This is a genomic window from Streptomyces sp. NPDC050423 (genome assembly GCF_040655445.1).
Taxonomy (GTDB): Bacteria; Actinomycetota; Actinomycetes; order Streptomycetales; family Streptomycetaceae; genus Streptomyces.
The window spans coordinates 165,855-214,693 of the sequence record NZ_JBFAJY010000006.1; the positions used below are offsets into that span (position 1 = coordinate 165,855).

The following is a 48,839-nucleotide window of genomic DNA, read 5'->3' on the forward strand; positions in this document are numbered from 1 at the left end:
CACCCCGAGCAGCCCGCGCGCCCGGCCCCGCTCGGCCCGGCCGAGCAGCCGTGAACCCTGCAACCCGGCGGCCAGCAGGGGCAGACCGATCACCGTGACCGCGAGCCCCACACCGACGGCGATCATGAACACCGTGTAAACAAACCCGACGATCGCCATGGGGAGGTTGGCGAGGAGATGCGCGATCTCCTTCCAGGTGCACGCGTCGAGGGCGAAGCGGACGGGCGGCGGCCGGTCGTTGTCGGGTACCTGGGGGCTCATGGTCATATGACCAGCCTGCCGGGTGAGGCACCCGGACGCCATGGGGCTCATGGGTGGCGATGAAGTAGGGATAACCCCACCAGTTGTCCGACGCGGCTGCTTACCGTTCCTTTACAGGGCCTAGACTCCCGTGCGTACAGATCGTCGAAGAGGTTCGAGGGAGCGAGGGGCGGACGTGGCGGACGTTGCGGACCTGCCGGGACCGACCGTTCTCGCGTCGGAGTACTTCCACAGCTACTCGGTCGTCGGACTGCTCGCCGTGGTCGGGGTGCTGTTCGTCGCCGTCGCCTTCGGAACCGGCCGGCTGATGCGTCCCGTGGTCCCGACGCCGGAGAAATTCCTCACGTACGAGTGCGGCGTGGACCCCGTGGGGGAGGGCTGGGCCCACACCCAGGTCCGTTACTACGTGTACGCCTTCCTGTACGTGATCTTCGCCGTCGACTCGATCTTCCTGTTCCCGTGGGCGACCGTCTTCGCCGCGCCCGGATACGGCGCGACGACGCTGGTGGAAATGTTCATCTTCCTCGGTTTCCTGGCCGTGGGACTGCTCTACGCATGGAAGAAGGGCGTCCTCGAATGGACGTGACGAGCCCGTCGTCAGCCGGTCAGCCGCAGCAACGGCCACAGTCGCAGCCGCGGTCGGGACCGGGGCCGGAGCCGGGTTCCGCGCCCGTGCCCGATCCCGTACCCACGTTCCTTCCTGAGCCGAAGCGGCTGGGCGTGCTGTCCCGGCTCGCGCCCGAGCCGATGAAGGTCGTCCTCAACTGGGGCCGCCGCTACAGCCTGTGGGTCTTCAACTTCGGACTCGCCTGCTGCGCCATCGAGTTCATCGCCGCCTCCATGGCGCGCCACGACTTCATCCGGCTCGGCGTGATCCCGTTCGCCCCGGGCCCCCGCCAGGCCGACCTGATGATCGTCTCCGGCACGGTGACGGACAAGATGGCCCCGGCGGTGAAGCGGCTGTACGAGCAGATGCCCGAGCCCAAGTACGTCATCTCCTTCGGCGCCTGCTCCAACTGCGGCGGCCCGTATTGGGATTCGTACTCGGTGACGAAGGGCGTCGACCAGATCATCCCGGTGGACGTCTACGTGCCCGGCTGCCCGCCCCGGCCGGAGGCCCTGCTCCAGGGCATCCTCAAGCTCCAGGAGAAGATCGCGCGCGAGTCGCTGGGCGAGCGCTACGCGAACGGCGGCGCGACCCGTCCCTCCACCGCCGCGCTGCGCAGCGGACTGGTCGCCGCACCGCAAGCAGTGCAGGCACCGCAGGCACCGTCCGCGCCGGACGCCTCCGGGGAGGAGCCGAAGTGACCGCCGCCGAGAGCTACGACCGGCTGCCGGACGCCGTGACCGAGATCTTCGGCGAGGACGCCACGGCGGAGCGGGCGTACGACCTGCTGACCGTCGATGTGCCGCCCGCCTCCTGGATCGCCGCGCTGGAAACGGCGCGTGACGGGCTCGGCTGCACCTATTTCGACTGGCTGAGCGCCGTGGACGAACCGGGCACGGGCTTCCGCGTCTGCGCCCATCTCGCCGCGCTGCCCGACCGTTCCGCGCCCGGTCCGACGGTCCGACGGCTGCTGGTCCGCACGACCGTTGCGCACGAGGCGGCCGTGCTGCCCAGCGCGATCGGCGTCTACGCGGGTGCGGCCTGGCACGAGCGCGAGACGCACGAGATGTTCGGCATCGCCTTCGACGGCCACCCGCACCTGGTCCCCCTGCTGCTGCCCGAGGGCTTCGAGGGCCATCCCCTGCGCAAGGACTTCGTCCTGGCGGCCCGCGTGGCCAAGGCCTGGCCGGGCGCCAAGGAGCCGGGCGAGTCGGACCACGGCGGCCCCAAGCGCCGCCCGATGCTGCCGCCCGGCGTCCCCGACCCGAACGAATGGGGTCCGCTGAAGGGCCGGCTCCCCGCCGCCCCCGCCCGTGCCACCCGTACGGCAAGGCCCGCGGGCGACCGCCCGGCCCGCCGCACCCGCAGCGCGAGCGACGGCTCGGCGGGCCGGCAGCCGGTCGTGCCGCCGACGCCCCCGGGCTCGGCTCCCACCGCGGACGCGCCGTGGCACAACGTCCCCCCAACTCCCGGCACCGCCGGGACTCCCGACGCCCCTGACACCCCCGCCGGAGGCGATACCGAGTGAACGACGTACTGGACGTCGCCCTCCGCCTCGTCATCGTGTTCGCGGTGTTCATGGTCGTCCCCCTCGTCGTGGGCCAGACCGAACACAAGGTGATGGCCCACATGCAGGGCCGCCTGGGCCCCATGTACGCCGGCGGCTTCCACGGCTGGGCCCAGCTCGTCGCGGACGGCGTGAAGTTCGTGCAGAAGGAGGACATCGTCCCGGCCGAGGCCGACCGCCGTGTCTTCCAGCTCGCCCCCGCCGTCGCGCTGCTCCCGTATCTCCTCGTGCTCGTCGCCATCCCGATCGGCCCCGGCGAGGGCGCGGTCGGCCAGGTCGTCGACGCGGGCATCTTCTTCGTGCTCGCCGTGCTGGGCATCGGCGTCCTCGGCTCGCTCATGGCGGGCTGGGCATCGGCCAACAAGTTCTCGCTGCTCGGCGGCCTCCGTACCGCCGCCCAACTGCTCGCCTACGAGCTGCCGATGCTGCTCGCCGCCGCCTCCGTGGCGATGGCGGCCGGCACGGTCTCGCTCCCCGGCATCCTCGACGCCTTCGAGTGGTGGTGGCTGCCGTGGCAGATCACCGGGGCCCTGGTCTTCTTCGTGGCCGGACTCGCCGAACTCCAGCGCCCGCCGTTCGACATGCCGGTCGCCGACTCGGAGATCATCTTCGGTGCGTACACCGAGTACACCGGCCTCCGCTTCGCCCTGTTCCTGCTCGCCGAGTACGCGGGCATCGTCGTGCTGTGCGCACTGACCACCGTCCTCTTCCTCGGCGGCTGGCACGGCCCGCTGGGCGCCGACGGACTGGGCTGGGTCTGGACGCTCCTGAAGGTCGCCGTCCTCGCCTTCGTCGTCATCTGGCTGCGCGTGAGCTATCCCCGTCTCCGCGAGGACCAGCTGCAGAAGCTCGCCTGGACCACGCTCATCCCGCTCGCTCTCGCGCAGATCGCGCTCACCGGCATCGTGAAGGTGGCGATCAACTAGTGCCCCCGATCCCCGGCGCAGGCCTGGCCAAGGGTCTCGCCGTCACCCTGCGGACGATGACGAAGAAGACCGTCACCGCCCAGTACCCGGACGTGCAGCCCGAACTGCCGCCCCGCTCCCGCGGCGTCATCGCGCTGTTCGAGGAGAACTGCACGGTCTGCATGCTCTGTGCCCGCGAGTGCCCCGACTGGTGCATCTACATCGACTCCCACAAGGAGACGGTGCCCGCCGCGGCCCCGGGCGGGCGCGAGCGGAGCCGCAACGTGCTGGACCGCTTCGCCATCGACTTCTCGCTCTGCATGTACTGCGGGATCTGCATCGAGGTGTGCCCGTTCGACGCGCTCTTCTGGTCGCCGGAGTTCGAGTACGCGGAGACGGACATCCTCGAACTCACCCACGAGCGCGACAAGCTCCGCGACTGGATGTGGACGGTGCCGGAGCCGCCGGCGCTCGACCCGGCGGCCGAGGAACCGAAGGAGATCGCCGCCGCCCGCAAGACGGCGGAGAAGCTCCGGACCCAGCGCGAGCAGGAGGCCGCCGCCGCGGCCACCCCGCCCGCCCCGACCGATCCCACCGTGACGGATCCCGCCCCGACCGATCCCACGGCGACGGACCAGGAGGGCCGGGCGTGATCACCGCAACCGCCGCCGGCACCACCCTGGGCGCCGCCGGACCCGTCTTCAGCCTCACCGGGAGCCACCCAGGCTTCCTCTCCCCGACCGGTATCGAGATCGCCTTCGTCCTGGTCGGGATCGCCACCCTCGGCGCGGCCCTCGTCACCGTCACGACCAGGCAGCTGGTGCACGCGGCCCTCTGGCTGATCGTGACGCTCGGCGGCCTCGCCGTCGAGTACCTCCTGCTCACGGCGGAGTTCATCGCCTGGGTGCAGGTACTGATCTACGTCGGTTCCGTCGTCGTCCTCCTGCTGTTCGGCCTGATGCTCACCAGGGCCCCCATCGGCCGTTCCCCGGACGCCGATTCGGAGAACCGCCGGGCCGCCCTCGTGGTGGCCGTCGCCGCCGCCGGCACCCTCGTCTGGGTCGTCGTGGACGCCTTCCGTACCACCTGGATCGAGCTGGACGGGCCGGTCCAGGGGTCCACCGAAGCCACCGGAGCCTTCCTCTTCCGGCACTGGGTACTCCCCTTCGAGGCGCTCTCCGTCCTCCTGCTCGCCGCCCTCGTCGGCGCGATCGTCCTGTCCCGCAAGGACCGAGAGGGCAAGAGCTGATGCACCTCGCCTATCCCGCCGTGCTCGCCGTCCTCCTCTTCTGCACCGGGCTCTACGGAGTGCTCGCACGCCGCAACGCGATCCTGGTCCTGATGTCCGTCGAGCTGATGCTCAACGCCGTCAACCTCAACCTGGTCGCCTTCGACGTGTGGCTCCGCGACGCCCTGCACTCCGGCCAGGCCCTCACCCTGTTCACCATCGCCATCGCGGCGGCGGAGATCGGCATCGGCCTGGCCATCGTCCTCGCCGTCTACCGCAACCGCGGCAGCTCCGACATCGACCGCCTCCGCGACACCGCCGAGACCGACGACGCCGAGACACTCCCGGACAGCGACGACGGCGACGACGCCGGCCCAGCCACCGCCTCCGGCACCGAAGACCAGGCCACTGCTCCGGCAGGGAAGGCAAAGAAGGCAGAGGCCACCCCGTGACCACCACGACCCTCGCCGTCCTCGTCCCCCTCCTCCCGTTCCTGGGAGCGGCGGCCGGACTCCTGCTCGGACGCCGCGCCCCGGGATTCGTCCGCCCGCTCGCCGTGCTGCCCTCCCTCGCCTCCCTCGTCATCGCGGCCGTCGTCGCGGCCCGCCAGGGCGGCGGCCGGGCCATCGACGCCGCGACCCAGCTCACCCCCACCGGCTCGGTCCCGGTCGACCTCGCCCTGCACCTCGACGGCTTCGCGGTCCTCGTCGCCGTCCTGGTCGCCCTCGTGGCGAGCTGCGTGCAGATCTACTCGACCGCGTACCTGCGCGACGACCCCCGCTACCCCTCGTACGCGGCCCTCGTCTCCCTCTTCACCTCCGCGATGCTGCTCGTCGTCTACTCCGGCGACCTGATGGTGCTCCTGGTCGGCTGGGAGATCATGGGCATCTGCTCGTACTTCCTGGTCGGCCACTACTGGGAGACGCCCGAGGCCCGCGCCGCCTCCCTCAAGGCCTTCCTGGTCACCAAGCTCGGCGACGTCCCCTTCCTCATCGGTCTGTTCGCCCTCGCCGCCGACACCGGCACCTTCCGCATCACCGGCATCCTGGGTTCCGTCGCCCACGGCGGCCTCGACCACCCCACCGTGATCGCCCTGCTCCTCCTCGCCGGCGTCGCGGGCAAGTCCGCGCAGTTCCCCCTGCACACCTGGCTGCCCGACGCGATGGCCGGCCCGACCCCCGTGTCCGCGCTGATCCACGCCGCGACGATGGTCGCCGCCGGCATCTACTTCGTGGCCCGGCTGCTCCCCGTCTTCGCCGCCTCGGGCGCGGCGCTCGTCGTCCTCGCCGTGATGGCAGCGGTCACGATGATCGGCTCCGGACTCGCCGCCCTCGCCCAGGACGACATCAAGCGCGTCCTCGCCTACTCCACGATCGGGCAGCTCGGCTACATGTCCGGCGCCCTGGCCGTCGGCGACCGGGGCGCCGCCGTCTTCCACCTCCTCTCGCACGGTGCGTTCAAAGCCGTCCTCTTCCTCGCCGCCGGCGTCGTCATCCACGCCGCCGGCACCAACTCACTGGCCGCCATGTCCCGCATGGGCGGCCTGGCCAAGCGCATCCCGGACGCCTACTGGACGATGACCGTCGCGCTCCTCGCGCTGGCCGCCATCCCTCCGTTCGCCGGCTTCTTCTCCAAGGAAGCCGTCCTCGTCGCCGCCGAGCACACCGCCCTGGGCGACCGCCACGTCGCCCCGGCCGCCGCCGGCTGGACCGTCCTCGTCGCCGGACTCCTGGCCGCAGTCCTCACCGCCGCGTACGCCACCCGGCTCTGGCTCCTCGCCTTCCGGGGCCGCGGCGCCGAGGCCCCCGACCACGGCAGGCAGCCCGTCGCCATGACCTCGGTCCTCTGGGTGCTGGCCGTCCCCACCATCGCCCTCGGACTCACCGTCGGGGTGATCGGCGACTGGTTCGACGGCCACCGCCTCACCCCGTCGCTGACCACCGCGGTCCTCTCCACCGGCGTCGGCCTCGTCGGCGGCCTGGTCACCTACGGGGCCTGGCGCCACACCACGGCACTGGCCGCCCGGACCCCCATGGGCTCCGTCGTCGCCCACCCCGAAGCGGAACCCGCCCTCATCGAGGTCGAGGCCATGGAGAGCCACACCGCCGCCTACGGAGACGCCGGTGACGCCCCCGACCCGGCCGACCCCGGCCGGCTGCTGCTCGGCCCGCTCCACCACCACGCGGCAGCCGGCTTCCACCTGGACGCCGTCTACGCGGCGTTGTTCGTCCGCCCCGTCCAGGCCGCGGCGAGCCTCGTCCGCTTCCTGGACCGCGAGGTCGTCGACACCTACGTACGCGGCTCCGCCACCGGCGCACGCTGGCTCGGCACCGCCGTCCGCCGTGCCCAGACCGGCAATGTGCAGACCTACCTCAGCGCACTGCTCGCCGGTTCCCTGGTCCTGGCGGTCGCCGCCGTGGTCTTCGCCAACGTCAACGCCGGGTCGTGAACCGTGATCGATATCAGCGCATCCGTGATGCAGTTCCTTCTGGCGTTCGTCGTCGTCGCCCCGCTCCTCGGAGCCGTCGCCGCCCTGCTCCCGGCCCCGCCCGGACTGAAGGGCCGCAACCCCGACCAGGCCGTGCTCCGCCACGGCGTGACCGTCACCGGCGTGATCCTCGCCGCCACGGTCGTGCTGGCCGTCGGCTTCGACCACGACCACCCGTCGAAGATGCAGGCCACCACCGACATCAGCTGGATCCCGGCGCTCGACGTCCGCATCCATCTCGGCATCGACGGCATCTCGCTCCCCCTTCTCGTACTGACCGCGCTGCTGACCTTCCTCTGCGCGCTCCACAGCTACTTCAAGCTCCAGCATGAGCGGCTGACGCCGCGGGCTGCGGGCCCCTCCCCGAAGGCCTTCGTCGCACTGATCCTCGTCCTGGAGTCCGGCACCCTCGCGACGTTCGCCGTCCTCGATCTGCTGCTGTTCTTCCTGGCGTTCGAGATGGTGCTCATCCCGATGTACTTCCTCATCGCCCGCTGGGGCGGTGCGCAGAAGCAGGCGGCCGCCTGGAAGTTCATCCTCTACACACTGCTCGGCTCGGTCGTCATGCTGCTCGGGCTGCTCCTCATCGGACTGAAGAGCGGCACCTTCGACATGGTGGCACTCGCCACTGACAACGGCCGCGGCCTCACTTCGTCCGTGCAGGTCATCGCCGTTCTCGCGATCGGGATCGGACTCGCCGTCAAGACGCCGATGTGGCCGCTGCACAGCTGGCTCCCGGACGCCCACACGGCCGCCCCCACTGTCGGCTCGGTCCTGCTCGCGGGCGTCCTGCTGAAGATGGGCACGTACGGATTCGTCCGGATCCTGCTCCCGGTCGCCCCCGACGGCATGCACACCTTCGCGCCCTACCTCGCGGCCTTCGCCGTCGCCGGCATCATCTACGGATCGCTCGCCTGCCTGGCCCTCGTCCGGCCCGGCGCCAAGGGCGACCTGAAGCGCCTGATCGCGTACTCCTCCGTCGGACACATGGGCTTCGTACTCCTCGGCATCGCGAGCATGACCCCCACCGGCGTCAACGGCGCGCTCTTCGCCAACATCGCCCACGGGCTCATCACCGGCCTGCTGTTCTTCCTGGCCGGCGCGGTCAAGGACCGGTACGGCACCGCCGACCTCGACACCCTCTCCGGCGCCACCGGCGCCGCGCTCTACGGCAGCGCGCCCCGCCTCGGCGGCCTCCTCGCGTTCACCGCGATCGCCTCCCTGGGCCTGCCCGGCCTCGCCGGGTTCTGGGGCGAGATGCTCGCGCTGTTCGGCGCCTTCGACCCGGCCGACGGCCTGAGCCGCCCCGCCTTCCTGACGTTCATGTCGGTCGCCGCGTTCGGCACCCTGCTCACTGCCGCGTACATGCTCATCCTGGTGCGCCGCGTCTGCATGGGCGCCAAGCGCGAGGAACCCCACCGGATCCCCGACATCCAGCACCACGAGTTCGCCGCCTGGACCCCCCTCGCCGCCCTCACCGTCCTGGCCGGCCTGTGGCCCGCCGTCCTCCTCGGCCTCACCGACCCGGCCGTGCAGAAGCTCCTCGCAGGAGGCAAGTCGTGACCACAGCGGCCGAGAGCACCACCAGCCTCGTCCAGTCCGTCGACTGGCTCGCCATCGCGCCCCCGGTCACCGTCGCGGCCGTCGCCCTCGCCATCCTGGTCGCCGACCTCTTCGTCCCCCAGGAACGCAAACCGCTCCTCGGCTACGGAGCCGTCGCCGGACTCCTCGCCGCCCTCGCCCTCCTCATCCCGCTGCGCGACGGCGACCGCTCCACCTTCTGCCTCACCACCGGCACCCGCGCCTGCAGCTACACCGCCGACCACTTCACCCTGATCATCCAGGTCCTCGTACTCGGCGGAGCACTGCTCACCGCACTGCTCTCCATCGGCGACACCCGCAAGCTCCCGGCCGGCGAGTTCTGGTTCCTGCTGCTGTCCTCCGCCGCGGGCGCCGCACTGCTGCCCGCCGCCCGCGACCTCGCCACCCTCGTCGTCGCCCTCGAAGTCGCCTCGCTGCCCGCGTTCGCCCTCGTCGGCATCAAGCGCGGCGACCGGCGCTCCTCCGAGGCCGCGCTGAAGTTCTTCCTGTCCTCCGTCGTCGCGACCGCCGTGATGCTCCTCGGCGTCAGCTTCGTCTACGCGGCGACCGGCACCCTCCACCTCACCGAGATCGCCGGCCGCCTCGACGACGTCCCCGGGCAGCTCGCCACCCTCGCCCGGGCGGGCGTCGCCCTCACCCTCGTCGGCTTCGCCTTCAAGACCGCCGCCGCGCCCTTCCACTTCTGGGTCCCCGACACCTACGTCGGCGCCCCCCTGCCCGTCGCCGCCTACCTCTCGGTCGTCGGCAAGGCGGTCGGCTTCTCCGGCCTCATCCTCGTCACCGTGGTCGCGTTCCCCTCCTACGCCGACGTCTGGGGCCCCGCCCTCGCCGTCCTCGCCGCGCTCACCATGACCGTCGGCAACGTCGCCGCGCTGCGCCAGAGCGCCACCCGCGCCCGCAGCGCCGTACGCCTCCTCGCCTGGTCGTCCGTCGCCCAGGCCGGCTACCTCCTGGTGCCGATCGCCGCGGCCGCATACGCCGGCGACCGGCAGGTCGGCTCCACCGTCGCGTACGCCCTGATGTACGCCGTCGTGAACCTCGGCGCCTTCGCGGTGGCCGCCCTGGTCGCCCGTACCCACCCCGGCAACCGCATCGCCGACTACCGCAACCTCTACGCCACCCGCCCCCTGGCCGCCCTCGCGATGGGCTTCTTCCTGCTCTGCCTGGCCGGACTGCCGCCCGGCATCATCGGCCTCTTCGCCAAGGTCACCGTCTTCTCCTCGGCCGTCGACGCCGGACTCGGCTGGCTCGCCGTCGTCATGGCCGTCAACGTCGTGATCGCGCTCTACTATTACCTCCAGTGGGCCGCCACCCTGTTCCGCGGCCCCGCGCAGGACGGTACGGAGCAGCCGCAGCCCGCGACCCGGCACCGGACCCCGGCCCCGCTGACCGCCGCGATCGCCCTCACCGCCGTCGCCGGGATCGCCCTCTCGGGCGCCCCGCAGACCGTCCTCAGGTTCGCCGCCGTCGACCTGTTCTGACCGCTGTTGCGACACCTGTTCCAACGGCTTCAAGATCGGCTTGCCCCCGACAGCCCGCTCAGGGCAAGGTCATGCCCGCACACGACGCACCCCGCGTCGACATCACAGAGGAGCCAGAGCAGTGCTGAACGGGTTCAAGGAATTCATCCTGCGCGGAAACGTGATCTCCATGGCGATCGGCCTCGCCGTCGGAGCCGCGTTCACCGCAGTCGTCACCGGGTTCAGCAACGCGTTCATCGTGCCGCTGATCGGCCTCATCACCCGCGGCACCGGCGACTTCAGCAAGGCCGAGTTCAATTTCGACGACGTGACGTTCCCCTACGGACTCTTCGTCAGCGCCGCGATCGCCTTCCTCATCACCGCCGCGGTCCTCTACTTCTGCGTCGTCGTGCCCATGGCCAAGGTCCAGAACCGCTTCACGGCCAAGAAGGACGAGGAGCAGGCCGACATCAAGGCCGCCCTGCGCGACTGCCCCCGCTGCTACACGGAGATCCCGGCCGTCGCCTCCCGCTGCGCCCACTGCACCAGCGACGTCGAGCCCGACCCCGAGGCCCTCGCGCTCGCCAAACTCCCCGTCCAGCGCTGACCCGGGGCGCGCCTCCACCCGTACGGCCTACGGCCCGCTCCGGCACGAACAGCCGGAGCGGCCCCGTCCCGCGGGCGCAACCGGACCGCGAGCACAAGGGAACTAGCTCTCCTCGCCTGGCGTTGACCAGTACGGGAAGCTCCACTGGGGAGTGGAGCACCCACCAAGCAAAGGGTTCCCCTGCTTGCACCACCTGGAGGGCGTACCGTGCACCGCCGGCACAACGGGCTGAGAACCGCCGTACTCCTCGGGGGCCTGTCCGCACTCATCATCCTCATCGGCAGCTTCTTCGGACGTACCGGCCTGATCGTCGCGCTCCTGGTAGCCGTCGGCACCAACGCCTACGCGTACTGGAACAGCGACAAGCTGGCGCTGCGCGCCATGCGCGCCCGCCCGGTGAGCGAGTTCGAGGCGCCCCAGCTCTACCGCATCGTCCGTGAGCTCTCCACCGCCGCCCGTCAGCCCATGCCGCGGCTCTACATCTCCCCGACGCAGGCCCCCAACGCCTTCGCGACCGGTCGCAACCCGCGCAACGCCGCGGTCTGCTGCACCGAGGGCATCCTGCGGATCCTGGACGAACGGGAGCTGCGCGGCGTCCTGGGCCACGAGCTCAGCCATGTCTACAACCGCGACATCCTGATCTCGTCCGTCGCCGGGGCCCTCGCCTCCGTCGTCATGTTCCTGGTCAACTTCGCCTGGCTGATCCCGATCGGCCGCTCCAACGACGACGAGGGCCCCGGCATCCTCGGCATGCTGCTGATCATGATCCTGGGCCCGCTCGCCGCCTCCGTCATCCAACTGGCCGTCAGCCGTTCCCGCGAGTACGAGGCGGACGCCTCGGGCGCCCGGCTGACCGGTGACCCGCTGGCCCTGGCGAGCGCCCTGCGGAAGCTGGAGGCCGGCACGAAGCAGCTTCCCCTGCCGCCCGAGCCGCGGATCGAGACCGCGAGCCACATGATGATCGCGAATCCCTTCCGACCCGGACAGGGCGTGTCCAAGATGTTCTCGACACATCCGCCGATGGCGGAGCGTATTGCCCGACTCGAGCAGATGGCAGGTCATCGCCCGTGAAAACCATTCTGAACGTCATTTGGCTGGTCCTGTGCGGCTTCTGGATGTTCCTCGGCTACCTGGTCGCGGGCCTCCTGCTGTGCGTCACCGTGATCGGCATCCCGTTCGGCCTCGCGGCCTTCCGCATCGGCGTCTACGCCCTCTGGCCCTTCGGCCACCGTGTCGTCGACCGCCGGGACGCGGGCGCGCCCTCCTGCGTGGGCAACGTCCTCTGGCTGGTCCTCGCCGGCTGGTGGCTGGCGCTGGGGCACATCACCACGGGAATCGCCCTGTGCATCACGATCATCGGCATCCCCCTGGGCATCGCGAACTTCAAGCTGATCCCCGTGTCGCTGATGCCCTTCGGCAAGGAGATCGTCAGCACCGACGAGCAGTTCGCCGGCTGGTAGCAGCCCCCGGGCGGCAAACGGGACAACCCGAGACATGCGGTTCGCGCGCCGCGGACCGCAACCGGCCGACGCTCACGAACGTCTTGGATTCCAAGACCGAGTGACGGGTAGGTTCGCACGCATGAGCATTATTGGCTGGATCATTCTCGGACTGATTGCCGGCGTCATCGCCAAGATTCTGCTGCCGGGCCGCGACCCCGGCGGCCTTGTGGGTACCACCCTGACAGGGATCGTGGGTGCTTTCCTGGGAGGCTGGATATCGTCGAAGTTCCTTGACCGCCCGATCTCCAAGGACTTCTTCGACACGGGGACCTGGATCTCGGCCATCGGCGGATCGCTGGTCCTGCTGATCATCTACCGCCTGTTCTTCGGGAACTCCCGCGAGCGCCGCTGAGGCGCATCCGTCACTCAGACGTCCAGCCCGGTCTCGCGCAGGGTCAGATTGAGCCGACCACCGCTCATGCCTGTCGCGGGACCGGCCGTACCCGGGCGGATCCTCGGCACCCCGTGGAACGCGAAACGCGACGGCCCGCCGAAGACGAACAGATCCCCCGAGGCCAACTCCACGTCCGTGTAGGGCCTTCCCCGGTTCTCCGTGTTCCCGAAGCGGAAGACACAGGTGTCACCGATACTCAGCGACACCACGGGCGCACCGGACCGCTCCTCCTTGTCCTGGTGCATGCCCATCCGCGCCGCGTCGTCATAGAAGTTGATCAGCGCGGTGTCCGGCGCGTACGTCCGCACGGGGCTCTCCGGCCCGTAGGCCGCCGTCACAGCCGCCCGCCCCAGCTCCCCGAGCCACTCCGGAAACGGGGCGACCGGTGCGCCGTTCACGTCGTCCGCCGTACGGGAGTACCGGTACGGCTGCCAGTGCCACCCCAGGCACACACTCCGTACGGACATCAACCCGCCGCCCGGCAACGCCGTGTGCCGTAGCGGCACGGGCCCGCGCGCCCACTCCCGGCACGCCGTCACCAACTCCCGCTGCCGCTCCGCGGACAGCCAGTCGGGGACGTGCACGGCCCCCGGCGCGACCTGTGCCCGCGGCCTGGGGAAGAGCCCGGTCATCAGCTCACCGCCAGGGCGCCCTCAAGCCCCAGAAGCCGCTCCTTGCGCTCCAGGCCGCCCGCGTAGCCGCGCAGCGCCCCGTCCGCGCCGATCACCCGGTGACACGGCCGCACGACCAGCAGCGGATTGCGCCCGATCGCCGTGCCCACGGCCCGTACCCCCGCCCCGGAGGCGCCGACCCGCTCGGCGATCTGGCCGTACGACACCGTCTCCCCGTAGGGGACGTCGTCCAGCGCGGCCCACACCCGGCGCTGGAACTCGGTGCCCCGGCCGTCCGCGAGGACGATGTCGAAGCGGGTCCGCCGCCCCTCGAAGTACTCCCGCAGCTGCGCGGCGATTCCCGCGAAGGCCCCGGGCTCGCGGCTCCAGCCGTCCTGGACGACCGCCGCGCCCTTCTGGCCCGGCAGGGAGAGCGAGACGAGCGCGACCCCGTCGCCGGCCGGTCCCGCGGCCTTCTCGCCGACCAACAGCAGTTCGCCCAGCGGGCTGTCGACCGTCGCGTACATGGTCATGGCTCGTCCCTCTCCTCGTCCGGCCGGCAGCCGGACCACCGGCCGCCACGGACCAGTCTGCGTCGCCCGCACCGCCGCTACCGGCGGTATTCGGACATGACGTCCGGGCGCGGAACAGCGTATTCCGCTCCGCGCCCGGACCGCCGCGTCCTACCGGTAGTTCGCGTACTGCACGGCGAAGTCGAAGTCCTGGCCCTTCAGCAGCGCCTGAACGGCCTGCAGGTCGTCCCGGCTCTTCGAGCTGACCCGCAGCTCGTCACCCTGGACCAGCGCCTTGACGCCCTTGGGGCCCTCGTCGCGAATGATCTTCGCGACCTTCTTGGCGTTCTCCTGGGAGATGCCCTCCTCGATGGTGGCGAAGAGCTTGTACTCCTTGCCGGACAGCTGGGGCTCGCCCACGTCCAGCGACTTCAGTGAGATACCGCGCTTGATCAGCTTGGACTGGAAGATGTCGAGGATCGCCTTGACCCGCTCCTCGCCGCTGGCCTCCATGAGGATCTTCTCGCCGGACCAGGAGATCGAGGCGCCGGTGCCCTTGAAGTCGTAACGCTGCGAGATCTCCTTGGCGGCCTGGTTGAGGGCGTTGTCGACCTCCTGCCGCTCGACCTTCGAGACGATGTCGAAACTGGAGTCGGCCATGACGTGTGGCTCCTTGTATCGGGGGTGCTGGAAACGGGATGTCTACGGGGCGGCCGCGGGGCCCGCTGGCACCACGCCGCCCACCGAAGCCTAGCCACCCGCGCCCGTCCGGGCCGCTGGTCAATCCAGTGGCGTAGCACCCCGGGGCATCAGGTATCGTTTACGTCGTTGCCACAGAGCACCGTCGAGAGACGGGTCTCGCGGCAGCATCCCTTGGCGGTGTGCCCGAGTGGCCAAAGGGAGCAGACTGTAAATCTGCCGGCTCAGCCTACCCAGGTTCGAACCCTGGCGCCGCCACAAAGCAAGGCCCCCGTCCTCGGACGGGGGCCTTCTCTGTTGTGCCGTCACGAAGGGCGTGAACATGGAATCCGTGCTGGTCAGTGCCTGTCTCCAAGGAGTGCCCTGCCGCTTCGACGGCCGGGGCAAGGCCTCACCGGAGATGGCCGCGGCCATCGGCGACCGCCGGCCCGTGTCCTTCTGCCCCGAGGTCGCCGCCGGGCTGCCCACGCCCCGCCGCCCCGCCGAGATCGTCGGCGGCGACGGCCATGACGTGCTGGACGGCCGTGCGCGCGTCGTGGACGACACCGGGCACGACGTGACCGAGGCGTTCCTGGACGGCGCCGGGCGGGCGCTGGAGGCGGCACGGAGGACCGGCTGCACCGAGGCGCTGCTGATGGCCCGCAGCCCTTCGTGCGGGCGCGGCACGGTCTATGACGGTACGTTCGCCGGCGAGCTGCGCGAGGGCGACGGGGTCACCGCCGCCCTGCTGGAGCGGCACGGCATCACCGTACGTCCGGCACCGGGCGGCTGACGGGGGCTGCGGATCCGCCGCCCCCGGGGCCCGCGTCAGTTCCCCGCGACGTCCTTCACCGCGACCGTCACCGGCACATTGCCCGAGATCAGCTCCAGGGTCAGGCCCGCCGTCGCCGGGGTGTCCAGCAGCTCCACGATCGCCGCCGCGACGTCGTCGCGCGGCACCGGGCCGCGGCCGGTCGACGCGGCGAGCAGCACCTGACCGGTGCCCGCGTCGTTGGTCAGCATGCCGGGGCGCAGGATCGTCCAGTCGAGCGCCGTCCTGGAGCGCACGTACGCGTCCGCCGCACCCTTGGCCCGCAGGTACACGTCGAACACCTCGTCGCCGGGGTGGTCGGGGTCGGCGCCCATGGCCGAGACCACGACGTAACGCCGCACCCCCGCCAGCTGCGCCGCGTCCGCGAAGAGCACCGCGGCCCCGCGGTCCACCGTGTCCTTGCGGTCCTTGCCGCTGTTCGGGCCCGCGCCGGCCGCGAAGACCACCGCGTCGGCGCCGCGCAGCACCTCCGCGGTTTCCTCGACGGTGGCCGATTCCAGATCCAGGACCACCGGTTCGGCGCCGACCGCCCGGAGGGCGTCACTCTGTCCGGGATCGCGGATGATGCCCGCCGCCTCGTCCCCGCGCGCAGCGAGCAGCCGCTCCAGCCGCAGCGCGATCTGACCATGTCCACCTGCGATGACAATGCGCATGGTCACGACGGTACGCCTGAGAGCGCCGAGGCGCGCTCAGGGCCCGCCGCCGGGGCCGGATTCCGGTCGTCCCTGGCGGGGGAGTCCGGGCCCGCCGCCCGTCTCGGAGTCGCAGTACTCGCGTACCGCGCTGGTCCGGGCCACCACCCGGCCGCGGTGCACCACGATCCGGCTGTACGCCAGTGAGAGCACCCCGGTGAGCTGTTCGCCGCGCACGGCGAGCAGTTCGGCCGGGAAGCCCGCCTCGATCCGCACCTCGGGCAGCCCCATCGCCCGCCTGGCCTCCGCGGACACCGCCTCGTAGGCGTGCTCGGCCCGCAGCCCGTTCTGCGAGGCCAGCAGGAAGGCGGCCTCCAGCGGGTCGCCCCGTCCGACCGGGTTGGCGAGGTCCCGCAGCGCCCCGCTGCCCGCCGCGACCCGCACCCCGGCCGCCCGCAGCAGCCGTACGGGGGCGGTGCCCCGGCGCTCCACTCCGCAGCAGCCGCCCTGGGGCAGACAGATCACCGTCACCCCGGACGCGGCGAGCTGGTCGGCGGCGCGGCCCGCGGCCTCCCGGGTGAGCCGCGAGAGGCCGGCGCAGGGGCCGATGGCGACCCCTTGCCGCAGTCCGCCCGCCATGGCCGCGAGCCGGGCCAGGCAGGCCGGGTCGTCACTGTCCGTGTGCAGATCGACGGGGCAGCCGTGCTCCGCGGCGATCTCCAGGACGGCTTCCGCGTATCCCGTCGGGTCCGGGTCGAGATCGGGGCAGCCGCCGACCGCGCCCGCCCCCATCTTCACCGCGTCGCGGAGCATGGCCAGGCCGTCGGCGCCGGCGATGCCGGTGAGCAGCCGGGGCATGGCGACCGGTGTCAGATCGGCGAGTCCGCGCAGCGAGCGGCGTGCCTGGAGGACGGCTTCGAGAGCGGCGAGGCCCTGTACGTCGCCGATCCGCACGTGCGACCGGAGCGCGGTCGCGCCGTGGCCGAGTTGCAGCAACGCGGCCTCGGTGGCGCGCTGCTGGATGTCCTCGGGGCGTTGCGAGGCCGGTCCCGGAGCGCCCGGTCGGGCGCCGTCGGCTGTGAGCGCGGTGTCGCTGTGGGCGTGCGGCTCGGCGGGCGCGGGCAGCAGCAGGTGGCCGCGCAGATCGATGCGCGCGCCGGGTACGGAGAGGCTGCCCGCGGTGCCGACGGCCTCGATACGGCCGTCTGCGACCCGTACGTCCACGATGCGGCCGTCGGTGAGACGGGCGCCGCGGAGCGTCAGCGCGGAGCTCTCCCGGCCGTTGGCCGCGTCGGCGGCGTGGTCGTCTGGCGGCCGCGGCCGGCTGTCGGGCATCGCGCTCCAGGGAAGGGGGCAGGATCACGCAGAGTGAGTCGAGCCTAGAGGTGTGATGTGTCGGGTTCGAGGAGGAGCTGAATAGTCGTACCGGTGTCGTCCGGAGGGGTGCGTGAGGCCGGAGCGCACGCTGGGGCGGGAGGTGGTCCGGTGGCTGCCGAACCGCTGATCAAGTGCCGGACGAGCGGCTGATCAAGGGTTCGGGGCGGTGCCGATCGGGGGCTCGGGATGGGGCTTCGAAACGGATTTGGGCGATCGGCGACCGAGCGTGTAATGTCTTCATCGCTCGCCCCAATAGCTCAGTCGGTAGAGCGTCTCCATGGTAAGGAGAAGGTCTGCGGTTCGATTCCGCATTGGGGCTCTGGTGATGGGGAATCCCCGCTTCGGCGGGGGGACTCACTCATCAAAGCGGTGTAGCTCAGTCGGTAGAGCAAGCGGCTCATAATCGCTGTGTCACCGGTTCAAGTCCGGTCACCGCTACTAACAGTAGCCGATTGTGGGGTCGGTCCTCCGATCGGCTACTCTTTTTTTGCGTTCATCCGTCCACCGTCCGTCCAAGGAGCACTCACGTGGCTGCCACCGACGTCCGCCCGAAGATCACGCTGGCCTGCGTGGAGTGCAAGGAGCGGAACTACATCACCAAGAAGAACCGGCGTAACAACCCGGACCGTCTTGAGATGAAGAAGCATTGCCCGCGCTGCAACTCGCACACCGCGCACCGCGAAACGCGCTGAATCAGGCTCGTACACGAGGCCGTCCCCGTTGGGGGCGGCCTCGTGTCGTTGTATAGGGCTGTACTTCGGCCCATTCGTCTTTCATCAGGAGGTTGCGAGCTCATGGCGCTCGACCAGTCCTTCGTCGGGCGGACCTATCCGCCCACCGCGCCTTACGAGGTCGGCCGGGAGAAGATCCGGGAGTTCGCCGAGGCGGTCGGCGACGCCAATCCCGCGTACGTCGACCCCGAGGCGGCCAGGGCGCTCGGTCACAGCGATGTGATCGCGCCGCCGACGTTCGTGTTCTCGATCACCTTCAAGGCGGCGGGGCAGGTCGTGCAGGACCCGCAGCTGGGCCTGGACTACAGCCGGGTGGTGCACGGCGACCAGAAGTTCGTCTACGTCCGCCCGGTGCGGGCGGGGGACCGGCTGACGGTCACGTCGACCATCGAGGCGGTCAAGTCCATGGCGGGCAACGACATCCTGGACGTCCGCGGCGAGGTCCACGACGAGTCCGGCGAGCACGTCGTGACGGCGTGGACGAAGCTGGTGGCGCGTGCCGCCGAGGAGGCGTGATGACGGCGAAGGTGACTTACGGGTCGGTCGAGGTCGGTACGGAGCTGCCGGCGCAGTCGTTCCCGGTCACCCGGGCGGCGCTGGTGCAGTACGCGGGCGCCTCCGGCGACTTCAACCCGATCCACTGGAACGAGAAGTTCGCCCGCGAGGTCGGACTGCCGGACGTGATCGCGCACGGCATGTTCACGATGGCCGAGGCCATCCGGGTGGTCACGGACTGGACCGGCGACCCCGGTGCGGTCGTCGAGTACGGGGTGCGGTTCACCAAGCCGGTCGTCGTGCCCAATGACGACGAGGGCGCCCTGATCGAGGTCAGCGGCAAGGTGGCCGCCCTGCTGGACGACAAGCGGGTACGGGTCGACCTGACGGCGATGAGTGACGGCAAGAAGGTGCTGGGCATGTCCCGCGCCGTGATCCAGCTCGGCTGACGCCGTCCGGAGCCGGGTGTCGTAAGGGGCACGGTCCATGGGGCCGTGCCCCTTACATATGGGCGGCCTGGTCCATGGGGCCGTGCCCCTACGCATGAGCGGTCGTGCCATCCCGGTTGACCAAGTTAGTGATTGAGTACTAACTTAGCCCGCATGGTAAGGATGAGTGCAGACGAGCGGCGCGAAAGCGTCATCCGGGCGGCGATCACCGAGTTCGCCCGCGGCGGGTACAGCGCGACATCCACCGAAGTGATCGCCAGACGCGTGGGCGTCTCGCAGCCCTATCTGTTCCGGCTCTTCCCCAACAAGCAGGCCATGTTCCTCGCCGCCGCCGAGAGGTGCCTGGTGGACACCCGCCAGGTCTTCGCCGAGGCCGCCGAGGGGCTCGAAGGCGACAAGGCGCTGCGGGCCATGGCCGCCGCGTATCAGCACCTGATCATCGACGACCCCGACCGGCTGCTGATGCAGATGCAGATGTACGCGGCCGTCGCGGCGGCGGAGGCCGCGGGTGACCACGAGTTCGGCGACTCGTTGCGGGCCGGCTGGCTGGAGATGTTCGACGACATCTCCCTCGCGCTCGGCGCCGATGTCGACGAGGCGACCTCGTTTCTCGCGTACGGCATGCTCATCAACACCCTGACCTCACTCGGTTATCCGGCCGGTCACCGGATCTGGTCCGGGTTCTACGAATCCGCCAGGCCGACGGCCTGACCAGTGAGAGCCCCGTGTCCGGCCCGAATTTCTGCCCAGAAAAGTTAGTAATCAATAACTAACCCTCAGGGGGAGCAGTGACCCAGCAGACGAAAGGCCGCTCGGGAGCGGTCTGGGCCCTCGTCATCACCAGCGTGGCCAGCTTCATGGCCGCCCTCGACAACCTCGTCGTCACCACCGCGCTGCCGTCCATCCGCGCCAGCCTCGGCGGCGAGCTGGAAGAGCTCGAATGGACGGTGAACGCCTACACCCTCACCTTCGCCGTTCTGCTGATGTTCGGCGCCTCCCTCGGCGACCGGTTCGGCAGACGCAGACTCTTCGGCATCGGACTCTCCGTCTTCACCGCCGCCTCCGCCGCGGCCGCCCTCTCGCCCGGGATCAACGAACTGATCGCCTTCCGCGCGGTTCAGGGCGTGGGCGCGGCGATCATGATGCCGCTCACCCTCACCCTGCTCACAGCAGCGGTGCCGCCCGCCCGCAGAGGCGCCGCGCTTGGCCTCTTCGGCGCTGTGACCGGCCTCGCGGTGGCCAGCGGGCCGCTGATCGGCGGCAGCCTCACCGAACACCTCTCCTGGCAGTGGATCTTCTGGCTGAACGTCCCGGTCGGCCTGATCCTGCTGCCGCTCGCCCGGCTGCGCCTGGCCGAGTCGTACGCCCCGGACTCCCGGCTCGACGTGCCCGGCACCCTCCTGGTCAGCGGCGGGCTCTTCGGGATCGTCTACGGCCTGGTGAACGCCAACACCGAGGGCTGGACCGACCCCGTCGTCCTTACCTCCCTCATCGCGGGCGGCGTTCTCCTCGGCGGGTTCATCTACCACGGCTTCCACGCCAAGAACCCGATGCTGCCGATGCGGCTCTTCCGCAACCGGGCGTTCTTCGGGATCAACATGGCCAGCCTGCTGATGTTCCTCGGCATGTTCGGTTCGATCTTCCTGCTCAGTCAGTTCCTCCAGGGCGTCCTGGGCTACTCGCCCACCGAGGCCGGTCTGCGGATGCTCCCCTGGACCGGAATGCCGATGCTGGTGGCGCCCATCGCCGGGGTGCTCGCCGACCGCTTCGGCGGCCGCCCGGTGGTCGTGACCGGGCTCGGCCTCCAAGCCGTCGGCCTCGGCCTGTTCGCCATGGCGCTGGCCCCCGACGCCTCCTACGCCTCGCAGCTGCCCGGACTGATCGTCGGCGGCGTCGGAATGGCCCTGTACTTCGCACCCGCCGCCAGTCTGGTGATGTCCAGCGTCCGCCCCGGCGAACAGGGCATCGCCTCCGGCGCCAACAACGCGCTCCGCGAGGTCGGCGGCGCCCTCGGGGTCGCCGTGCTCGCCACGGTCTTCTCCTCGCAGGGCGGTTACAGCACCCCGCAGTCCTTCACGGACGGGACCGTTCCCGCGGTCTGGATCGGCGCAGGAGTGGTGGCACTCGCCGCACTCGTCGCCCTGCTGATCCCGCGCCGTGTCACCACCCCGGTGCAGGAGCCCGACCAGGCCGAGGCGCGGGTCCCTGTACCCGCCTGAGGCGTTGTCACGCCGATACGGTCCGCGGCCCCGCCATGACGGCGGGGGAGCGGACCGTACTCTTGTCCCCGTGCAGGAACTCCACGACGCGCCCCTCGCCCCCCTGACCACCTTCCGGCTGGGCGGCCCCGCCACCCGGCTCCTCACCGCGACGACCGACGCCGAAGCGGTCGAGGCCGTACGCGCGGCCGACGACAGCGGCACCCCGCTCCTGGTCATCGGCGGCGGCAGCAATCTGGTCATCGGCGACAAGGGCTTCGACGGCACCGCCCTGCGCATCGCCACCAAGGGTTTCGTGCTGGACGGCGCGACGCTCGAACTCGCCGCCGGAGAGGTCTGGACGGACGCGGTCGCCCGCAGCGTGGAGGCCGGACTCGCCGGGCTCGAATGCCTGGCCGGAATCCCCGGCTCCGCCGGAGCGACACCGATCCAGAACGTCGGGGCGTACGGGCAGGAGGTGTCGTCCACCATCACGGAGGTCGTCGCCTACGACCGGCACAGCCGCGAGACGGTCACCATCCCGAACGCCGAGTGCGACTTCTCGTACCGGCACAGCCGCTTCAAGGCCGAACCCGACCGCTTCGTGGTGCTGCGCGTCCGCTTCGGGCTCGAAGAGGCGGGCGGACTGTCCGCGCCCCTGAAGTACCCCGAAACGGCCCGTGCCATGGGCGTCGCGGAGGGCGAGCGCGTTCCCGCCGCCGCCGCCCGCGAAACCGTGCTCCGGCTCCGGGCCGGCAAGGGCATGGTGCTCGACCCCGAGGACCACGACACCTGGTCGGCCGGCTCGTTCTTCACCAACCCGATCCTGGACAGGGAGCAGTTCGAGGCCTTCCTCGTCCGAGTGGCGGACCGGCTCGGACCGGAGGTGTCGCCCCCCGCCTTCCCCGCGGGCGGGGGACTCACCAAGACCTCGGCGGCCTGGCTCATCGACCGGGCCGGGTTCACCAAGGGATACGGCACCGGCCCGGCCCGTATCTCCACCAAGCACACGCTCGCCCTCACCAACCGGGGCGCCGCGAGCACCGACGACCTGCTGGCCCTGGCCCGCGAGGTCGTCGCCGGGGTCCACGAGGCCTTCGGCGTCACGCTGGTCAACGAACCGGTGACCGTGGGCGTGACCCTGTAGCCGGATCCGGCACCGGCCGGCCGCTCAGTACGCCACGCCCACGCCCTGCTTCACCGCCGCCGGGTCGTCGACCAGCGCCAGCATCGCGTGCGCCACGTCGGCCCGGGAGATGGACCGGCCGCTGCGCGGGTTGCTGCCGTAGACCGTCCGGTACGTACCCGTCAGCGGGCCGTTGGTGAGCTTCGGGGGCCGTACGGACGTCCAGTCCGTCGCGGAGGCCGTGAGCGCGGCTTCCATCGCGGCGAGGTCCGTGTAGACCTCCTTGAGGATCACGCCGATCGCCCCGAGCATGATCCGGTCGATCAGCGGGTCGTCGGCGGGCTCCGGCGCGACCGGGGCCGCGCTCACCACGAGCAGCCGCCGCGTCCCCTCGGCCTCCATCGCCGCCAGCACAGCGCGGGTCAGCCGCTCGGCGATCCCACCGGCCTTCCGGCCCCGCGAGCCCAGACCGGAGAGCACCGCGTCGCGCCCCGCGACCGCCTCGCGCAGCGCCTCCGGGTCATCGATCCGGGCCACCGTGTGGACCGTCACGTCGGAGAGCGGGACCGTCAGCCGCGCGGGGTCGCGCACCACCGCCGTCACCTCGTGCCCCGCCGCCACCGCCTGGCGGACGATCTCCTGACCGATGCCGCCTGTCGCACCGAACACCGTGAGTCTCATTGCGCACCCTCCCAGGGTGGGTAAGTATTCACTCACCTCTAGAGTGAGTGAACACTCACCCGCTCGTCAAGGTCTGTTGGAGTACCCATGGAGCAGAAACCGGCCCGCGCCCGCATCATCGACGCCGCTCACCGGCTGATGCTCACCATCGGCCTGGCCCGCGCCACCACCAAGGAGATCGCAAAAGCCGCCGGCTGCTCGGAAGCCGCGCTCTACAAGCACTTCCCGAGCAAGGAGGAGCTCTTCGTGGTGGTCCTGAAGGAACGGCTGCCCAAGGTCGACGGAATCCTGAAGCGGCTGATCGCCGATCCGGGCGAGGGGGAACGGACGGTCGAGCGGAACCTCACCGAGATCGCCCGCGAGGCCGCCCTCTTCTACGAGCAGAGCTTTCCGATCGCGGCGTCCCTGTACGCCGAGCCGAGGCTCAGGGACCGTCACAACGCGGCGATGCGCGAGATGGGTACCGGCCCCCACGTGCCGATCCGCGGAGTGGACGCCTATCTGCGCGCGGAGCAGTCCGCGGGCCGGGTGCGGGCCGACGCCGACACCTACGCGGCCGCGTCACTGCTGCTGGGGGCCTGCGCCCAGCGGGCCTTCGCCTACGCGGCCACGGAGACCGGCGGGCCGCCCCAGTCCCTCGACGCGTTCGCCGAGTCGGTGGCCCGCACGCTGCTGCGGGGCATCGGGGAGCAGGCCGGGCCGGGGGCCGCTCAGCCCACCGGCTTCGCCAGCCAGTCGTCCACGCCCGCCAGCAGCTCCGCCCGCACCGCGTCCGGCGCCGCCGAACCCCGTACCGACTGACGCGCCAGCTCCGCCAGCTCCTCGTCGGTGAAGGCGTGATGGCGCCGCACGAGGTCGTACTGCGCGGCCAGCCGGGAGCCGAAGAGCAGCGGGTCGTCCGCGCCGAGCGCCATCGGCACCCCGGCGTCGAACAGAGTGCGCAGCGGGATGTCGGACGGCTTCTCGTAGACGCCGAGGGCCACGTTCGACGCGGGGCACACCTCGCAGGTCACCCCGCGCTCCGCCAGCCTGCGCAGCAGCCGCGGGTCCTCGGCGGCCCGCACCCCGTGCCCGACCCGGGACGCGTCGAGGTCGTCCAGGCAGTCGCGGACGCTGGACGGGCCCGCCAGCTCACCCCCGTGCGGGGCCGCCAGCAGGCCGCCCTCCCTGGCGATGGCGAAGGCCCGGTCGAAGTCGCGGGCCATGCCGCGCCGCTCGTCGTTGGAGAGCCCGAACCCGACGACGCCCCGGTCGGCGTAGCGCACCGCGAGCCGGGCCAGGGTCCTGGCGTCCAGCGGGTGCTTCATCCGGTTCGCCGCGATGACCACCCGGATCGGCAGCCCCGTCGCGCGCGACGCGCTGTCCACCGCGTCCAGGATGATCTCGATCGCCGGGATGAGTCCGCCGAGCAGGGGCGCGTACGAGGTGGGGTCGACCTGGATCTCCAGCCAGCCGGAGCCGTCCGCGACGTCCTCCTGGGCGGCCTCGCGCACCAGCCGCTGGATGTCCTCGGGCGAGCGCAGGCAGGATCTGGCGATGTCGTAGAGCCGCTGGAAACGGAACCAGCCGCGCTCGTCCGTCGCGCGCAGCCGGGGAGGCTCGCCGCCGGTCAGCGCCTCCGGCAGCCGCACACCGTACTTGTCGGCGAGTTCGAGCAGCGTCGTGGGCCGCATCGACCCGGTGAAATGCAAGTGGAGGTGGGCCTTGGGCAACAGCCGTACATCACGATCCATGACCGATCACCTTCTGTAGCTTTCACGCTCCGCTCTGTGCCGAAAGGCGTCGGGCAGGGCTTGTCCGTCATGCGGCCGATCATCGGCCGGCTGAGAAGCCCCCTGTCGCAGGGGGAGGAGTCACTCCGAGATCCTGCCGCAAGGATCTCTGCCCAGGCAGCCGGATTCATCGAACGAGCGCTTGCCTGAACGCATAAGCGGGTTCCCGGCTCGGCCGGGAACCCGCTTATGCGCGGCATGGAGCGTCAGGCCTTGGCCTCGCCCAGCAGCTTCTGGAGCCGCGAGACGCCCTCGACGAGGTCGTCGTCGCCCAGCGCGTAGGAGAGGCGCAGATAGCCCGGCGTACCGAAGGCCTCGCCCGGCACGACCGCGACCTCGGCCTCGTCCAGGATGAGCGCCGCCAGCTCCACCGAGGTGGCCGGACGCCTGCCGCGGATCTCCTTGCCGAGCAGCGCCTTCACCGAGGGGTACGCGTAGAACGCGCCCTCGGGCTCCGGGCACAGCACGCCGTCGATCTCGTTGAGCATCCGCACGATGGTCTGCCGGCGCCGGTCGAAGGCGGTACGCATCTCGGCGACCGCGTCCAGGTTCCCGGAGACGGCGGCCAGCGCGGCGATCTGGGCGACGTTGGAGACGTTGGACGTGGCGTGCGACTGGAGGTTGGTCGCGGCCTTCACCACGTCCTTGGGGCCGACGATCCACCCCACGCGCCAGCCGGTCATCGCGTACGTCTTGGCGACGCCGTTGACCACGATGCACTTGTCGCGGAGCTCGGGCACGATCGTCGGCAGCGAGGTGAACTTCGCGTCGCCGTAGACCAGGTGCTCGTAGATCTCGTCGGTCAGCACCCACAGGCCGTGCTCGACGGCCCAGCGGCCGATCGCCTCGGCGTCGGCCTCGCCGTAGACCGCGCCGGTCGGGTTCGACGGGGAGACGAACAGGACGACCTTCGTACGCTCGGTACGGGCCGCCTCCAGCTGCTCCACGGAGACCCGGTAGCCGGTGGTCTCGTCCGCGACGACCTCCACCGGGACACCGCCGGCGAGGCGGATCGACTCGGGGTAGGTGGTCCAGTACGGAGCCGGGACGATGACCTCGTCGCCCGGGTCGAGGATCGCGGCGAAGGCCTCGTAGATGGCCTGCTTGCCGCCGTTGGTCACCAGGATCTGGGAGGCGTCCACCTCGTAGCCGGAGTCCCGCAGCGTCTTCTCCGCGATGGCGGCCTTGAGCTCGGGGAGCCCGCCGGCCGGGGTGTAGCGGTGGTACTTCGGGTTGCGGCAGGCCTCGACCGCGGCGTCGACGATGTAGCCGGGGGTCGGGAAGTCGGGCTCGCCGGCACCGAAGCCGATCACCGGACGGCCGGCGGCCTTGAGGGCCTTGGCCTTGGCGTCGACGGCGAGGGTGGCGGACTCGGAGATCGCACCGATGCGGGCGGAGACCCGGCGCTCGGAGGGAGAAGTAGCTGCGCTCATGCCCTCCATGCTCCCAGACCCTATTCCGTGTCGGCACAGCGGTTTCAGGGACCGGACAGCACTCGGACAGGATGCGGACAAACAACCGGACGGCATCGGACAGGACCGGTCGGGAGCTATCTGTTCGACGCAGGGCCGCTGAGCACGTACACTCACCTGTCGTTGGCCTTCACCAGCCGCACCGTTCCTGCACTCGGGACATCCGGGAGCATGCGGTAGGTTGGTGGAAACCACAAAGGGTCGTAGCTCAATTGGTAGAGCACTGGTCTCCAAAACCAGCGGTTGGGGGTTCAAGTCCCTCCGGCCCTGCTACACACTCCTTCGCCAGGATGTGTGCGCATGTACGTACTTAAATGCATCGCCGTGCGGCTCCACCGGGCGCGGCACGGCCATGACCCGGAATCAGGTGAGAAGCGTGACGGACGCCGTGGGCTCCATCGACATGCCTGATGCCGAGGATGAAGTCCCCGAGTCGAAGAAGAAGACCCGGAAGGGCGGCAAGCGCGGCAAGAAGGGCCCTCTGGGCCGTCTCGCGCTCTTCTACCGCCAGATCGTGGCCGAGCTCCGCAAGGTTGTCTGGCCGACCCGCAACCAGCTGACGACATACACCTCAGTGGTGATTGTGTTCGTAGTCGTCATGATTGGTCTTGTGACCGTGATTGACTTCGGGTTCCAGCGGATCATCAAGTACGTCTTCGGCTGATCCCGCGGAGGGCGCCTCATGGGCGCCCCTTTCGCATGTTCCACCCATTTGTATCCAGGAAGAAGCAGCCACCGTGTCTGACCCGAACCTGAACGACGCCGTCGAGCCGACGGCGGGCGCCTTCGAGTCCGCCGAGGACGAGCTCGACATCGTCGAGGCGGCGGACGCTGTGGAGCCGGACCAGGCTGAAGCTGCCGACAAGGCGGCGGGCGAGCCCGCCGAGCAGGCCGCAGTGCACTCCGAGCCCGCCGACGAGGCCGCAGTGGCCGACGCCGTTGACGCCGAGGCCGAGAGCGCCGACGAAGAGACCGCCGAGGCCGAGACCGCCGCGGACGACGAAGAGGCCGACGCCGAGGAAGCCGCCGACGAGGCGGACGAGGAGGAGGCCGAGCCGGCCGCCCCCGTCGACACCGTCACGGCCCTGCGCGAGGAACTGCGCACTCTGCCGGGCGAGTGGTACGTCATCCACACGTACGCCGGTTACGAGAAGCGTGTGAAGGCCAACCTGGAGCAGCGCGCCGTCTCGCTGAACGTGGAGGAGTTCATCTATCAGGCCGAGGTGCCTGAGGAGGAAATCGTCCAGATCAAGAACGGCGAGCGCAAGAACGTCCGTCAGAACAAGCTCCCGGGTTACGTCCTGGTGCGCATGGACCTGACGAACGAGTCCTGGGGCGTCGTCCGCAACACTCCCGGTGTCACCGGCTTCGTGGGCAACGCCTACGACCCGTACCCGCTGACCCTGGACGAGATCGTCAAGATGCTGGCTCCGGAGGCCGAGGAGAAGGCCGCCCGTGAGGCCGCGGAGGCCGAGGGCAAGCCGGCTCCGTCCCGCAAGGTCGAGGTCCAGGTGCTGGACTTCGAGGTGGGCGACTCCGTCACCGTCACCGACGGCCCGTTCGCGACCCTGCAGGCGACGATCAACGAGATCAACGCCGACTCGAAGAAGGTCAAGGGTCTCGTCGAGATCTTCGGCCGCGAGACGCCGGTCGAGCTCAGCTTCGACCAGATCCAGAAGAACTAGCGACTGCCCCGAGCGGGCCGCCAGCTTCTGGACACATGCCTACCGAGCAGGTCAGACCGGCTGACAAAGCCTGTCTGACCTGCTCGGTTTTTGGTCGCGCAGCTATACCCGTTATCGTTGTGCGGTATGCCTGCATCCGGATGACCGGATGACGGCGAAAACTCTCACTAGGACCCGGAGAGAGCACATGCCTCCCAAGAAGAAGAAGGTCACGGGGCTTATCAAGCTCCAGATCAACGCCGGTGCGGCCAACCCGGCCCCGCCGGTCGGCCCCGCACTGGGTCAGCACGGCGTCAACATCATGGAGTTCTGCAAGGCCTACAACGCCGCGACCGAGTCGCAGCGTGGCATGGTCGTGCCGGTGGAGATCACGGTCTACGACGACCGCTCCTTCACCTTCATCACCAAGACTCCGCCGGCCGCCAAGCTGATCCTCAAGGCCGCGGGTGTGGACAAGGGCTCCGGCGAGCCGCACAAGACCAAGGTTGCCAAGCTGACGGCCGCCCAGGTCCGCGAGATCGCCACGACGAAGCTCCCCGACCTGAACGCCAATGACCTCGACGCAGCGTCGAAGATCATCGCCGGCACCGCCCGTTCCATGGGCATCACGGTCGAAGGCTGATTCAGCCCCACCGCCCTCAGTGGTAGGACCAAGCGCTGGTCCGCACCACGACTCCACACTCTGAAACCACAGGAGTAGAAGTGAAGCGCAGCAAGAACCTCCGCGCTGCGGACGCCAAGATCGACCGGGCGCGCAACTACGCCCCGCTCGAGGCCGTCCGTATCGCCAAGGACACCGCCTCCACGAAGTTCGACAGCACCGTCGAGGTCGCCTTTGCCCTGGGTGTCGACCCTCGCAAGGCCGACCAGATGGTCCGTGGCACCGTGAACCTCCCGCACGGCACCGGCAAGACCGCCCGGGTCCTGGTCTTCGCGACCGGTGACCGTGCTGCGGCCGCGGAAGCCGCGGGCGCCGACATCGTCGGCGCCGACGAGCTCATCGACGAGGTGGCGAAGGGCCGTCTGGACTTCGACGCCGTCGTCGCGACCCCGGACCTCATGGGCAAGGTCGGCCGCCTGGGCCGCGTGCTCGGTCCGCGTGGTCTGATGCCGAACCCGAAGACCGGCACCGTCACCCCCGATGTCGTGAAGGCTGTCAACGACATCAAGGGCGGCAAGATCGAGTTCCGCGTCGACAAGCACTCGAACCTGCACTTCATCATCGGCAAGACCTCGTTCGACGAGACCAAGCTGGTGGAGAACTACGCAGCGGCGCTGGACGAGATCCTCCGTCTGAAGCCGTCCGCCGCCAAGGGCCGCTACATCAAGAAGGCCACCCTGGCCACCACGATGGGCCCCGGCATCCCGCTGGACTCCAACCGCACCCGTAACCTCCTCGTCGAGGAGGACCCGGCCTCCGTCTGAGCCTCCGTGCTCGTACGACCGCCGCGTCACGTGTGACATTGACGGGCCCCGCAACCTTTCGAGGTGCGGGGCCCGTCCTCGTTGATACGTACCAGTGACTGTCGGAGCCGTGCGTTAGCGTGAGGTGACCGAGAGCCGGACAAAGGGGTGGGAGCGGATATGAGGACGAGTACCGTACGGCGCGTGGGGCTGTCCGTGGCAGTGGCAGCGGCGCTGACGTCGGTCGCGGCCTGCGGCGGGTCGGACAGCAAGAGCGAGGGCGGCGGCGCGGCGGCGACGAAGGCCGAACCGATCGCCGCACTGCTCGCGGTGCAGAAGAAGACCGGTGGGGCGAATTCGGCGAAGGTCGAGGGCACCACCACGATGGGCAGCACGATGGCCATGAAGCAGACCGGGGCCATCGACTGGTCCGACGGCCTCAGCGGCGCCCTGGAGATCACGTACACCGGCGGCACCATGGCGGACACCCTGAAGCAGGCCGGCAGCGACGGCACGATGCAGGCGCGCTACTTCAAGGACGGCTACGCGGCCAACATGGGCGACGCCTTCGCCCAGCAGGCCGGTGGCAAGCACTGGATCAACTACAGCTACGAGGACCTCGCCGAGCTCTCCGGCGCCTCGGGCGAGGTGATGAAGGACCAGATGCAGAACACCACCCCCGACCAGGGGGTGAAGGCGCTGCTGGCCTCCGGGGACGTGAAGAAGGTGGGCCAGGAGGACGTCCGGGGTGTCGCCGCCACGCACTACTCCGGCACGGTCGACGTGGCCGAGCTGACCGCGAAGAACTCCGAGCTGGACGCCGGCCAGCTCGCCGCGTTCAAGAAGCAGCTCAGCGACGCCGGGATCAGCACGGAGAAGGTCGACATCTGGGTCGACAAGAACGACCTGCTGGTGAAGAAGACAGAGCGCGGCCAGATGAAGACCGGCGAGCTCAACTCCACGGTGTTCTACAGCGACTACGGCACCAAGGTGTCGGTCGAGCGGCCGCCGGCCTCCGACAGCGTCGACTTCTCCGAGCTCCTGAAGCAGCAGCAGGGCGCGTCCGGCGGCGCGTCCTGAACCTCCCGCGGTAGCCGGAGTGGGACGGATTTGCTCGGCGCGACCCCGGTCGCGTATTCTTCTGCAGAAGCCAAAGACCGCTGGTCGTTGCTGCACTCCCGCAAGGGGGAACAGCAACCGAAGGATCCGTTGAGCACGGACGACCTGCGCAGGTGACTGTGGAAAGCTCCCGGACTTCGTGCGGTTGAGCTACGCCCTGGCACCTGTGCTGGGGCGTTTCGTCTTTTCCGGCCCCTTCTGAGCGGTCCTCATCACCCGGAAGGAGGCCGACGCTCATGGCAAGGCCCGACAAGGCTGCCGCGGTAGCCGAGCTCGCGGACCAGTTCCGCAGCTCGAACGCCGCCGTGCTGACCGAGTACCGGGGTCTCACCGTGGCCCAGCTCAAGGAGCTGCGCCGTTCGCTCGGTGAGAACGCCCAGTACGCCGTGGTGAAGAACACGCTGACCAAGATTGCGGCCAACGAGGCCGGGATCGACACGCTCGACGACCTGTTCACAGGTCCGACGGCGGTTGCCTTCGTCACCGGTGACCCGGTGACGTCGGCGAAGGGTCTTCGTGACTTCGCCAAGGACAACCCCAACCTCGTCATCAAGGGCGGTGTCCTTGATGGCAAGGCGCTGTCCGCCGACGAGTTCAAGAAGCTCGCGGACCTCGAGTCCCGCGAGGTTCTGCTCGCCAAGCTGGCCGGTGCCATGAAGGGCAAGCAGACTCAGGCTGCGCAGCTCTTCCAGGCTCTGCCGTCGAAGTTCGTCCGCACCGCGGAAGCGCTTCGCGCCAAGAGGGAAGAGCAGGGCGGTGCCGGTACTCCGGCTCCCGCCGAGGCCGCCGAGTAATTTCGCTCAGCGGTCCAGCGGGCTCCACGTACGCCCGCCGACATATACATCCGGCACCTGCCGAATAGTGGAAGGACGCCATCATGGCGAAGCTCAGCCAGGAAGACCTGCTCGCCCAGTTCGAGGAGCTCACCCTCATCGAGCTCTCCGAGTTCGTTAAGGCCTTCGAGGAGAAGTTCGACGTCACCGCCGCCGCGGCCGTCGCCGTCGCCGGTCCCGCCGCCGGTGGCCCCGCCGCCGAGGCCGAGGCCGAGCAGGACGAGTTCGACGTCATCCTCACGGGTGCCGGCGAGAAGAAGATCCAGGTCATCAAGGTCGTGCGTGAGCTGACCTCGCTCGGCCTCAAGGAGGCCAAGGACCTCGTGGACGGCGCCCCGAAGCCCGTCCTCGAGAAGGTCGCCAAGGAGGCCGCCGAGAAGGCTGCCGAGTCCCTCAAGGGCGCCGGCGCCTCCGTCGAGGTCAAGTGACCCTGCGAGTCTTCTGACTCGTCTGGACCCCCGTGCCGCGAGGCACGGACGTCACATCGCGAAAGGCGATCACCCGTACGGGTGATCGCCTTTCGGCGTACCCGTGGGGGTGCCTTGCTCTTCCCGTGCTGACGAGTATGGTGATCTTCGCCGTGCGCCTCTCGGAGGGGAGCGCGGACGGCACCGAGGGGCGGCGTGTACGGGTCTCCCGGGCCTGTCCCGGCTGGGGGGCCTTGACGAACCGCACGAGGCGCGCAATTCTCAAGGCGCGTCGTCACATCGATCCGGATCCGAGGCATGGATCGATGGCGAAGAGGGCAGTAAAGAAGAGCACGGCTCATGCAGGGCTAGACATAGGTGTTGAGAACAAGCTGTTGAGAGCAACGTGGGTCTCTGAGAACCCCGACTGGACATCAGTGTGCCGCTTGGCTACACTGACCCTTTGCGCTGCCTGTTAGCTGCCTCCTGCCCGTCACCAGGGGCATACCCATTTTGTGCACCGTGGACTGAGCATCCCTGAAAAGGGACATCTATTCATGTGTCCAGTTTGGGACCGGTACGCGCGTAGTGAGTCCGAGCCCTCGGAAGGACCCCCTCTTGGCCGCCTCGCGCAACGCCTCGACCGCGAATACGAACAACGGCGCCAGCACCGCCCCGCTGCGCATCTCTTTTGCAAAGATCAAGGAGCCCCTCGAGGTTCCGAACCTCCTCGCGCTGCAGACCGAGAGCTTTGACTGGCTCCTCGGTAACGCCGCCTGGAAGGCTCGCGTCGAGGCTGCTCTGGACAGTGGACAAGACGTCCCCACCAAGTCCGGCCTGGAGGAGATCTTCGAGGAGATTTCACCGATCGAGGACTTCTCCGGGTCGATGTCGCTTACGTTCCGCGACCACCGCTTCGAGCCCTCGAAGAACTCGATCGACGAGTGCAAGGAGCGCGACTTCACGTTCGCCGCCCCGCTCTTCGTCACGGCCGAGTTCACCAACAACGAGACCGGCGAGATCAAGTCCCAGACGGTCTTCATGGGCGATTTTCCGCTCATGACCAACAAGGGCACCTTCGTCATCAACGGCACCGAGCGTGTCGTCGTGTCGCAGCTGGTCCGCTCGCCGGGTGTCTACTTCGACTCGTCGATCGACAAGACGTCCGACAAGGACATCTTCTCCGCCAAGATCATCCCTTCCCGGGGTGCCTGGCTGGAGATGGAGATCGACAAGCGCGACATGGTCGGTGTCCGCATCGACCGCAAGCGCAAGCAGTCCGTCACCGTCCTCCTCAAGGCTCTCGGCTGGACCACCGAGCAGATCCTGGAGGAGTTCGGCGAGTACGAGTCGATGCGCGCCACCCTGGAGAAGGACCACACCCAGGGCCAGGACGACGCACTGCTCGACATCTACCGCAAGCTGCGTCCGGGCGAGCCGCCCACCCGCGAAGCTGCTCAGACGCTGCTCGAGAACCTCTACTTCAACCCGAAGCGCTACGACCTCGCGAAGGTCGGCCGCTACAAGGTGAACAAGAAGCTCGGCGCGGACGAGCCGCTCGACGCCGGTGTCCTCACCAGCGACGACATCATCGCGACCATCAAGTACCTGGTGAAGCTGCACGCCGGGGAGACCGAGACCGTCGGTGAGTCCGGCCGTTCGATCGTCGTCGAGACCGACGACATCGACCACTTCGGCAACCGTCGTCTGCGCAACGTCGGCGAGCTCATCCAGAACCAGGTCCGTACGGGCCTGGCGCGGATGGAGCGCGTCGTGCGTGAGCGCATGACGACTCAGGACGTCGAGGCCATCACGCCGCAGACCCTGATCAACATCCGGCCGGTCGTCGCCTCCATCAAGGAGTTCTTCGGCACCAGCCAGCTGTCGCAGTTCATGGACCAGAACAACCCGCTGTCGGGTCTCACCCACAAGCGCCGCCTGTCGGCGCTCGGCCCGGGTGGTCTCTCCCGTGAGCGGGCCGGCTTCGAGGTCCGTGACGTGCACCCGTCCCACTACGGACGCATGTGCCCGATCGAGACCCCTGAAGGCCCGAACATCGGTCTGATCGGTTCGCTCGCCTCGTACGGACGCGTCAACGCGTTCGGTTTCATCGAGACGCCGTACCGCAAGGTCGTCGACGGCCAGGTCACCGACGAGGTCGACTACGTCACGGCCGACGAGGAAGACCGTTACGTCATCGCCCAGGCGAACGCGACGCTCTCCGACGAGCTGCGCTTCACCGAGCCCCGCGTCCTGGTCCGCCGTCGTGGCGGAGAGGTCGACTACGTGCCCGGCACCGAAGTCGACTACATGGACGTCTCGCCGCGCCAGATGGTGTCCGTCGCCACCGCGATGATCCCGTTCCTGGAGCACGACGACGCCAACCGTGCCCTCATGGGCGCGAACATGATGCGTCAGGCGGTGCCGCTCATCAAGTCCGAGGCGCCGCTGGTCGGCACCGGCATGGAGTACCGCTGCGCCACCGACGCCGGTGACGTGCTGAAGGCCGAGAAGGACGGTGTGGTCCAGGAGGTCTCCGCGGACTACATCACCGTGACCAACGACGACGGTACGTACACCACGTACCGCATCGCGAAGTTCATGCGCTCCAACCAGGGCACCTCGGTCAACCAGAAGGTCGTCGTCTCCGAGGGCGACCGGGTGGTCGAGGGCCAGGTGCTCGCCGACGGTCCGGCCACCGAGAACGGTGAGATGGCCCTGGGCAAGAACCTGCTCGTGGCGTTCATGCCGTGGGAGGGTCACAACTACGAGGACGCGATCATCCTGTCGCAGCGCCTCGTGCAGGACGACGTCCTCTCCTCGATTCACATCGAGGAGCACGAGGTCGACGCCCGTGACACCAAGCTCGGCCCGGAGGAGATCACCCGGGACATCCCGAACGTCTCCGAAGAGGTCCTCGCGGACCTCGACGAGCGCGGCATCATCCGTATCGGTGCCGAGGTCGTCGCCGGTGACATCCTCGTCGGCAAGGTCACGCCCAAGGGCGAGACCGAGCTGACCCCCGAGGAGCGCCTGCTCCGCGCGATCTTCGGTGAGAAGGCGCGCGAAGTGCGCGACACCTCGCTGAAGGTGCCGCACGGTGAGATCGGCAAGGTCATCGGCGTCCGCGTCTTCGACCGCGAAGAGGGCGACGAGCTGCCGCCGGGCGTGAACCAGCTGGTGCGCGTCTACGTCGCGCAGAAGCGCAAGATCACCGATGGTGACAAGCTCGCCGGCCGTCACGGCAACAAGGGCGTCATCTCGAAGATCCTGCCGATCGAGGACATGCCGTTCCTGGAGGACGGCACCCCGGTCGACATCATCCTCAACCCGCTGGGTGTCCCGTCCCGAATGAACCCGGGACAGGTCCTGGAGATCCACCTCGGCTGGCTCGCCAGCCGCGGCTGGGACGTCTCCGGCCTCGGTGACGAGTGGGCCAAGCGCCTGCAGACCATCGGCGCCGACCAGGTCGCCCCCGGCACCAACGTCGCGACCCCGGTCTTCGACGGTGCCCGCGAGGACGAGATCACCGGCCTCTTCCAGGCCACGATCCCGAACCGCGACGGCGACCGGCTGGTCCAGTCCTCGGGCAAGGCCAACCTGTTCGACGGCCGCTCCGGCGAGCCGTTCCCCGAGCCGGTCTCGGTCGGCTTCATGTACATCCTCAAGCTCCACCACCTCGTCGACGACAAGCTCCACGCTCGTTCGACGGGTCCGTACTCCATGATCACCCAGCAGCCGCTGGGTGGTAAGGCTCAGTTCGGTGGACAGCGCTTCGGTGAAATGGAGGTGTGGGCCCTTGAAGCTTATGGCGCCGCATACGCCCTCCAGGAGCTGCTGACGATCAAGTCCGACGACGTGACCGGCCGCGTGAAGGTCTACGAGGCCATCGTCAAGGGCGAGAACATTCCCGAGCCCGGCATTCCCGAGTCCTTCAAGGTGCTCATCAAGGAAATGCAGTCGCTCTGCCTCAACGTGGAGGTGCTGTCCTCGGACGGCATGTCCATCGAGATGCGCGACACGGACGAGGACGTCTTCCGCGCGGCGGAGGAGCTCGGAATCGACCTGTCCCGGCGCGAGCCGAGCAGCGTCGAAGAGGTCTGACGGGTTGGCCGGCCGGATCCCTGTGATCCGGCCGGCTCTCCCCGGACCCGTTCAGACCATTGCTGAAGTGCCCCGATTTCTCGCGTGAAGCGAGGGGGCTCGAACCCCCGAAAGAGGGATTGACGACAAGTGCTCGACGTCAACTTCTTCGACGAGCTGCGGATCGGCCTTGCCACCGCGGACGACATCCGGACCTGGTCCCACGGCGAAGTGAAGAAGCCGGAGACCATCAACTACCGCACGCTCAAGCCCGAAAAGGACGGACTCTTCTGCGAGAAGATCTTCGGTCCGACCCGGGACTGGGAGTGCTACTGCGGCAAGTACAAGCGTGTCCGCTTCAAGGGCATCATCTGTGAGCGCTGTGGCGTCGAGGTGACTCGCGCCAAGGTGCGCCGTGAGCGCATGGGCCACATCGAGCTTGCCGCTCCCGTCACTCACATCTGGTACTTCAAGGGCGTCCCGTCCCGACTGGGCTACCTGCTGGACCTCGCGCCGAAGGACCTCGAAAAGGTCATCTACTTCGCCGCGTACATGATCACGTTCGTCGACGAGGAGCGCCGTACCCGCGACCTCCCGTCGCTGGAGGCGCACGTCTCCGTCGAGCGCCAGCAGGTCGAGAACCGTCGCGACTCCGACCTGGAGAACCGCGCCAAGAAGCTGGAGACCGACCTCGGCGAGCTGGAGGCCGAGGGCGCGAAGGCCGATGTGCGCCGCAAGGTGCGCGAAGGCGCCGAGCGCGAGATGAAGCAGCTGCGCGACCGTGCGCAGCGCGAGATCGACCGTCTCGACGAGGTGTGGAGCCGCTTCAAGAACCTCAAGGTCCAGGACCTCGAGGGCGACGAGCTGCTCTACCGCGAGCTGCGTGACCGCTTCGGCACGTACTTCGACGGCTGCATGGGTGCCGCTGCTCTGCAGAAGCGCCTGGAGTCCTTCGACCTCGACGAGGAGGCCGAGCGCCTCCGCGAGATCATCCGCACCGGCAAGGGCCAGAAGAAGACCCGTGCGCTCAAGCGCCTCAAGGTCGTCTCCGCGTTCCTGCAGACCAGCAACAAGCCCAAGGGCATGGTGCTCGACTGCGTGCCGGTCATCCCGCCGGACCTGCGTCCGATGGTGCAGCTGGACGGTGGCCGCTTCGCGACCTCCGACCTGAACGACCTGTACCGCCGTGTGATCAACCGCAACAACCGCCTCAAGCGTCTCCTTGATCTCGGTGCCCCCGAGATCATCGTGAACAACGAGAAGCGGATGCTGCAGGAGGCCGTCGACGCACTGTTCGACAACGGCCGCCGCGGTCGCCCGGTCACCGGTCCCGGCAACCGCCCGCTCAAGTCCCTCAGCGACATGCTGAAGGGCAAGCAGGGCCGTTTCCGTCAGAACCTCCTCGGCAAGCGCGTGGACTACTCCGCGCGTTCCGTGATCGTCGTCGGCCCGCAGCTCAAGCTGCACCAGTGCGGTCTGCCGAAGGCCATGGCGCTGGAGCTCTTCAAGCCGTTCGTGATGAAGCGCCTGGTGGACCTGAACCACGCGCAGAACATCAAGTCGGCCAAGCGCATGGTCGAGCGCGGCCGCACGGTCGTGTACGACGTCCTGGAAGAGGTCATCGCGGAGCACCCGGTTCTCCTGAACCGTGCGCCCACGCTGCACCGCCTCGGCATCCAGGCCTTCGAGCCGCAGCTGGTCGAGGGCAAGGCCATCCAGATCCACCCGCTCGTCTGCACCGCGTTCAACGCGGACTTCGACGGTGACCAGATGGCCGTGCACCTGCCGCTCTCCGCGGAGGCGCAGGCCGAGGCCCGCATCCTGATGCTGTCCTCGAACAACATCCTGAAGCCGGCCGACGGTCGTCCCGTCACCATGCCGACCCAGGACATGGTGCTGGGTCTGTTCTTCCTGACCACCGACGGTGAACTCCGTGACACCAAGGGCGAGGGCCGTGCGTTCGGCTCCACGGCCGAGGCGATCATGGCGTTCGACTCCGGTGAGCTGGCGCTCCAGTCGTCCGTCGACATCCGCTTCCCGGTGGGCACCATCCCGCCGCGTGGCTGGGTGCCGCCGGTCGCCGAGGAGGGCGAGCCCGAGTACCAGCCGGGTGACACCTTCCGGCTGCGGACGAGCCTGGGCCGCGCGCTCTTCAACGAGCTGCTGCCCGAGGACTACCCGTTCGTCGACTACTCGGTCGGCAAGAAGCAGCTCTCCGAGATCGTCAACGACCTCGCCGAGCGCTACCCCAAGGTCATCGTGGCGGCGACGCTCGACAACCTGAAGGCGGCGGGCTTCCACTGGGCCACCCGTTCCGGCGTCACCGTGTCCGTCGCGGACATCGTCGTGCCCGAGGCCAAGAAGGCCATCGTCAAGGGCTACGAGGACCAGGACGAGAAGGTCCAGAAGCAGTACGAGCGCGGTCTGATCACCAAGGACGAGCGCACGCAGGAGCTCATCGCGATCTGGACCAAGGCGACCAACGAGGTTGCCGAGGCGATGAACGCGAACTTCCCCAAGACGAACCCCATCTTCATGATGGTTGACTCGGGTGCCCGAGGAAACATGATGCAGATGCGTCAGATCGCCGGTATGCGTGGTCTGGTGTCCAACGCCAAGAACGAGACGATTCCCCGTCCCATCAAGGCGTCCTTCCGTGAGGGCCTCACCGTTCTGGAGTACTTCATCTCCACGCACGGTGCCCGTAAGGGTCTGGCGGACACCGCCCTGCGTACCGCCGACTCGGGTTACCTGACCCGTCGTCTGGTGGACGTCTCGCAGGACGTGATCATTCGCGAGGAGGACTGCGGCACCGACCGCGGCCTCAAGCTGAGGATCGCCGTCAAGGGCGCCGACGGCGTGCTCCGCAAGACGGAGGACGTCGAGACCTCGGTCTACGCCCGCATGCTCGCCGAGGACGTCGTCGTCGACGGCAAGGTCATCGCGCCTGCCAACGTCGACCTCGGTGACGTCCTGATCGACGCCCTGGTGGGCGCCGGCGTCGTGGAGGTCAAGACCCGTTCGGTCCTGACCTGTGAGTCCGCGGTCGGCACCTGTGCCTTCTGCTACGGACGCTCGCTCGCCACCGGCAAGCTGGTCGACATCGGTGAGGCGGTCGGCATCATCGCCGCCCAGTCCATCGGTGAGCCCGGCACCCAGCTGACGATGCGTACCTTCCACACCGGTGGTGTGGCCGGTGACGACATCACCCAGGGTCTGCCCCGAGTCGTCGAGCTCTTCGAAGCCCGTACGCCCAAGGGTGTCGCCCCGATCTCGGAATCCGCAGGCCGGGTCCGTATCGAGGAGACCGAGAAGACCAAGAAGCTCGTCGTCACGCCGGACGACGGAAGCGAGGAGATCCCCTTCCCGATCTCCAAGCGCGCCCGTCTGCTGGTCGGCGAGGGCGACCGCGTCGAGGTGGGCCAGAAGCTCACCGTGGGTGCCACCAACCCGCACGACGTGCTGCGGATCCTCGGTCAGCGCGCGGTCCAGGTCCACCTGGTCGGCGAGGTCCAGAAGGTCTACAACTCGCAGGGTGTGTCGATCCACGACAAGCACATCGAGATCATCATCCGGCAGATGCTGCGCCGTGTGACGATCATCGAGTCCGGCGACGCGGAGCTGCTGCCGGGCGAGCTCGTCGAGCGTTCGAAGTTCGAGACCGAGAACCGTCGTGTGGTCACCGAGGGCGGTCACCCCGCCTCCGGCCGTCCGCAGCTGATGGGTATCACCAAGGCCTCGCTGGCGACGGAGTCGTGGCTGTCCGCGGCTTCCTTCCAGGAGACGACCAGGGTCCTGACGGACGCGGCGATCAACGCCAAGTCCGACTCCCTGATCGGCCTCAAGGAGAACGTCATCATCGGTAAGCTCATCCCGGCCGGTACGGGTCTGTCCCGCTACCGCAACATCCGGGTCGAGCCGACCGAGGAGGCCAAGGCCGCGATGTACTCGGCCGTCGGCTACGACGACATCGACTACTCGCCGTTCGGCACGGGCTCCGGCCAGGCCGTTCCGCTGGAGGACTACGACTACGGTCCGTACAACCAGTAAGCGAGTCGCCTGATACGACCGGAGGGCGGTCATCCCGTACGCGGGGTGGCCGCCCTCCGGCGTTGTGCGGGTCGGGGCGCGACGGGGCCGATGGGCCGCCTCCACGGGGTTCGGACGGGGACTGCCGGCGGATGACCTGTCCGGTTGGGCAGCACTTGTTTTGACCGGAGTCGATGAGGTAGGTACGATCAGACCTTGTGCCTGGGGTGTGCCTGGGCTTGCGTGCGTGTCCTCAACCGCACGGCGAGCCCGTTTTTGGCCACCGTGATATGCGCTTCCACCGCCTTCAGGGCAGTGACCCGCAGTATTCGACACACCCGACCGCGTGGGTCGGAGATGTTTCAGGTTAGTTTCACCGACGGCACACAGAAACCGGAGAAGTAGTGCCTACGATTCAGCAGCTGGTCCGGAAGGGCCGGCAGGACAAGGTCGAGAAGAACAAGACGCCCGCGCTCGAGGGTTCTCCCCAGCGCCGCGGCGTCTGCACGCGTGTGTTCACGACCACCCCGAAGAAGCCGAACTCCGCGCTCCGGAAGGTCGCGCGTGTGCGTCTGACCTCCGGCATCGAGGTCACGGCCTACATCCCGGGTGAGGGACACAACCTGCAGGAGCACTCCATCGTGCTCGTGCGTGGTGGCCGTGTGAAGGACCTGCCGGGTGTTCGTTACAAGATCATCCGCGGCTCCCTTGACACCCAGGGTGTCAAGAACCGCAAGCAGGCCCGCAGCCGCTACGGCGCCAAGAAGGAGAAGTAAGAATGCCTCGTAAGGGCCCCGCCCCGAAGCGCCCGGTCATCATTGACCCGGTCTATGGTTCTCCTCTTGTCACCTCGCTGATCAACAAGATCCTGCTCAACGGCAAGCGTTCCACCGCCGAGCGGATCGTGTACGGCGCCATGGAAGGCCTCCGCGAGAAGACCGGCGCTGACCCGGTCATCACGCTGAAGCGCGCGCTTGAGAACGTCAAGCCCTCGCTCGAGGTCAAGTCCCGCCGTGTCGGTGGCGCCACCTACCAGGTGCCGATCGAGGTCAAGCCCGGTCGCGCCGCCACTCTCGCGCTGCGCTGGGTCGTCGGTTACTCCCGCGCCCGTCGCGAGAAGACGATGACGGAGCGGCTCATGAACGAGCTGCTCGACGCCTCCAACGGTCTTGGCGCTGCCGTCAAGAAGCGCGAGGACACGCACAAGATGGCCGAGTCGAACAAGGCCTTCGCGCACTACCGCTGGTAGTCGCTCACCCCATCGAGACCGAGAGAAGATTGAGCCTTATGGCCACCACTTCGCTTGACCTGGCCAAGGTCCGCAACATTGGGATCATGGCCCACATCGACGCGGGGAAGACGACCACCACCGAGCGGATCCTCTTCTACACCGGTGTGAGCTACAAGATCGGTGAAGTCCACGACGGCGCAGCCACGATGGACTGGATGGAGCAGGAGCAGGAGCGCGGCATCACGATCACGTCGGCCGCGACGACCTGCCACTGGCCGCTCAATGATGTTGACCACACCATCAACATCATCGACACCCCCGGTCACGTCGACTTCACCGTCGAGGTGGAGCGTTCGCTCCGCGTCCTCGACGGTGCCGTCACCGTGTTCGACGGTGTGGCCGGCGTCGAGCCGCAGTCCGAGACCGTCTGGCGCCAGGCGGACCGCTACGGCGTTCCGCGTATCTGCTTCGTCAACAAGCTCGACCGCACCGGTGCCGACTTCCTCCGTTGTGTCGACATGATCGTCCAGCGCCTCGGCGCGGTCCCGATCGTGATGCAGCTCCCCATCGGTGCGGAGGCCGACTTCCGCGGCGTCGTCGACCTCGTGACGATGAAGGCCTTCGTGTACCCCGAAGAGGCCGTCAAGGGCGAGATGTACGACACCGTCGAGATCCCGGACAACCTCAAGGAGGCCGCCGAGGAATGGCGCGGCAAGCTCCTCGAGGCCGTCTCGGAGAACGACGACGAGATGATGGAGCTGTACCTGGAGGGCGTCGAGCCCACCGAGGACCAGCTGTACGCGGCGGTCCGCCGGATCACCCTCGCGTCGAAGGGCACGGCCGACTCCGTCACGGTCACCCCGGTGTTCTGTGGCACCGCGTTCAAGAACAAGGGCGTCCAGCCCCTGCTCGACGCGGTCGTCCGCTACCTGCCTTCCCCCCTGGACGTCGAGGCCATCGAAGGCCACGACGTCAAGGACCCCGAGGTCGTCATCACGCGCCGTCCCTCGGACGACGAGCCGTTCTCCGGTCTCGCGTTCAAGATCGCCAGCGACCCGCACCTCGGCAAGCTCACCTTCGTCCGGATCTACTCCGGTCGCCTCGAGGCCGGCACCGCGGTGCTGAACTCGGTCAAGGGCAAGAAGGAGCGCATCGGCAAGATCTACCGCATGCACGCGAACAAGCGTGAGGAGATCGCGTCGGTGGGCGCGGGCGACATCATCGCTGTCATGGGGCTCAAGCAGACCACGACCGGTGAGACGCTCTGTGACGACAAGAAGCCTGTGATCCTGGAGTCCATGGACTTCCCGGCACCGGTCATCGAGGTCGCCATCGAGCCGAAGTCCAAGGGCGACCAGGAGAAGCTGGGTGTCGCCATCCAGCGCCTCTCCGAAGAGGACCCGTCCTTCCAGGTGCACTCCGACGAGGAGACCGGCCAGACCATCATCGGTGGTATGGGCGAGCTTCACCTCGAAGTGCTCGTCGACCGCATGAAGCGCGAGTTCCGCGTCGAGGCGAACGTCGGCAAGCCGCAGGTCGCGTACCGCGAGACGATCCGCAAGGCCGTCGAGCGTGTCGACTACACGCACAAGAAGCAGACTGGTGGTACCGGCCAGTTCGCGAAGGTGCAGATCGCCATCGAGCCCATTGAGGGTGGCGACGCGTCCTACGAGTTCGTCAACAAGGTCACCGGTGGCCGCATCCCCCGTGAGTACATCCCCTCGGTGGACGCGGGCGCCCAGGAAGCCATGCAGTTCGGCATCCTGGCCGGTTACGAGATGGTCGGCGTCCGCGTCACCCTTCTCGACGGTGGCTACCACGAGGTCGACTCCTCGGAGCTCGCCTTCAAGATCGCCGGTTCGCAGGCGTTCAAGGAGGGTGCCCGCAGGGCGTCCCCCGTGCTCATGGAGCCGATGATGTCCGTCGAGGTCACCACGCCCGAGGACTACATGGGCGATGTGATCGGCGACCTCAACTCCCGCCGTGGCCAGATCCAGGCCATGGAGGAGCGCAGCGGCGCTCGCGTCGTGAAGGGCCTCGTGCCCCTCTCGGAGATGTTCGGCTACGTCGGAGACCTCCGCAGCAAGACCTCGGGTCGCGCAAGCTACTCGATGCAGTTCGACTCCTACGCCGAGGTTCCGCGGAACGTCGCCGAGGAGATCATCGCGAAGGCCAAGGGCGAGTAACTCTCCCGAGCTCACGCTTTAGGCTTGTCACCGGAACCCGGTGGGGCATTCGGCGCGGCGCGCAAGCACTGCGCCGAATGCCCCCGGGTCCCGGCATCCCAGCAAAGATCACCTGGCGCCGATGAAGCAAGGCGTACAGAACCACTCCGCAGGAGGACCCAGTGGCGAAGGCAAAGTTCGAGCGGACTAAGCCGCACGTCAACATCGGCACCATCGGTCACATTGACCACGGTAAGACGACCCTTACGGCCGCCATTACCAAGGTGCTTCACGACGCGTACCCGAACCTGAACGAGGCCTCGGCCTTTGACCAGATCGACAAGGCTCCCGAAGAGCGCCAGCGCGGTATCACCATCTCGATCTCGCACGTCGAGTACCAGACTGAGCAGCGTCACTACGCTCACGTCGACTGCCCGGGTCACGCTGACTACATCAAGAACATGATCACGGGTGCGGCGCAGATGGACGGCGCCATCCTCGTCGTCGCCGCGACCGACGGCCCGATGCCGCAGACCAAGGAGCACGTGCTCCTGGCCCGCCAGGTCGGCGTTCCGTACATCGTCGTCGCCCTGAACAAGGCCGACATGGTGGACGACGAGGAGATCCTGGAGCTCGTCGAGCTCGAGGTCCGTGAGCTCCTCTCCGAGTACGAGTTCCCGGGCGACGACCTTCCGGTCGTCAAGGTCTCGGCGCTCAAGGCTCTTGAGGGTGACAAGGAGTGGGGCCAGACCGTCCTCGACCTGATGAAGGCCGTCGACGAGTCGATCCCGCAGCCCGAGCGTGACGTCGAGAAGCCGTTCCTCATGCCGATCGAGGACGTCTTCACGATCACCGGTCGTGGCACCGTCGTCACCGGTCGTATCGAGCGTGGTGTCCTCAAGGTCAACGAGACCGTCGACATCGTCGGCATCAAGACCGAGAAGACCACCACCACGGTCACCGGCATCGAGATGTTCCGCAAGCTGCTCGACGAGGGCCAGGCCGGTGAGAACGTCGGTCTGCTCCTCCGTGGCATCAAGCGCGAGGACGTCGAGCGCGGCCAGGTCATCATCAAGCCCGGTTCGGTCACGCCGCACACCGAGTTCGAGGCCCAGTCCTACATCCTGTCGAAGGACGAGGGTGGCCGTCACACCCCCTTCTTCAACAACTACCGCCCGCAGTTCTACTTCCGTACCACGGACGTGACGGGCGTTGTGACCCTTCCCGAGGGCACCGAGATGGTCATGCCGGGTGACAACACCCTCATGAACGTCGCGCTGATCCAGCCGGTCGCCATGGAAGAGGGCCTGAAGTTCGCCATCCGTGAGGGTGGCCGGACCGTGGGCGCCGGCCAGGTCACCAAGATCCTCAAGTAAGTACTTGAGCGTCTGACCTGGTAGCTCCGCACAGAGCACCGAGAAGGGCCCCCTCCCGTCGCGCGAGCGGCGGGAGGGGGCCCTTCTGCATGTCTCTGGCCGCATGTCGTCGGACGGTGGCGCCCGGCCGGTGCTCCTGCTGCAACGCCCGTCGCCGGATGGCTCTCACTTCCGCCGCCGCAGCAGCCTCTCCAGGTCCTCCGCCGCCTCGGGCAGACCGGCAGCCGCGGCCTTCCGGAGCCAGCTCTCGGCCTGGGCGAGATTCCCGGTGTGCCACGAGCTGACTCCCAGCTCATACATGGTGGCGGGGTCCCCGGACTCGGCTGCCCTGTGGCGCCACATTCCTGCCGATACGCGATCTCCGTCCCGCTCCTGCAACCGGCCCAGCTCCCTCATGGCGTCGGATCGCCCCGCACCCGCGGCCTCCCGGTACCAGCGCACCGCGCCCGCGCCGTCACCGAGTCGCTCCAGCCGCGTGGCCTCCCTGACCATCGCGTCCGGATCGGAGATGCCCGAGTGCGCCCGGTTCCTGGCCAGCGCGAGATGGCCGACCGTCTGGGTGTTCCGCAGTTCGGGGCGCGGATGCCCCTTGCTGGGCAGAGCTCTGGCGAGGTGTTCGTGGATGGTCTGCAGGGTGAGGAGCTCCGCCGCGTCGGCGGTTCCGTGCCGCAGGAAGTCGAGCAGTTCGCCGGTGTAGGCCGTGTGGCGCGCACCATCAGGCGCGTTGGAAGGGCGATTGGCCGGCGATGACGCCAGAGTGCAGGCACCGGCCACCTCCAGTTGGCCGGCCACCACCGAGGTGGTGGTGGCCATCGCGCCGATGGCCTGTCCGGAGAAGCAGCAGTCGAGAATGAGGACCCGGCTGTCCGCTCGGGCGTTCGCCAGTGTGCGGCGCACCAGGGCGAACGGTATTCCCGTCCACGCCACCAGGTCCGGTTCGCTGGAGGTTCCGGGCAGGGACAGATACAGCTCGCCATCCGGGCCGATGAGGCCGTGACCCGCGTAGTAGACGAGCAAGAGGTCCTCGGCCTCCTTGGCCGCGGCGACCAAGCGGGTTCCTATGGATGTCAGGTCACCGAGATCGGCGGCCGGGGCGTCCTTGTCCCGCCTCGCGCAGTGGTTGTTCGGGAGGGCTGTCCCCCATGGGCTGGTGAGCACCTCGGCCAGGTCGTCGATGTTGTGCTTCACGGCGGGCAGGTCGAACAGGCCGGGATCGGTGAAGGCGTCGAAGCCCAGCAGTACCGCCCGGGACCGCTGTGGGTCGGGCAGGCGCATTCATCGCTCCAGGACGCGTCGCAGCACGGCTTCCAGGTGCGCCTCCGGGACGTCGCGCAAGGAGATCTTGACGCTCTGCCCGTCAGGGCCGGTCACCTCGATGTCCGCCGACGGACGGCGGTGCCTGATCCACACGGACAGCGAGGCCGCCAGTACGGTGCCGGCTCCCTGTGCGCCGAGGGCCACGATCACGACTTCGGACATCCCGCCCATGTGGCCGGGGTGCGCCTCGGGTCGCTCGATGGCGGACCGGCCGCGGAGCTCGTCCTCGCGCGACAGCCAGTCGGCCAGCGCGGTCAGCTCGGTCCGGGCCGTTTCGCCGGTCAGCCGGATGTACGCCTGCATCGTTCTCCCGTCCAGGACGTGCGCGGTTCAGACCCCGGGCCCGTGCTCTTCCTGCAGTACGGCTCTCATGTCCGTCACGGCGTTGGCCACCCCGGCATCGACCGCCCGTCGGCACCACTGCTCCCCGGCAGCCACGTCCCCCCGTACGGCCAGGAGGATCCCGAGCATCGCCATACAGCTGCCGTTGCCGACAGCGGATCCCCTGCGGTACCACATCTCGGCGTCCTCCAGCTCGCCGCGATTCATTCGCACCCCGGCCACCAGGAACATGCCGGATTCGTTCCCCGTCCGGGCGGCTTTCTCGTACCACTGATCGGCTTCGTCCAAGTCCCCCCGCCGCTTCGCCAGCGTCCCCGCCTTGATCATGGCCAAGTCATTTCCGGTGGCGGCGGACTTCCGGTACCAGTGCAGCGCGTCGTCCAGGGCGCCGCGCTCTTCGAGCAGATGGGCCAGCCGGAGCATCGAGCGGTCGACCCTGGCCTCGGCAGCCTCCAGATACCACTGTTCCGCCTCGGCCAGGTCCCCCCTCTCCTCCAACAGGTTGCCCAGGAAGTCCATCGCCGGCGGCACCCCTGCCTCGGCCGCCTGCCGGAACCACGGTTCCGCCTCGGCCGGACGCCGCTGCTCCGCCAGCAGCAACGCCAGCACCAGTACCGAGCGGAGATGCCCGGCCTCGGCCCCTCGCCGGTGCCATTCCTCGGCTTCGGCGAGCCGTCCCTGCTCCACGAGCAGTTCACCGAGTTGGAGCATCGAGGGGCCGTGCCCGTTGCCGGCCGCCCATCGGTAGATCTCCTCGGCCTCGGCCGGCTCGCCACGCTCGCGCAGCAGGGAGGCGAGCAGAGTCAGCAGTTCGGTGATGAGCGTGTACCCCTGTTCCTCGGGTACGTCGTCCGCCTCCATCAGCGTCGCGGCGGCCTCCCGCAGCACCCGCTCCGCCTCCGCCGGGTCACCGCGCTGGAGCGCGAGGCGCGCGAGATCCCTCATTGCGTCGCCCCGCGTCAGAGCCTGGCCCGCACCCGTGCAGTCCGCCGCTCTGCGCAGCCACTTCTGTGCCTCGTCCAGGCGGCCGCTCCGCTCCAGCAGGAGCCCACCGCACCGCATCGAGAAGGCGTCACCATGATCCGCCCCCTTGCGGTACCACTCCTGGGCTCCCGTGAGATCACCGCGCTCCTCCAGGAGGTAACCCACGCTGCCCATCGCGTGCGCGTTCCCCGCGTCCGCGGCCCGACGACTCCAGCGCTCGGCCTCGACGGACTCCCCGCGCTCCTGCAACATCCCCGCGACGTGAACCATGCTCTCGGTATGCCCGGCCTCGGCGGCCCGCCGGTACCACCGCTCGGCTTCGGAGCGGTCCTCCCGCTGCTGGAGCAGCCACCCCAGCTCGACCATCGCGTCCGGGTCGCCGCCTTCGGCGGCTTCGCGGTACTGCTGTTCCGCCTGCTCGTCCATCTGTCCCCCGTTCGTTGCGACGACTCGGACGGCTCAAAGGCGGCCCTTGGCGAGATCGCGCAGCATGCCCTCCTTCACGGAGGGCATCTCGATGCGCTCGATCAGGCGTTTGGCGGTGTGCTTGTCCGTCGTCGCCAGCGTCCTCGCCATGGTGGCGAACGCCCCGTCCCGTTCGTAATCCGTCCTGATGGTCAGCGCGATGCGCTCGGCCTCACGGGCGTTGAAGGCGACCAACTGCTCGGCCAGTATGCGAACCGAGAAGTCCCGGCCGTGCTTTACGACGTGGTCCTCGTATGTGACGGTGTTCGCGATGCGTTCGGCCTCGGCGATGTCGCCCGGTCCGATGGCCACCTGAACGGCGAGATCGGTCAGGGTGGCTGCCCTCCGCCGCGCGTCCGGGATGGCGCGGGCCATCCGTTCGGCCTGACGTATTTCTTCTCGGAGACGACGGCGTCCGGCCATGGCTTTCCCCCTGAGACCCAGGCGACTGCAGTGTTCTCGATGGCAGCACGTCACGTGTACGGCCGCAAGAGTGAGTGACGGACCCTCAACGGCTTTCGGCCATGAGCACGCACAGGTCCCGCGGACCGGCGGGCCCGCAGGCGGCCGGTCTTCGCGACGGCCGACAACTCCGCCCGCCCGCCGGGGCGGTGATGCGGAGGTGGGATCTCAAGTCCAGCTCGAACCAGCCGTAGGGCGGCGCACCATGTAGACGTCGACCGGGTCCTCGCGCTCCAGGGTGAACCCGTGCCGCTCGTACAGCCGCCGGGCCGCGCTGCCCTGGAGCACGTTGAGCCGGACCGCGGTGCCTTCGGCGTCGGTACGGGCCAGCAGTTCACGCAGGACCGCGGAGCCGATGCCCCTGCCCTGGAGCTCCTCGGCGACGAAGAAGCTCTCCAGGCACCAGCCGTCCTCGACCGGCCGCAGCGTGACGCAGCCGCCGAAACGGCCGTCGAGGACGATCACCGAGGTGTACTCGGGTCGGTAGGAGTCGCGCAGCCGCCGGCGCACCCGGTGCTCGTCGTAGCGGCCGAGACGGACCAGGTCCGGGCGCATCACGACGGCCCGGAGCTCGGCTATGGCGTCGACGTCCTCGGGGGTGGCGGGGCGCAGGGACCACGCCTGAGTGGTACGTACATGCATGGCCGGATTCTGTCAGAGGGCGGGGGGGGGCGGGCCCCGGGGCGCGCCCCCCCCCCAGGAGAACGCGCGGGGCGCGGGGTGTTCCGGGACCCGCACCACCGGGGGGGT

The 48,839-nt window shown here is 68.9% G+C and carries 49 protein-coding genes and 4 tRNA genes (1 of these 53 only partly in view); 39 read left to right on the forward strand and 14 right to left on the reverse strand.

What is annotated here, in order from left to right; translation table 11 throughout:
• A protein-coding gene (locus AB0I52_RS07280; RefSeq protein ID WP_363069790.1) for a sensor domain-containing protein crosses the window boundary here: on the reverse strand, nucleotides 1–267 show its 5' end (the start). The gene continues 960 nt to the left of window position 1, outside the view; the window shows 267 of its 1,227 coding nt (coding positions 1–267); it begins with the start codon at nucleotides 265–267; its stop codon lies beyond the left edge, outside the window.
• Between the two features lie 169 nt (nucleotides 268–436).
• Between AB0I52_RS07280 and AB0I52_RS07285 the strand changes: the two genes are divergently transcribed.
• The 14 genes from AB0I52_RS07285 to AB0I52_RS07350 all read left to right on the forward strand — a co-directional run bounded on the left by AB0I52_RS07285 (nucleotide 437) and on the right by AB0I52_RS07350 (nucleotide 12,579).
• Complete coding sequence (locus tag AB0I52_RS07285; protein WP_362960593.1) at nucleotides 437–847, forward strand: NADH-quinone oxidoreductase subunit A; 411 nt, start codon at nucleotides 437–439, stop codon at nucleotides 845–847.
• Nucleotides 838–1,569, forward strand: a complete 732-nt coding sequence (locus AB0I52_RS07290; protein WP_363069792.1) for an NADH-quinone oxidoreductase subunit B family protein — start codon at nucleotides 838–840, stop codon at nucleotides 1,567–1,569. The genes AB0I52_RS07285 and AB0I52_RS07290 overlap by 10 nt, the downstream gene beginning before the upstream one ends.
• Entirely contained in the window at nucleotides 1,566–2,396 is an 831-nt protein-coding gene (locus tag AB0I52_RS07295) for an NADH-quinone oxidoreductase subunit C (protein WP_363069794.1), read from the forward strand. The genes AB0I52_RS07290 and AB0I52_RS07295 overlap by 4 nt, the downstream gene beginning before the upstream one ends.
• The gene (locus tag AB0I52_RS07300) at nucleotides 2,393–3,361 is read left to right on the forward strand and encodes a complex I subunit 1 family protein (protein WP_363069795.1); all 969 of its coding nucleotides are present in this window, start codon (nucleotides 2,393–2,395) and stop codon (nucleotides 3,359–3,361) included. The genes AB0I52_RS07295 and AB0I52_RS07300 overlap by 4 nt, the downstream gene beginning before the upstream one ends.
• Nucleotides 3,361–3,993 carry an NADH-quinone oxidoreductase subunit I gene (locus AB0I52_RS07305; protein ID WP_363069797.1) on the forward strand — a complete coding sequence of 211 codons (633 nt, stop codon included), beginning with the start codon at nucleotides 3,361–3,363 and terminating at the stop codon, nucleotides 3,991–3,993. The genes AB0I52_RS07300 and AB0I52_RS07305 overlap by 1 nt, the downstream gene beginning before the upstream one ends.
• 26 nt (nucleotides 3,994–4,019) lie before the next feature.
• On the forward strand, nucleotides 4,020–4,589 hold the full coding sequence (locus AB0I52_RS07310; protein WP_363069891.1) for an NADH-quinone oxidoreductase subunit J: 570 nt from the start codon (nucleotides 4,020–4,022) through the stop codon (nucleotides 4,587–4,589).
• Complete coding sequence (nuoK, locus tag AB0I52_RS07315; protein ID WP_363069799.1) at nucleotides 4,589–5,020, forward strand: NADH-quinone oxidoreductase subunit NuoK; 432 nt, start codon at nucleotides 4,589–4,591, stop codon at nucleotides 5,018–5,020. Before AB0I52_RS07310 ends, nuoK begins: the two co-directional genes overlap by 1 nt.
• Complete coding sequence (locus AB0I52_RS07320) at nucleotides 5,017–7,017, forward strand: NADH-quinone oxidoreductase subunit L (RefSeq protein ID WP_363069801.1); 2,001 nt, start codon at nucleotides 5,017–5,019, stop codon at nucleotides 7,015–7,017. The genes nuoK and AB0I52_RS07320 overlap by 4 nt, the downstream gene beginning before the upstream one ends.
• A 27-nt stretch (nucleotides 7,018–7,044) precedes the next feature.
• The gene (locus AB0I52_RS07325; RefSeq protein ID WP_363069893.1) at nucleotides 7,045–8,619 is read left to right on the forward strand and encodes an NADH-quinone oxidoreductase subunit M; all 1,575 of its coding nucleotides are present in this window, start codon (nucleotides 7,045–7,047) and stop codon (nucleotides 8,617–8,619) included.
• Nucleotides 8,616–10,139, forward strand: coding sequence for an NADH-quinone oxidoreductase subunit N (locus AB0I52_RS07330; protein WP_363069803.1), 1,524 nt, complete (start codon nucleotides 8,616–8,618; stop codon nucleotides 10,137–10,139). The genes AB0I52_RS07325 and AB0I52_RS07330 overlap by 4 nt, the downstream gene beginning before the upstream one ends.
• 121 nt (nucleotides 10,140–10,260) lie before the next feature.
• On the forward strand, nucleotides 10,261–10,725 hold the full coding sequence (mscL, locus tag AB0I52_RS07335) for a large conductance mechanosensitive channel protein MscL (protein WP_363069805.1): 465 nt from the start codon (nucleotides 10,261–10,263) through the stop codon (nucleotides 10,723–10,725).
• Between the two features lie 207 nt (nucleotides 10,726–10,932).
• On the forward strand, nucleotides 10,933–11,796 hold the full coding sequence (gene htpX, locus AB0I52_RS07340; RefSeq protein ID WP_363069807.1) for a zinc metalloprotease HtpX: 864 nt from the start codon (nucleotides 10,933–10,935) through the stop codon (nucleotides 11,794–11,796).
• Nucleotides 11,793–12,185 (forward strand): YccF domain-containing protein, encoded by a 393-nt coding sequence (locus tag AB0I52_RS07345; protein ID WP_363069809.1) that lies wholly within the window; start codon nucleotides 11,793–11,795, stop codon nucleotides 12,183–12,185. The genes htpX and AB0I52_RS07345 overlap by 4 nt, the downstream gene beginning before the upstream one ends.
• Before the next feature lie 121 nt (nucleotides 12,186–12,306).
• Nucleotides 12,307–12,579, forward strand: coding sequence for a GlsB/YeaQ/YmgE family stress response membrane protein (locus AB0I52_RS07350; RefSeq protein WP_362960615.1), 273 nt, complete (start codon nucleotides 12,307–12,309; stop codon nucleotides 12,577–12,579).
• A 14-nt stretch (nucleotides 12,580–12,593) separates the two neighbouring features.
• On the opposite strand, the gene AB0I52_RS07355 is transcribed toward AB0I52_RS07350, so the two are convergent.
• The 3 genes from AB0I52_RS07355 to AB0I52_RS07365 all read right to left on the reverse strand — a co-directional run bounded on the left by AB0I52_RS07355 (nucleotide 12,594) and on the right by AB0I52_RS07365 (nucleotide 14,404).
• Nucleotides 12,594–13,253 carry an alpha-ketoglutarate-dependent dioxygenase AlkB gene (locus tag AB0I52_RS07355; RefSeq protein WP_363069811.1) on the reverse strand — a complete coding sequence of 220 codons (660 nt, stop codon included), beginning with the start codon at nucleotides 13,251–13,253 and terminating at the stop codon, nucleotides 12,594–12,596.
• The gene (locus tag AB0I52_RS07360) at nucleotides 13,253–13,765 is read right to left on the reverse strand and encodes a methylated-DNA--[protein]-cysteine S-methyltransferase (RefSeq protein WP_363069813.1); all 513 of its coding nucleotides are present in this window, start codon (nucleotides 13,763–13,765) and stop codon (nucleotides 13,253–13,255) included. Before AB0I52_RS07360 ends, AB0I52_RS07355 begins: the two co-directional genes overlap by 1 nt.
• Before the next feature lie 150 nt (nucleotides 13,766–13,915).
• Nucleotides 13,916–14,404, reverse strand: a complete 489-nt coding sequence (locus AB0I52_RS07365) for a YajQ family cyclic di-GMP-binding protein (RefSeq protein WP_363069815.1) — start codon at nucleotides 14,402–14,404, stop codon at nucleotides 13,916–13,918.
• 215 nt (nucleotides 14,405–14,619) lie between these two features.
• On the opposite strand from AB0I52_RS07365, the gene AB0I52_RS07370 reads away from it, so the two are divergent.
• Nucleotides 14,620–14,701, forward strand: a tRNA-Tyr gene (locus tag AB0I52_RS07370).
• A 64-nt stretch (nucleotides 14,702–14,765) separates the two neighbouring features.
• Complete coding sequence (locus AB0I52_RS07375; RefSeq protein ID WP_363069817.1) at nucleotides 14,766–15,215, forward strand: DUF523 domain-containing protein; 450 nt, start codon at nucleotides 14,766–14,768, stop codon at nucleotides 15,213–15,215.
• Between the two features lie 35 nt (nucleotides 15,216–15,250).
• Here AB0I52_RS07375 and AB0I52_RS07380 read toward each other — a convergent pair whose 3' ends face one another.
• Nucleotides 15,251–15,907, reverse strand: a complete 657-nt coding sequence (locus tag AB0I52_RS07380) for an SDR family oxidoreductase (protein ID WP_363069819.1) — start codon at nucleotides 15,905–15,907, stop codon at nucleotides 15,251–15,253.
• Between the two features lie 36 nt (nucleotides 15,908–15,943).
• Nucleotides 15,944–17,221, reverse strand: a complete 1,278-nt coding sequence (locus AB0I52_RS07385; RefSeq protein WP_363069821.1) for an amidohydrolase family protein — start codon at nucleotides 17,219–17,221, stop codon at nucleotides 15,944–15,946.
• 288 nt (nucleotides 17,222–17,509) lie between these two features.
• Here AB0I52_RS07385 and AB0I52_RS07390 point away from each other — a divergent pair.
• From AB0I52_RS07390 to AB0I52_RS07425, 8 genes are all read left to right on the forward strand, one after another.
• Nucleotides 17,510–17,582 (forward strand) — tRNA-Thr (locus AB0I52_RS07390).
• 46 nt (nucleotides 17,583–17,628) lie between these two features.
• Nucleotides 17,629–17,701, forward strand: a tRNA-Met gene (locus AB0I52_RS07395).
• Between the two features lie 89 nt (nucleotides 17,702–17,790).
• Entirely contained in the window at nucleotides 17,791–17,955 is a 165-nt protein-coding gene (gene rpmG, locus AB0I52_RS07400; RefSeq protein WP_003956487.1) for a 50S ribosomal protein L33, read from the forward strand.
• A gap of 102 nt (nucleotides 17,956–18,057) precedes the next feature.
• Nucleotides 18,058–18,510 carry a MaoC family dehydratase N-terminal domain-containing protein gene (locus AB0I52_RS07405; RefSeq protein WP_363069823.1) on the forward strand — a complete coding sequence of 151 codons (453 nt, stop codon included), beginning with the start codon at nucleotides 18,058–18,060 and terminating at the stop codon, nucleotides 18,508–18,510.
• Nucleotides 18,510–18,938 (forward strand): MaoC family dehydratase, encoded by a 429-nt coding sequence (locus AB0I52_RS07410; protein ID WP_363069825.1) that lies wholly within the window; start codon nucleotides 18,510–18,512, stop codon nucleotides 18,936–18,938. The genes AB0I52_RS07405 and AB0I52_RS07410 overlap by 1 nt, the downstream gene beginning before the upstream one ends.
• A 162-nt stretch (nucleotides 18,939–19,100) precedes the next feature.
• Nucleotides 19,101–19,649: a TetR/AcrR family transcriptional regulator gene (locus AB0I52_RS07415; RefSeq protein ID WP_363069827.1), complete on the forward strand. Its 549-nt coding sequence runs from the start codon at nucleotides 19,101–19,103 to the stop codon at nucleotides 19,647–19,649.
• A 77-nt stretch (nucleotides 19,650–19,726) separates the two neighbouring features.
• Entirely contained in the window at nucleotides 19,727–21,157 is a 1,431-nt protein-coding gene (locus AB0I52_RS07420) for a DHA2 family efflux MFS transporter permease subunit (protein WP_363069829.1), read from the forward strand.
• A gap of 70 nt (nucleotides 21,158–21,227) precedes the next feature.
• Entirely contained in the window at nucleotides 21,228–22,283 is a 1,056-nt protein-coding gene (locus tag AB0I52_RS07425; protein ID WP_363069831.1) for a UDP-N-acetylmuramate dehydrogenase, read from the forward strand.
• A 24-nt stretch (nucleotides 22,284–22,307) separates the two neighbouring features.
• Here AB0I52_RS07425 and AB0I52_RS07430 read toward each other — a convergent pair whose 3' ends face one another.
• On the reverse strand, nucleotides 22,308–22,943 hold the full coding sequence (locus AB0I52_RS07430) for an NAD(P)H-binding protein (RefSeq protein ID WP_363069833.1): 636 nt from the start codon (nucleotides 22,941–22,943) through the stop codon (nucleotides 22,308–22,310).
• Nucleotides 22,944–23,030: 87 nt separating this feature from the next.
• On the opposite strand from AB0I52_RS07430, the gene AB0I52_RS07435 reads away from it, so the two are divergent.
• Entirely contained in the window at nucleotides 23,031–23,744 is a 714-nt protein-coding gene (locus tag AB0I52_RS07435) for a TetR/AcrR family transcriptional regulator (RefSeq protein ID WP_363069835.1), read from the forward strand.
• Here the strand turns inward: AB0I52_RS07435 and AB0I52_RS07440 are convergent.
• Nucleotides 23,654–24,676 (reverse strand): adenosine deaminase, encoded by a 1,023-nt coding sequence (locus tag AB0I52_RS07440; protein ID WP_363069837.1) that lies wholly within the window; start codon nucleotides 24,674–24,676, stop codon nucleotides 23,654–23,656. The genes AB0I52_RS07435 and AB0I52_RS07440 overlap by 91 nt on opposite strands.
• A gap of 245 nt (nucleotides 24,677–24,921) precedes the next feature.
• Nucleotides 24,922–26,148: a pyridoxal phosphate-dependent aminotransferase gene (locus AB0I52_RS07445; protein ID WP_363069839.1), complete on the reverse strand. Its 1,227-nt coding sequence runs from the start codon at nucleotides 26,146–26,148 to the stop codon at nucleotides 24,922–24,924.
• A 236-nt stretch (nucleotides 26,149–26,384) separates the two neighbouring features.
• Here AB0I52_RS07445 and AB0I52_RS07450 point away from each other — a divergent pair.
• The 14 genes from AB0I52_RS07450 to tuf all read left to right on the forward strand — a co-directional run bounded on the left by AB0I52_RS07450 (nucleotide 26,385) and on the right by tuf (nucleotide 44,519).
• A tRNA-Trp gene (locus tag AB0I52_RS07450) sits at nucleotides 26,385–26,457 on the forward strand.
• A 106-nt stretch (nucleotides 26,458–26,563) separates the two neighbouring features.
• On the forward strand, nucleotides 26,564–26,851 hold the full coding sequence (gene secE, locus AB0I52_RS07455; RefSeq protein ID WP_363069841.1) for a preprotein translocase subunit SecE: 288 nt from the start codon (nucleotides 26,564–26,566) through the stop codon (nucleotides 26,849–26,851).
• Nucleotides 26,852–26,924: 73 nt separating this feature from the next.
• Nucleotides 26,925–27,872, forward strand: coding sequence for a transcription termination/antitermination protein NusG (nusG, locus tag AB0I52_RS07460; RefSeq protein WP_363069843.1), 948 nt, complete (start codon nucleotides 26,925–26,927; stop codon nucleotides 27,870–27,872).
• Between the two features lie 187 nt (nucleotides 27,873–28,059).
• Nucleotides 28,060–28,494 (forward strand): 50S ribosomal protein L11, encoded by a 435-nt coding sequence (rplK, locus tag AB0I52_RS07465; RefSeq protein WP_024494105.1) that lies wholly within the window; start codon nucleotides 28,060–28,062, stop codon nucleotides 28,492–28,494.
• 80 nt (nucleotides 28,495–28,574) lie between these two features.
• A complete protein-coding gene (gene rplA, locus AB0I52_RS07470; protein WP_123461041.1) occupies nucleotides 28,575–29,297 on the forward strand; it encodes a 50S ribosomal protein L1 in 723 nt (240 codons plus the stop codon).
• Between the two features lie 159 nt (nucleotides 29,298–29,456).
• Complete coding sequence (locus tag AB0I52_RS07475) at nucleotides 29,457–30,356, forward strand: hypothetical protein (RefSeq protein WP_363069845.1); 900 nt, start codon at nucleotides 29,457–29,459, stop codon at nucleotides 30,354–30,356.
• Nucleotides 30,357–30,631: 275 nt separating this feature from the next.
• Entirely contained in the window at nucleotides 30,632–31,189 is a 558-nt protein-coding gene (rplJ, locus tag AB0I52_RS07480) for a 50S ribosomal protein L10 (protein WP_363069847.1), read from the forward strand.
• 83 nt (nucleotides 31,190–31,272) lie between these two features.
• Complete coding sequence (gene rplL, locus AB0I52_RS07485) at nucleotides 31,273–31,656, forward strand: 50S ribosomal protein L7/L12 (RefSeq protein WP_103517760.1); 384 nt, start codon at nucleotides 31,273–31,275, stop codon at nucleotides 31,654–31,656.
• Nucleotides 31,657–32,253: 597 nt separating this feature from the next.
• Nucleotides 32,254–35,739, forward strand: coding sequence for a DNA-directed RNA polymerase subunit beta (gene rpoB, locus AB0I52_RS07490; RefSeq protein WP_363069849.1), 3,486 nt, complete (start codon nucleotides 32,254–32,256; stop codon nucleotides 35,737–35,739).
• A gap of 129 nt (nucleotides 35,740–35,868) precedes the next feature.
• A complete protein-coding gene (locus AB0I52_RS07495; protein WP_362960669.1) occupies nucleotides 35,869–39,768 on the forward strand; it encodes a DNA-directed RNA polymerase subunit beta' in 3,900 nt (1,299 codons plus the stop codon).
• Between the two features lie 383 nt (nucleotides 39,769–40,151).
• Complete coding sequence (rpsL, locus tag AB0I52_RS07500) at nucleotides 40,152–40,523, forward strand: 30S ribosomal protein S12 (protein WP_003948652.1); 372 nt, start codon at nucleotides 40,152–40,154, stop codon at nucleotides 40,521–40,523.
• A 2-nt stretch (nucleotides 40,524–40,525) separates the two neighbouring features.
• Complete coding sequence (gene rpsG, locus AB0I52_RS07505; protein WP_014047773.1) at nucleotides 40,526–40,996, forward strand: 30S ribosomal protein S7; 471 nt, start codon at nucleotides 40,526–40,528, stop codon at nucleotides 40,994–40,996.
• A 38-nt stretch (nucleotides 40,997–41,034) separates the two neighbouring features.
• Nucleotides 41,035–43,164, forward strand: a complete 2,130-nt coding sequence (gene fusA / locus AB0I52_RS07510) for an elongation factor G (protein WP_363069851.1) — start codon at nucleotides 41,035–41,037, stop codon at nucleotides 43,162–43,164.
• A gap of 161 nt (nucleotides 43,165–43,325) precedes the next feature.
• The gene (tuf, locus tag AB0I52_RS07515; RefSeq protein ID WP_363069853.1) at nucleotides 43,326–44,519 is read left to right on the forward strand and encodes an elongation factor Tu; all 1,194 of its coding nucleotides are present in this window, start codon (nucleotides 43,326–43,328) and stop codon (nucleotides 44,517–44,519) included.
• 165 nt (nucleotides 44,520–44,684) lie between these two features.
• Here the strand turns inward: tuf and AB0I52_RS07520 are convergent, their stop codons facing one another.
• The 5 genes from AB0I52_RS07520 to AB0I52_RS07540 all read right to left on the reverse strand — a co-directional run bounded on the left by AB0I52_RS07520 (nucleotide 44,685) and on the right by AB0I52_RS07540 (nucleotide 48,731).
• A complete protein-coding gene (locus AB0I52_RS07520; RefSeq protein WP_363069855.1) occupies nucleotides 44,685–45,794 on the reverse strand; it encodes a caspase family protein in 1,110 nt (369 codons plus the stop codon).
• Nucleotides 45,795–46,139, reverse strand: coding sequence for a hypothetical protein (locus AB0I52_RS07525; RefSeq protein ID WP_363069857.1), 345 nt, complete (start codon nucleotides 46,137–46,139; stop codon nucleotides 45,795–45,797).
• 27 nt (nucleotides 46,140–46,166) lie between these two features.
• Nucleotides 46,167–47,588 carry a tetratricopeptide repeat protein gene (locus tag AB0I52_RS07530; RefSeq protein ID WP_363069859.1) on the reverse strand — a complete coding sequence of 474 codons (1,422 nt, stop codon included), beginning with the start codon at nucleotides 47,586–47,588 and terminating at the stop codon, nucleotides 46,167–46,169.
• A 33-nt stretch (nucleotides 47,589–47,621) separates the two neighbouring features.
• Nucleotides 47,622–48,050 (reverse strand): hypothetical protein, encoded by a 429-nt coding sequence (locus AB0I52_RS07535; RefSeq protein ID WP_363069861.1) that lies wholly within the window; start codon nucleotides 48,048–48,050, stop codon nucleotides 47,622–47,624.
• Nucleotides 48,051–48,257: 207 nt separating this feature from the next.
• A complete protein-coding gene (locus AB0I52_RS07540; protein WP_363069863.1) occupies nucleotides 48,258–48,731 on the reverse strand; it encodes a GNAT family N-acetyltransferase in 474 nt (157 codons plus the stop codon).
• Between the last annotated feature and the right edge of the window lie 108 nt (nucleotides 48,732–48,839).

What these genes read in the sequence shown, in the direction of transcription:
- AB0I52_RS07290 (WP_363069792.1), top strand. Translation starts at nt 838, where the DNA reads ATGGACGTGACGAGCCCGTCGTCAGCCGGTCAGCCGCAGCAACGGCCA.
- nuoK (WP_363069799.1), top strand. Translation starts at nt 4,589, where the DNA reads ATGCACCTCGCCTATCCCGCCGTGCTCGCCGTCCTCCTCTTCTGCACC.
- AB0I52_RS07325 (WP_363069893.1), top strand. Translation starts at nt 7,045, where the DNA reads ATGCAGTTCCTTCTGGCGTTCGTCGTCGTCGCCCCGCTCCTCGGAGCC.
- AB0I52_RS07350 (WP_362960615.1), top strand. Translation starts at nt 12,307, where the DNA reads ATGAGCATTATTGGCTGGATCATTCTCGGACTGATTGCCGGCGTCATC.
- AB0I52_RS07355 (WP_363069811.1), bottom strand. Translation starts at nt 13,253, where the DNA reads ATGACCGGGCTCTTCCCCAGGCCGCGGGCACAGGTCGCGCCGGGGGCC.
- AB0I52_RS07360 (WP_363069813.1), bottom strand. Translation starts at nt 13,765, where the DNA reads ATGACCATGTACGCGACGGTCGACAGCCCGCTGGGCGAACTGCTGTTG.
- AB0I52_RS07365 (WP_363069815.1), bottom strand. Translation starts at nt 14,404, where the DNA reads ATGGCCGACTCCAGTTTCGACATCGTCTCGAAGGTCGAGCGGCAGGAG.
- AB0I52_RS07375 (WP_363069817.1), top strand. Translation starts at nt 14,766, where the DNA reads ATGGAATCCGTGCTGGTCAGTGCCTGTCTCCAAGGAGTGCCCTGCCGC.
- AB0I52_RS07380 (WP_363069819.1), bottom strand. Translation starts at nt 15,907, where the DNA reads ATGCGCATTGTCATCGCAGGTGGACATGGTCAGATCGCGCTGCGGCTG.
- AB0I52_RS07385 (WP_363069821.1), bottom strand. Translation starts at nt 17,221, where the DNA reads ATGCCCGACAGCCGGCCGCGGCCGCCAGACGACCACGCCGCCGACGCG.
- AB0I52_RS07405 (WP_363069823.1), top strand. Translation starts at nt 18,058, where the DNA reads ATGGCGCTCGACCAGTCCTTCGTCGGGCGGACCTATCCGCCCACCGCG.
- AB0I52_RS07410 (WP_363069825.1), top strand. Translation starts at nt 18,510, where the DNA reads ATGACGGCGAAGGTGACTTACGGGTCGGTCGAGGTCGGTACGGAGCTG.
- AB0I52_RS07415 (WP_363069827.1), top strand. Translation starts at nt 19,101, where the DNA reads ATGAGTGCAGACGAGCGGCGCGAAAGCGTCATCCGGGCGGCGATCACC.
- AB0I52_RS07430 (WP_363069833.1), bottom strand. Translation starts at nt 22,943, where the DNA reads ATGAGACTCACGGTGTTCGGTGCGACAGGCGGCATCGGTCAGGAGATC.
- AB0I52_RS07435 (WP_363069835.1), top strand. Translation starts at nt 23,031, where the DNA reads ATGGAGCAGAAACCGGCCCGCGCCCGCATCATCGACGCCGCTCACCGG.
- AB0I52_RS07440 (WP_363069837.1), bottom strand. Translation starts at nt 24,676, where the DNA reads ATGGATCGTGATGTACGGCTGTTGCCCAAGGCCCACCTCCACTTGCAT.
- AB0I52_RS07445 (WP_363069839.1), bottom strand. Translation starts at nt 26,148, where the DNA reads ATGAGCGCAGCTACTTCTCCCTCCGAGCGCCGGGTCTCCGCCCGCATC.
- rplK (WP_024494105.1), top strand. Translation starts at nt 28,060, where the DNA reads ATGCCTCCCAAGAAGAAGAAGGTCACGGGGCTTATCAAGCTCCAGATC.
- AB0I52_RS07475 (WP_363069845.1), top strand. Translation starts at nt 29,457, where the DNA reads ATGAGGACGAGTACCGTACGGCGCGTGGGGCTGTCCGTGGCAGTGGCA.
- rplJ (WP_363069847.1), top strand. Translation starts at nt 30,632, where the DNA reads ATGGCAAGGCCCGACAAGGCTGCCGCGGTAGCCGAGCTCGCGGACCAG.
- rplL (WP_103517760.1), top strand. Translation starts at nt 31,273, where the DNA reads ATGGCGAAGCTCAGCCAGGAAGACCTGCTCGCCCAGTTCGAGGAGCTC.
- rpsG (WP_014047773.1), top strand. Translation starts at nt 40,526, where the DNA reads ATGCCTCGTAAGGGCCCCGCCCCGAAGCGCCCGGTCATCATTGACCCG.
- fusA (WP_363069851.1), top strand. Translation starts at nt 41,035, where the DNA reads ATGGCCACCACTTCGCTTGACCTGGCCAAGGTCCGCAACATTGGGATC.
- AB0I52_RS07520 (WP_363069855.1), bottom strand. Translation starts at nt 45,794, where the DNA reads ATGCGCCTGCCCGACCCACAGCGGTCCCGGGCGGTACTGCTGGGCTTC.
- AB0I52_RS07525 (WP_363069857.1), bottom strand. Translation starts at nt 46,139, where the DNA reads ATGCAGGCGTACATCCGGCTGACCGGCGAAACGGCCCGGACCGAGCTG.
- AB0I52_RS07530 (WP_363069859.1), bottom strand. Translation starts at nt 47,588, where the DNA reads ATGGACGAGCAGGCGGAACAGCAGTACCGCGAAGCCGCCGAAGGCGGC.
- AB0I52_RS07535 (WP_363069861.1), bottom strand. Translation starts at nt 48,050, where the DNA reads ATGGCCGGACGCCGTCGTCTCCGAGAAGAAATACGTCAGGCCGAACGG.
- AB0I52_RS07540 (WP_363069863.1), bottom strand. Translation starts at nt 48,731, where the DNA reads ATGCATGTACGTACCACTCAGGCGTGGTCCCTGCGCCCCGCCACCCCC.